Below are 54,534 nucleotides of genomic sequence, written 5' to 3'. Positions count from 1 at the left end.
ATGAAGTGCCGGAATGGTTTGGCCGATCAGGAGTCGCAGGTCAAGGCCTGGACCTCCCAAAGCTACGGCGAGCCGCCACCCCGGCCATCCCTGAGGGCTGATGAGGGGATATGCGAAGAGTTAGCTATCAGTTTCAGCACGTAGTTATCTCAGGTGGTGCATACCTTCCGGTAACCCCTTCGAACTCCTCAATGGTGATCGGGCCGCTGATAGCGCCAGCCTGGGGAGGAGCTCCGAGGTGCGTACCGACCGGGAACAGGATGAGCTGATCAGCGCGTGGACGCTGGTCGAGGGTGATTGGGACCTGGTCGGGGAAAAGGCAGGGGCCAGCAGGCTCGGTTTTGCCTTGATCTTGAAGTTCTACGAGATAGAGGGGCGGTTTCCCGCCTATCCCGAGGAGATACCGGCGGCTGCGGTGCAGTACGTGGCGTCGCTGGTGGAGGTCGAGCCGGAGCTGCTGGCGAAGTACTCCTGGCGGAGCCGGACGATCGAGCGCCACCGGGCGCAGATCCGCAAGCGATTCGGCACCCGCCCGGCGACCGAGGACGATGAGGAGCGGCTGGCCCAGTGGCTGGCCGACAAGGTGTGCCCGATCGAGACGAACCGTGATCGCCTGGCCGAGGCGGTGCGCGAGCGGTGCCGGAGCACCAGAATCGAACCGCCGACCAGTGGCCAGGTGGAACGGGTCGTCAATTCCGGATGCCGCCGTTTCGAGGAGGCCTTCGCCGAGCAGGTGATGGCGCGGCTTGGGTCGGTCGTGTGCGCCCGGCTGGAGGAGTTGCTGGGGCGGCCGCACGTGTTGGCCGAGTTGAAGGCCGATCCCGGGCCGCTGGGGCTGGACACGTTGCTTGTGGAGATCGGGAAGCTGGCGACGGCTCGTTCCCTGGGGCTGGGTGAGGCGGTGTTCACTGAGATCTCCGATCAAATCGTGGCGGCGTGGCGGGGCCGGGCGATGCGGATGTATCCCTCGGATTTCGCGGCCTGCCGGCCGCCAGTGCGCTACACGCTGCTGGCGGCGTTGGGCTGGACGCGGCAGGCCGAGCTGGTGGACGGGCTGGTGGAGTTGCTGATCGGGTTGATCCACCGGATCAACGCTCGCGCCGAGCGGCGGGTGGAGAAGGAGCTGATCGGTCAGCTCGCCGCGGTGCCCGGCAAGCGCGGCATCTTCACCAAGATGGTGAACGCCGCGCTGAACAAGCCCGATGAGACGGTCCGGCAGGTGGTCTTCTCCGCGGTGCCGGGCGGGGAGAAGACGCTGCGGGCGCTGGCCAAGGAGCTGATGGCCACCGAGCGCGTGGTCGCCGAGCGGATCCGCTACCAGCTGCGGGGTTCCTACTCGCACTACTACCGGCGGATGCTGGCGCCGCTGCTGGCCGCGCTGGAGTTCAAGTGCCACAACACCGCCTACCGGCCGGTGATGGATGCGATCGAGTTGCTGGCCCGCTACGCGGGCGTCGATTCCGACCAGCGGCACTACGCTGCGGCCGAGACGGTGCCGATCGACGGGGTGGTACCCAAGGCATGGCTGGACGGCGTCGTCGGCGACGGCGGCCGGGTGGAGCGGATCCCGTACGAGCTGTGCGTGCTGATCGCACTGAAGGACGCGCTGCGCCGCCGCGAAATCTATGTCGAGGGCGCCGGCCGCTGGCGCGACCCCGATGAGGACCTGCCCGGCGACTTCGAGGACAACCGGGACGTGCACTACGCGGCGCTGGCCAAACCGCTGGACCCGACGGAGTTCATCGCCGGCCTGAAGACGCGGATGTGGGCTGCCCTAGACAAGCTGAACACTGGCCTGACCCAGGCAGCACCGGCGGGGTGCGGATCATCACGCGGGCCGGCAAACCGTGGGTGAGCGTCCCCAAGCTCGACAAGCTGCCCGAGCCGAGGAACCTCGGCAAGCTCAAGGCCGAGGTCCAGCGCCGCTGGGGCACCATCGACCTGCCCGACATCCTCAAGGACATCGCCTTCCTCACCGACTTCACCGACGCCTTCACCTCCGTGGCCACCCGGGAGGTGCTGGACAGGCAGACGCTGAACCGCCGGCTGCTGCTGGTGCTGTTCGCGCTGGGCACGAACATGGGGATCCGGCAGATGGCCGCGACCGGCGACCACGGCCAGGACGAGGCCGCGCTGCGGCACGTGCGCGCGACCTACGTCACCCGCCAGAACCTGCGGGCGGCGATCGTCGCGGTGGTCAACGCCACCCTGGAGGCCCGCGACCCCACATGGTGGGGCGAGGCGACCAGCACCGCCTCAGACTCCAAGCGGTTCGCCTCCTGGGACTCCAATCTGATGACCGAGTTCCACGCCCGATACGGCGGTTACGGCGTCATGATCTACTGGCATGTCGACAAGGGCCGCCTGTGCATCTACTCCCAGCTGAAATCGTGTTCCTCCTCCGAGGTCGCGGCGATGATCGAGGGGCTACTGCGGCACTGCACCAACGCCGACATCGAGGCGAACTACACCGACACCCACGGCGCGACCGCGGTCGGATTCGCCTTCACCGAACTGCTGGGCTTCAAGCTGCTGCCCCGGATGAAGAACATCGGCGCGATCGAGCTGTACAGTCCCGAGGCCGCTCCGACCGCCTGGCCGAAGGTGGACAAGATCCTCAAGAAGCGGCCGATCGACTGGGAGCTCATCGCCCGCAACTACGACCAGATGATCAAGTATGCGACGGCACTGCGGCTGCGGACGGCCGAAACCGAGCAGGTCCTGCGGCGTTTTATGAAGGGCAACGGCCCCAAGCACCCGGTCTACCTGGCCCTGGAGGAACTCGGCCAGGTCGTGCGTACGATCTTCGCCTGCGACTATCTCGCCGACGAGCGGCTACGCCGGGAGATCAATAGCGGACTGCAGGTCGTGGAGAACTGGAACAGTGCCAACGACAAGATCTTTTACGGGCGCGAAGGCGTGCTGACCGGGGCCGACCGCGAGCACGCCGAGGTGTCCATGCTCACTTTGCACCTGCTGCAGTCCTCATTGGTGTTCTCAATACCCAGCTCCTTCAGGCCGTTCTGCGAGATCCGCAGTGGGCCGGCAAACTCACCGAGGAAGATCGGCGTGCGCTCAGCCCGCTGTTCTGGGCTCACGTGAACCCCTACGGCCGGTTCCGGCTGGACATGGAAACCCGGCTCGACCTCACTGCGGCGTGAGCGGCCCTCTGGCGGATCAGCGCACTGGCGCTGGCGCCATCTTCTGCTTCCTGGGCCGCCACGCCTCCACCCGGGTGTGTGGGCCCGATTGTCGCCGAACCTCGCGCGGTGTTTGGATGGGGATTATGGCCCTCGACGAGCTGCGCGACCTCCTCCTCCGCCACGCTCGCCCCGATCTCGGAACGCCCATCGAGGATGTGCTGATCTTCAAGGCCGAGCGCCCCCAGCCTCCGACGCCGACGACCTACGGCAAGGTGCTTGCGGTCATCGCTCAAGGCATGAAACGGTTCGCGCTGGGCGACCGCCTGTACGAGTACCACGAGGGGCAGTACCTCGTCGCCTCGATCGACCTGCCGGTGACCGCCCATTTCGCGAAGGCCGACGCCGAACGACCCGGGCTCGGGGTCGGGCTGACCCTGCATCCGGCGGCCATCGCGGAGGTGTTGCTGCAGGCGGGCCCGGACGATCTGCCGGAGCTCGGCGACGACGCGCCGCCCGGCCTGGCGGTCAGCACCGCCTCCGCCGAGCTGCTCGACGCGGTCGTCCGCCTGCTGCGCCTGCTCGACCGGCCCGGCGACATCACCGTCCTCGCGCCGCTCGTCAAACGGGAGATCATGTGGCGGCTGATCACGGGCGAGCAGGGCGCGATCGTGCGCAAGTTCGGGCTTCCCGACAGCAGCCTCAGCCACGTCGCCCGCGCGGTGCAGTGGATCCGCGACCACTACGCGCAGCCCTTCGGCGTCGAGGACGTGGCCAGACTGGCGGGGATGAGCGTCTCGGCCTTCCACCGCAACTTCCACGCCGCCACCACGATGAGCCCGATCCAGTTCCAGAAGCAGATCCGCCTCCAGCAGGCACGGCTCCAGCTCGCCGCGGCGCCGGGTGACGTCGCCGCCGTCAGCCGGCGCGTCGGCTACACCAGCCCGTCCCAGTTCAGCCGCGAGTACCGTCGCCAGTTCGGCGCGCCGCCGAGCCAGGACGCCTGGCACATCACTCCAGCACGCGATCGAGACGGATCGGCAGGGATCTCTGCCTGACGCCGGTGGCGTGCCAGACGGCGTTCGCGATCGCGGCCGCCGTGCCGACGTTGCCGATCTCGCCGGCGCCCTTGATGCCCATGGGGATGCCGGGCTCGTGGTCGGGCACGAAGCCGGCTTCGATGTCGGGCACATCGGCGTGCGCGGCGATGTGGTAGCCGGCGAAGTCCGCGTTGACGTGCCGGCCGGAGACCGGATCGCGCAGGCCCTCTTCGTGCAACGCCATGGAGAGCCCGCCGATCATTCCGCCGACGACCTGGCTGCGGGCCATGAGCGGGTTGACCACTCGGCCCACCGCGAACATCCCGAGCAGCCGCCGCACCCGCACCTCGCCCGTCATCGGATCGACGGTCACCTCGGCGAACACGGCGCTGAAGGAATGCCGTTCCAGAGACGGCAACCCGCCGAGCGAGCTCGTGGTGTCGGCCGTGACCGTCCCGCGCCGCCCCTGGCCGCGCAGCTTCTCCGCGGCCTCGATGATCGCCCAGCCCCAGGACGTCGTTCCCCGGGAACCGCCCGCGCCCCACGCGGGACCGAGGCCGCTGTCGGAGATCCGGAGCCGGATCCGCTCCGGGCCGACCGCCAGCGCGTCGGCGGCGATCGCGGTCAGCGCGGTGCGCGCGCCGGTGCCGAGGTCGGTGGCGCCGACGGCGACCGTGAAGGTCCCGTCCGCCTCGGCGGTGATCGTGGCCGAGGAGGGGAACGCCCCGGCGCTGAAGGACGTCGCGGCCAGCCCCGTGCCGACCAGCAGAGGCCCCTCCCGCCGCGTCCGCGGCCGGTGATCACGCGTGTCCCAGCCGAACCTGCGGGCGCCTTCGCGCAGGCACGCGACCAGATTGCGGCTGCTGAACGGCAGGCCGGACACAGGACCGGCCACCGGCTCGTTGCGCAGCCGCAGTTCCAGCGGATCCATGCCCAGCCGCTCGGCCAGCTCGTCCATGGCGGATTCGAGGGCGAACGATCCGGGCGTGGCGCCCGGTCCCCGCATCGAGTAGGGCGGCAGGATGTCGAGCGGGACCGCGCTGAGCCGGGTTCGGATCGCGCGCGCCGCGTAGAGCGTCTTGGTGAGTTCGGTGCAACCTTCGAGGTACTCCACCAGCGGCGAGATCTCGAATGCCGCCTCGTGGTGGATCACCCGCAGTCGGCCGTCCGCGTCGGCGCCGATCCGGATCAGCTGATCGGTCGCGGGCCGCATCGCGGTCGCCAGGAACACCTGGGCGCGGGTGAGCGTGACCCGCACGGGCCGGCCGAACAGCCGCGCGGCCATCGCGGCCAGGATCAGCTGGGGACCGCAGAGTCCCTTGGAGCCGAAGCCGCCGCCGACGTGCTCGGTGCGGACGCGTACCAGTTCCGGGCTCATGGAGAACAGCGTGGCCAGGGTGACGGCGACGGAGAACGGTCCCTGGTTGGAGTCGATCGCCTCCAGGTGCTCTCCCTCCCACCATGCGGTCGCCGAGTGCGGCTCCATGGCGCTGCAGTGTTCCTCGGGGGTGCGGTAGCGCTCCTCGACCACCACCGTGGACGCGGCGAGCTCCGCCTTCACGTCGCCGACGTCCACGGGCTCGTCGAAGATCGTCACCGCCGGACGGCTCGCCGGGTGGTCGGCGGTGAAGGCCGTGTCGTGCGGCTCCTCGTCGTAGGTCACCGGCAGCGCCTCGGCCGCCGCCTGGGCCTGTTCGAGTGTCTCGGCCACGACGAGCGCGACGGGCCGGCCGGCGAAGGGGATCACCTCGTCCTGCAACAGCTGCAACTGGCCGTCCGGGCCGAAGAAGCCGCCCGCCGTCGGGTCGAGGCGAGGCGCGTTCCGGTGCTCGATCACGCCCAGCACGCCGGGCAGGTCCTGGACGGCGGAGACGCCGATGTCCCTGATGCGGCCCCGCGACACGGAGGCCAGGACGACCACGCCGAAGGCCAGGCCCGGCACCGGCACGTCGGCGGCGTAGCGGGCGGCGCCGGTGACCTTGGCCCGGCCCTCGATCCGCGGCTGCGCGGCCCCGACCGCGTTCTTCATGGCAGGAGCTCCTTCAGGACGGTCTCGATGAGATTGCCGGCCAGCCTCACCTTGTAGCGGTTGCCGGGCAGCGGTTCGGCGGCGACCAGTTCGGCGTCCGCGGCGGCCCGGAACGCGTCGGGCGTAAGGGGAGCGTCCGACAGGAGGGCCTCGGCGGTGCGGGCGCGCCAGGGCCGGGAGGCGACCCCGCCGAGAGCGATGCGCACCGAGCCGTCGTCCGGGTCGAGCGCCGCCGCGACGGAGACGGTGGCGAAGGCGTAGGACGCGCGCTCGCGGACCTTGCGGTAGCGCGAGCGCGGGGACATCGCGCTCCCGGGCAGGGCCACCGCGGTGATCAACGCGCCCGGCGGCAGCGCCGTCTCGCGGTGCGGGGTGTCCCCGACGGGTGGGTAGAACTCCGCCAGTGGGATCTCTCCGGGGCCGTCGAGCGTCTCGTAGCGCACGACCGCGTCGAACGCCAGCATCGCGACCGCCATGTCGGAGGGATGGGTGGCCACGCAGCTCGGGGTCCAGCCGAGGATGGCGTGGTTGTGGTGCTCCCCGGCGATCGCGGGACAGCCGGTGCCGGGGACCCGCTTGTTGCACGCCTGCGCGGCGAAGTAGGCGCACCGGGTCCGCTGGAGCAGGTTGCCGCCCACCGTGGCCATGTTGCGGAGCTGGCCGGACGCGCCGGCCAGCACCGCCTGGCTCAGCGCCGGGTAGCGCCGCCGTACCTCGGGGTGGGCGGCGAGGTCGCTGTTGGTCGTCGTGGCGCCGACGACCAGCCCGCCGTCCGGCGCCTCGGCGACGCCGACGAGCGGCAGCCGCCGTATGTCGACCAGGCTCGTGGGAGCCTCCACCCCCGCCTTCATCAGATCGACGAGATTGGTGCCGCCACCCAGGTACCGGGCGCCGCCGCCGGCTGCGATCAACGCGTGACGGACGTCCGCCGCGCGCTCGTAGGCGAACTCCCTCATTCCGCGGTCTCCTTCCGGGCGGCCGTCTCCAGCACGGCGCGGACGATGGACGGGTAGGCGCCGCAGCGGCACAGGTTGCCGCTCATCCGCTCCCGCACCTCCGCCGCGTCCAGCACCGGCGCCGGGTTGTCCGGGGACACGTCGGCGGTGACCGCGCTGGGCCAGCCCGCCGCGTGCTCGGCCAGCATTCCGGCCGCCGAGCAGAGCTGCCCGGAGGTGCAGTATCCGCACTGGAAGCCGTCGAGCCCGATGAACGCCCGCTGCAGCGGCAGCAGCTCGCCGTCACCGGCCAGCCCTTCGACGGTCGTGACCTCGGCGTCCTCGGCGGCCACCGCCAGCGTCAGGCAGGAGACCATCCGCCGGCCGTCGAGGAGCACGGTGCACGCGCCGCACTGGCCGTGGTCGCAGCCCTTCTTGGGGCCGGTGTGGCCGACGTCCTCGCGCAACGCGTCCAGCAGCGTCGTGCGGTTGTCGACGTCCAGCCGGTGCGGCACGCCGTTGACCTGGAGCGAGATCACGCTGCGGTGATGGTTCGTCATCGTCCTCCCTCTCTTGGGGCTACGTAATCAGTCCCGCGCTGGGCGGACGATCCCTGAAGCTCGCGCGTCCTTGCCCATTCCTGCTCGCGTGGCGGGTGGCTCTCGACGGCGATCAGAGCGGCCAGGACGGCCACCACGACGGCCGGCCCGACCGGCGGCGAGAGGACCGCGGCGACCGGCGCGGCGGCAAGGACGGCGCAGGCCGCGGCCAGCCGCCTACGGCCGAGCGTGCGGTGCGTCCGGAGCCTGAACAGCAGATGTCCCACGAGGTAGAGCGCGACACCGCCATGGAGCGCGAGCGCGGAGAACACGCCCAAGGGCGCACCCTCGCCGGCGTGCGCGACCACGCCCTCGACGCCCAGAGCGGTGAGCAGAATCCCGGCGATCATGGGGAAGTGCCCGTAGGTGTAGGCCTCGACGGCCAGCGTGACCTGCTCCTCGCCGCGTACGCCGCGCAGCCTGCGCTCGGCCGCGCCCGCCACCACATCGAAGTAGAGCCACCACAGGCACACCGCGACGGCGATGCCGAGGACGGCTGCCAGCAGCAGCCCCGCGCTGATGGGCCGTCCTGCGGCGCCGACGCCGACGGCGACGACCGACTCGCCGATGGCCAGGATCAGGAACAACCCGTGCCGCTCGGTCAGATGCGCCGGGCTGCGCAGCCGCCAGTGACCATTCCTGGCGGTGAGGTAGATGCCCGCCCAGTCCACCACCAAGGCGACCGCGAACAGCAGCACCTGCGTCCAGCTCCCCAGCACCGTCCCGGACACCAGGAGCGCCGCGCTCGCCATCATGGGCAGCCAGGTGATGGCGATCTGACGGCGCAGCCCGGTGTCGCCGTCCGCGGCCACGGCGAAGACCACGAGATGCACCCACCGAACCACCAGATAGGCGCCCACCAGCACGAAGGCGCCCGGCCCATCGGCCCACGCCTCCGGGATGGTGAGGCCGACCACGAACATCGCCGCCATCGCGACGACCATCCCGCCCCGCAGCAGACCGCCGTCCGCCCGGGAATGGTTGCCCAGCCAGGTGTAGCCGGACCAGGTGCCCCACAGCAGCGCCAGCATCAGCAGCCCCCGGAACACGCCGTCGGCGTCGCGCTCGCGTGCCATGAAGCCGGTGAGCTGCGTGATCGCGAAGACGTAGACGAGGTCGAAGAACAACTCGAAGGGCGTCGCCCGGTGGTCCTCGCCGACCGGCGAAGTCTTCCGCCGCATCTAATCGAAGGCCAGAGCCGGGACACGGGGCCGGCGGCAGAAGTAGACGAACGCGGGCGGCACGTTGGCCCACACCGTCCGGCTGACCACGACCTCCTCGAACAGCCCGCCCAGGGACCGCCGTAACCGCCGCGCCGGCGGCGTCCATAGCGTGTGCGCGTACGCGAACGTGGTGAACGCACCGTGCGGGGCGAGGGCGCCGGTGAGGGCGTCGAGCAGGTCGTGCTGGCGGCTCGCGGTGAACGCCGCCCAGGGCAGTCCGCTCACGATGACATCCGCACGGTGGTGGCCGCGCGCAGCGAGCACCTCGCCCAGGTCCCGGGCGTCGGCCACGGCGACGTCGATCCGCGGGTAGCAGGTGGCGAGACGCCGCGCGAACCGCTCGTTGACCTCGACGGCCAGGTGATGGCCACGGCCGCCGAGCCGGCGCTGGATCGCCGCCGTGAACGCGCCCGTGCCCGGACCCACCTCGACGACCAGCGGGTCACCGTCACGCGGCACCGGCGCGGTGATCAGGTCGGCCAGCGGTTCGCCGCTCGGCGCGACCGCGCCGACCGTGAAGGGCGCGCGCGCGAACTCGTGCAGGAACGCGGCGCGGTCGTGGGCGCTCACCGGACGGCTCCGGGCGACGTGCCCAGCACCCGGGCGAGCCAGTCGTTCCTGGTACGCCGGGCCGCGACCGAGATCCGGGCCTCGGGACACAGGGCGTCGAAGCCGTGAAAGCCGCCCGCCCAGACGTGCAGCTCCGCCTGGCCGCCGGCGGCCCAGATCCGGGTGGCGAACGCGACGTCCTCGTCGCGGAACACCTCGGCCGTCCCGGCGTCGATGTAGGTGGTCGGCAGGCCGGACAGGTCGTCGGCGATCGCGGGCGACAGGTAGCCGGACACCTCGCCGCCGCCGATGACCGATCGCCAGCCGAACGCGTTCATCTCGCGGGTCCAGACCCCGGGCGCGCCGGAGTACTGGCGGCTGGAGACGGTGTCGTTGCGGTGATCGAGCATGGGACAGATCAGCACCTGCGCGGCGATCGGCGGGCCGCCCCGGTCGCGGGCCATCAGGGTGAGCCCGGCGGCCAGGCCACCGCCGGCGCTGACCCCCGCGACGATGATCCGGCTCGGGTCGACGCCCAGCTCGCCGGCGTGCTCGGCGACCCAGAGCAGGCCCTGGTAGCAGTCCTCGACCGGGATCGTGCCGGTGGCCTCCGGCGCCAGCCGGTACTCCACGGAGACGACTGTGGCACCGAACAGGTCGAGCCAGTCCAGGGGGATGTCGATCTGTGCGAAGCGGTCTCCCATGACCATGCCGCCGCCGTGGACCCAGTAGATGCACGGGGCCGGCGCGTGACCGGTCCTGGCTGGGGTGAAAATCGACATGGGGACGGGGGCGGTGATCTCGCGGTGGCCGGCGGCGCGGCCCTGGAGGATGACGTCGACCGGCGTGGACGGCAGTCTGCGCAGCTCGGCGAGCACCTCCGGGTCGAGCTCCGGCATGGGAGGAAGGTCGGCGAGGAACGCGCGCAGTTCGGGGTCGAGGCCGGGACGGGCCATGGTGGTCTCCTCGTTCACAGGGCGGCCTTGCCACCGACGGGAATCTCGTCGGCGTACCGCGCCTGCCCGGCCAGCAGCGACTGGAGGGCGACGGCGAACGTCTGGGCCTGCTCGGTCGCGAAGAACCGGGCGTGGGCCTCCTGGCTGACCCAGCCCTCGGTGACGTAAACGGTGTCCGGGTCGCCGGCCGAGCGGCCGACCAGGAAGACACGGCAGTCGTCGTTCGGCAGGGACGGCGCGTCGAGCAGGGCGGCGACCAGGTCGTCGCCCCGGCCCGGCTGCGCGGTCATGGCGGCGTGGAAGCCGTGGCCGATGGTCATGGGATCACTCCTCACGGGTGGATCTGTCGCAGCCCACTGTCGGCGCCGCCCGTGCCGTGCCACATCAGTCATCCGACTCCCGCCTTGAGCGCCCATGGCGGCCGATGACCTAACCGCTGATGCGGTTAGGTCATTTGACAGATGCGCGGCTCGGGCGTGTGCCCGACCATCGACACGTGACGAGTCATCCAGAGCCGCCGGCCGTCCTGCGCATGCGGGAGGTCCGGGACCGGGCCCTGTTCGACCCGGACGACGGTGCGGTCACACCGTCGAACCGGGCCGAGCTGAAAGCGGTCGCACACCTGCTGAACGTGTTGCTGGCCAGCACGGTCGTGTCCTCGTTGCAGTACGAGCAGCACGCCCTGCTCGTCCGCGGGCCGTCACACCGGGCGGTCGCGGAGTTCCTCCACGGCTGCGCCGACCGTGACCGCGCCGGCGCGCGGCTGCTCGCGACCCGCATCGCCCAGCTCGGGTTCACCGCCGACCACGACCCAAGGCACCTGCCGGCGCGGTCGCGCGTCACCTTCCAGACGTTCCAGGACGGCGATCTCACCGGCATCGTGACGCAGGACCTCGTGGGGGCGCGGATCCTCGTCCAGTCGTTGCAGGAGGCGGTGCGCTGGGTCGGGGCCGACGACCCCACCACCCGGCGCCTGCTGGAGCGGCTGCTGGAGGAGAAGGAGGCACAGGCCGACGAGCTCAGCGCGGGGCTTCGGAGTCCGGGGAGAGAGCATCCCTGAGCCCGGCGCGGGAGGCTACGCCGAGCTTGGGGAAGATGCGGTACAGGTGCGCGCCCACCGTCCGGTGCGAGAGGTACAGCCGCTCGGCGATCTGTTTGTTGGTCAGGCCGCTCGCCGCCAGCTCGGCGATCTGCAACTCCTGCGCGGTCAGGGCGGCCGGGCCGCCTGTCGAGGTCTCGGCCGTCCGGTGTCCGGCGGCGTGTAGCTCGTTCCGTGCACGCTCGACCCAGGGCCCGGCGGCCATCGCGGCGAATCCGTCGCGCGCGACGAGCAGGTGCCGGCGCGCCTGCGACGCCGACCTGTCACGACGCAGCCTCTCGCCGAGGACGAGCCGGACGCGGGAGGCGTCCCACAGCCACCGTTCCGCCGCGTGGCCCGACAATAGCGACTCCAGCCGCGCCCTCGTCCCGTCGTTGTCGGACACGAGGAACTCCGCCGCCGCTTGGATCAGCGTCATCCGCGTCGACAACGCGGCCACGCCGGCGGCCCGCATCGCCTCGACGTGCGCCCTGGCCTCGGCCATCCGCCCGGTCCGCACAGCCGCCTCGACGAGGTCGAACATGACCCACGTGCAGTGAGGCACGTACGAGGCGAGCGCGCCGGGCGGGCTCATCGCGGCGGCGTGGTGGAAGGCGGCGCCGAAATCTCCCTGTCCCAGCGCCGCGAGGGTACGAGGATGCTGGGCGAACAGCGCCGCGGCCGTCACGCCGCGCGGGAGCGCCCAGTGGGTGATCTCGTCGGCGAGCGCGTACGCCTCGTCGAAGCGTCCCCGTCCGGCGGCGAGGATCGCGCTGTTGTACCGGAAATACCAGGCGAAGAAGGAGAAGCCGCTGGTGTCGCAGACCTGCTGTCCCTCACGGGCGAGTTCCTCGGCCTCGTCCCATCGGCCGACGAGGTAGTCGTCCAGGCACAGGTGCATGAGGGCGCCGAGGTGCCGGCGGGGCGCGCCGCCCTCCCGTCCCTGCTGGACCAGCCGCCAGGAGGACTCGCGGCAATCACCCAGGCGGTCCAGATAGACCGAGGCCGTGCCGACCCGAATGATCCGCGTGGGGTCGGTCTCGTCCGGCAGGGTGTCGAGAATGCGCTGGCTGCTCGCCAGCGCCGACGCCCCCGTGCGGACCGGGTCGGGGAAGGTCCTGCTCGCCAGCGACAACACGTCGGGCGGTCGCGGCTCCAGCCGTTCCAACGCCCGATAGAACGGCTCCCAGTACTCCGGGGCGCTACCGTACCAGGACAACAGCATCAACGTGTGCATGGCCTCGACGAGCGCGGGATCCTCGGCCCGGTAGCCGTGCTCCGCGGTCTCGATGGCGCCGACCAGGAGCCGGTGGGCGGTGGCGACGTCGCCGTCCCCGTTGAGCATCAGGAACGCGGCCGCGTTGGCCGCGTGAAGCGAGCCGGTGGAATCCGGAACTGCCCGCCGCGCGTCGCTCAGGAGCGTCTTCGCGTCGTCGATGGCCCCGCTCGCCTCGGCGCCGATATATGCGGCCTCGGACAGCCGACGCCCCCGATCGGCACTCGTCACGCTCAACTCGGCCGCCCGGATCAGCGCGGCGACCGCGGCCAACGCGTCACCGCGCAGCATGATGCGATGCGCCGAGCCCTCCAGCAGCGCCGCCACCGTCTCATCCGGGCCAACGGCGGCTGCGGCCAGGTGCCACGCACGACGTTCCTGGTCACCCATCAGGGCACTGGCGAGGGCGACATGTGCGGTCCGGCGCTCTTCGTGCGTGGACTCCGCCACGATCGCCGACCTGATCAGCGGGTGCCGGAAGGCGATCCGCGCCGTGGCGTCGTCCACGCGAACCAGCTGCGCCCGCTCGGCGGGGGCCAGGTCGGACAGCCCGGCCTCATCCGCCAAGGCAGCCCTGAGCACCCGGACGTCGCCGGTGCCCTCGAACGTGGCCAGCAACAGCATTCTCCGGGTCGATGTCGGCAGATCGGCGATCCGCGCGGCGAACATCGCCTGGAGCCGGTCGCTGAGCGGGACCACCTCCGAGTGCGCCACCGTGGGATGCATCGCGCCCAGCAACGTCGAAGGCAGTTCCGTCAAGGCCAGCGGATTGCCCTGGGCCAGGTCGAGCAGCCGATTCCTGATCTGTACCGGCATGTCCGGGAAGTGGACGTCGACCAGTTGCCCTGCCGCCGCTCGATCCAAGGGCTGGACGGCCATCTCGGTCAACCCGCGCGGCGCCGCGGAGCTCACTGCGCCCGTCCTGGCGGAGAACAGCAGCGCGGCCCCGACCCCCTGCAGCCGGCGGGCAACGAATCCCAGCACGACGGCGCTGGCCCGGTCGATCCATTGAACGTCGTCCACCAGAAGGGCGAGCGGTGTCTCAGCGGCGACCCTCTTGACGAGCAGGAGCGCGGCGTTGCAGACCAGGAGCGCGTCTGTGGGCGCGCCGACGCCGAACCCCAACGCCACCGACAATGCCTCTCGAAGCTGCGGCGGCAGGTGCTGGATGTCGGCTTCCACCGGCAGGAGCAGCTGATTGAGGCAGGAGTAACTGACGTCGGCTTCGAACTCGGACCCGGACGCTCGCAGCACGCGCATCCCCGCCGTGACTGCCAGCTCGGCCGCAGCGGCCATGAGAGCGGACTTGCCGATGCCGGGGTCACCCCACATCAGCCGCGCGTCGCCATGCCGCCGAGCCGCGTCGAGAAAGCCAGACAGCTGTTCGAGCTCGGCACGGCGGCCGAATAGTGCATTACTGGCCACGGATACCTCACGGCGTCGGTCAGTGCCTCACCACTTCCGGATACAGGCTGCTGCGAGCATAGCCGTCACGCGATCACTCTCAGGCGCTGCTTCCGCCTCTCCTCTGAGGAGAGCGGGATTGAGCAAGAGATCGCTACCATCGAGCAAGTCCGCCGCGCCTCACCTCGGCGAGGCCGAAGTCCCGCTGCAGCTCATCATGGGCAAGACCCGGCACAAGAACCCCCGCACCGCCATGCGCTACGTCAAACCCGGTGCTGAGGCCATCGCCAAGGTCACCGACGTCCTGGCACCCCGCCGCCGTACCCATTGATCAACTGAGTGGCGGCTCGCCGGAGCTATAGGAGTTCCGGGCCGTCAAGGTCCTGGCGAGAGGGGTCCTTCGACCGGCATCGAACATATCGGCGATTCCGGCCGTACCAAACACATCCACTCGGTTACGGTCCGTGGGCGAACCGGCCGGTGATCTCTTCCATGCCGGAGATGTGCATACCAGAGGCGGAGAGCAGGCGGGCGCCACCTACGAGCACGCGGTGTTCGCCGACCACCGCCGTGATGCCCCTGCCGGTGATCGAGTCGAAGTCCAAGGGGTCGGTGAGTGCCAGGCCGCGTTCGAGCGCCCCGCGGACTACAGCCTGGCCAAGGGGATACTCAGAGGAATGTTCGGCCGACGCCGCCAGACGCAGCACTTCGTCGGCCGACCAGTCACCGGTGGGCGCGACGTCGGTGAGGGCGGGCTGCCCGCGCGTGATGGTGCCTGTTTTGTCCAGGACGATCGCGTTGAGCTTGTGCGCGGTTTCCAGCGCCTCCGCGTCGCGGATCAGGATGCCGGACTGGGCCCCCTTGCCAGTGCCCACCATGATTGACAGCGGGGTGGCGAGCCCGAGCGCGCACGGGCTCCTCTCTACCGGGATGGACTCGCCGGTCACCATAGACTCGTCCAGAGTCGAACGACCTTCGATGATCACACCGTCGACCGGGACCTTCTCGCCGGGCCGCACGATCACCGTGTCGCCTGTCATCATCTCCGTGACAGGGATCTCCACCTCGTCGCCGTCGCGCCGCACCCGGGCGGTCCTTGCCTGCAGGCCTCGTTGTAGTCCTGGGGAAATTTCCAACGGATTTGCCTGACCTGCACTGATGCAGGACGCTCAGACTGAAGGCTCAGTGCGTTTACGGTGGGCTGTGAGCGACGACAAGCCGGGGTTCGGGTACGGCGCGGGACCCGCTGAGGTCATCCGGGCGGTGTTACGCAAGGCGGGGCGGCGGGAGTTCAGCGAGCGCCACGGTGGGCTCGTCGTCGCGGGTGGCGGCGACGGAAGACCGTTCCAGGTAGCCTGCGCCGACGACGCCGAGGTGCCCGCGCAGGAGCTCGCCCGATACTCAGGCGCCCTGCTCAAGGCTGGCTATCGCGTCGAGCCCGACCCTGACGATGATGAGGTGCTGCTGGTGCGCGAGGCCGTCTTATTCACATCCGGGGTCCCGGTAGTACTGGGGAAATTTTCGACGGATATGCAGGTCGGAGCCCCCGTAAGGGCCTTTGAGCACAGCCTGGAAGACGGGCTGCTGACCTGCATATCCGTTGTTTCCTGCGCCGTTACTACCGTGACCTCTAGAAACCGGCAGTGGTGGTGCCGTAGCGATGACCGGGGTTCGGCTCGACCTTGGCGGTGGGGAGTCATCTCCTCCATATGGGGATGGCTCCCCGGCTGATCAGACTCGGAGCACGACCTTGCCAGGCACCCCGTGCCGCTTGGCGGCGAAGGCCTTGGCGGCTTCGGCCAGCGGATAGATGGCACCGACGTGGGGCCTCAGTCCGCCGGTGTCCGCGAGCCGGGCGAGTTCGGCCAGTTGGGCGCGGTCGGGTTCGACGATGAAGAAGACCGCGCGGCCGCCGACGGGAGTCACCAGTGGGGGTGCGGTGATCGAGACGAGGGCGCCGCCCGGCTTGACCAGGTTTGCCGAGCGGGCCAGCAGGTCACCTCCGACGGTGTCGAAGACCAGGTCCACCTGCTCCGCGGCATCTTCCAGTGAATCGCGTTCGAGGTCGATGAAGGTGTGGGCACCCAGTTCCTGGGCAAGGTCGGCGGCGTTGCCCCGGCCGGTGGCGATGACGTGGCCCCCCGCTGAGCGGGCGAGTTGGACGGCGAGGCTGCCCGTCCCTCCTGCAGCGCCATGGACGACGACGCGCTGCCCGGTCCGCAGGCCGCCGTGCGTGAACAGGCCCTGCCAGGCGGTCAGACCTGCCAGCGGAAGGGCCGCCGCCTGCTCGAAGTCGAGCGAGTTCGGCATGGGCGCCAGGTTGCGCGCCTCGACGGCCGCGTATTCCGCAGCGGCGCCGTCGCGGTGCCAGTCGGTGAGCCCGAACACCCGGTCGCCGACGTTCAGGCCGCTGGTGCCGTACCGAACCTCGCTGACGACGCCAGCCAGTTCGTGCGCGGGGACGGAAGGGGCACGATCTCGCCCCGCACGGTCGACCCACGTGCCCGGCCAGGCCAACTCGTCGGGGGCGAAGCTGGCAGCGTGCACCTTGACCAGCACGTCGCCGGTCGCGGTGTGCGGGGTCGGGGCCTCTTCGAACACGAGGCTGTCGTGGCCGCCGCGCCGGTGGATGCGGACTGCTTTCACTGCGCTTCCTTCGTTCGATGTCGTGCGGGTCAGGCGGCGGGCAGGCCGAAGCCGGCCGAGGAGAGTGCGCCCTTGGTCTGCCGGGTGAGGTGATCGGCGAGGACTTCGTGGCTTCCCTGCTCGATGGCGTCGAGAGCCTGGGCCGCCACCTCGGCCGGGGCCGTCTTGGGCAGCGCGATCCCGGCGGCCATGTCGGTGTCGATGAACGCGGCGTGCACGCCGACCACCAGGGTGCCCTGCTCGCGCAGTTCCAGGCGGATGCCGTTGGTCAGCGACCAGGTGGCGGCCTTGGAGGCGGCGTACGAGGCCGCCCCCGGCAGGGTGGCCCACGACAGCACGGACAGCATGTTCACGATCGTGCCGCCGCCGTTGCGACCGAGGACGGGAGCGAAGGCGCGGCACATGGCCAGCGTGCCGAAGAAGTTGGTCTCCATCTCGGCGCGCGCCGCCTCGAGTGAGGGCGCCGCGATCAGGCCGCCGCGCAGCCCGATACCGGCATTGTTGATCAACAGTGTGACGTCGCCGCAGCGCTCGGCCACCGCCGCCACCGAGGCCGGGTCGGTGATGTCGAGCTCCACCGGGACGAGTCGCTGGTCGGCGACGGAGCCGGGATCGCGGGCGCCGGCGTAGACCTTGCTCGCGCCCCGTTCCAGCAGCGCCAGCGCGAAGGCCCTGCCGAGCCCGCGGTTGGCGCCCGTCACCAGGGCGGTGCAGCCTCGGAGATCCATGCCCTGATCTTGCATGTTGCGCTCCAAATGATAGTTAGTTGGAATATCCAACTCACTATAGAGCAGGTAAGTTGGATATTCGAACTAGCCTTGCTGTGACCAAAGCTCTGCCCGACTCACTCCGAGGAGGCACCCGGCCATGTCATCCCGTCCCCGTGCATGCTCGATCGCCAACGCGCTGGCGGTCGTCGGCGAGCGATGGAGTCTGCTGGCCGTCCGCGAGGTCATGTTCGGCGTGCGGCGCTTTGATCAGATCGCTCGTAACACCGGCGCGAGCCGCGACATCCTCGCCACGCGGCTGCGCAAACTCGTCGAGGTCGGGCTTTTGGAGAAGCGGCTCTACGAAACCCACCCGCCGCGCCACGAGTACGTCCTGACCGAGTCCGGCCGGGCCCTGCACGGCGTGCTGCTCACCCTCATGGACTGGGGCGATCGCTATGTCACCCAAGGAGAGTCGCCCACGGTTCTCGAACACGACTGCGGCGCGGTCCTGCGACCTCTGACGGTGTGCGCCCACTGCCGCGCCCCCGTCGACGCGGCGGCGACCAAGGCCCTGCGCCTCGGCCAACTCCCTGCGCCACCGGGTCGCCAGGAGGCCAGACCGGAACCCGCGTGAGGACGGAACACAGCAACCTTGGTCCGTACGTGAGGTGACGTTGGGCATGAGAGTGTGCGAGGCCGGGGGCGTCGCGCCTGTGCCGCTTGTGAGCAGTAAGGGGGACTGTCGGCAGGATGGTGTTGATCAGTCCGGTGATGTCGGCGCTCCGGATCGTCAGCCACCTCCTGGGCCCCGACGACCTGCTGATTGTTGTTCCCGTCGACTTTGCGAGGGCCTCATTGCTCACGTGGGTCTCCCGCGTGGTCCTGCCGCGGGTCTGTGGGGAGTAGTTCAGAACCGTACGGCGAGGCCGCGCTCACGGCCAGAGGCGCTGGCGGAGCCCAGACGAGCAATGATCAATACCTGTGGATGGGTTCGGGTCAGTGAAGTTGTCCGGTCTGGTGTAGGTGGTCGAAGATGATCTGGTCAACGGGGGATACCCGGGCGCGGTCGGCGTAGGTCAGCCAGGCGATTTCTTCGATCTCGCTGCTGGGTGCCGGTGTTCCGCGATGGTCGGCGGTGTAGCAGGTCATCTGTACCGTGGCGCCTTCGGCGTGGCCGTGTGCTTGGGCTTGATAGGTGCCCACGTGGGTGGCGGTGGTGGGGATGATGGCGATGGACAGTTCCTCGTCGATCTCGCGGGTGAGGGTGTCGAGGTCGGTTTCGCCAGGTTCGCGTTTGCCGCCGGGGAGGTAGTAGACGTTCTTGCCTCGTGACCGGGTGCTGAGGATCCTGCCGTTGTCCAGGTGGATCCAGGCGATCTTGTCGATGGTGTTGTTCATTGTGTGCTCCTGTCGGGGCGGAGAGATGGGTCGGGCGGCCAGGTCGTCGGGGCGTTCGAGGAGCTTGCCATTGCTGAAGACGGCCCCGGCGCGGACGAGGGCGACCAGGTGGGGCGCGTTGACCGCGCGCCCTTCTTCTTGCCCGAGGCGCGCGTGATGGGTGAGGTGCCGGCCAGCTGGCGGCCTTTGGCGCTGCCGGCGTTCGAGGCGAAGTACCACTGGCCGTGCTCGCTGACGTCCTTGCAGAGGAGGACGCGGGATGCGGGACGCCCGCCAGTGTCGGCGGTGGACGACGTCACGGCGTGCGGGCCGGGAACCTGTTGCTCGATCGCCTCCTTCAGCCATCGCATGAACAAGGTCACCGGGTCGTGCGGAGCCGTCGCGGTGTCGAAGGTCGGCAGGTCGGCGGGGAAGACCGGAAGGGAGCGCAACAGGTCGCGCAGGCTTTCGGCCATCAGGTCATGACCTTCTCGGGAGCGGTGGTGGTGATGTCGCGGGTGCTGACCGCGTGTGCCGGCAGCCCGCGCTCGGCGTGCAGCAGGACCGCCGCGCCGACCAAGACCATCACTGCCAGCACCGTCCACAGCTGCCACGGCCCGGCCTCGAGCAGGAATCCCAGCAGCAGGGGCGCGATGGTGCGGCAAAGCGACCAGGACAGCTGGTAGATCGACAGGTACCGTCCCCGCAGGTGATCGGGGGCGGCCTGGACCGACAGGCCCTGCGAGGGCGCGGAGTGGACGAGCTCGCCGGCGGTGTAAAGCACCGCGACCGCCAAGACCGCGACGATGGCGTGCGCGCCGCTGATGAGCTGGGGAAGGGCGGCGAAGGCGGCGAAGGAGAGCGCGAAGATGACCGCGCCGAGCGCGGCCCCGCGGGTGCGCCTGCCGCGCATGGTCAGGCGGGCGACCGGGACACCGAGCACGGCGACCAGAGCGGTGTTGACCGCGAACACGGCACCGGCCAGGGCGTCGGGGATGCCGACGTCGCGGGCGAGGAAGATCGGCAAGGCGATGGCCTGGGTGGTGTAGCCGAAGGCGATCAGGAAGTTGGCGGCCGTGAGGAGCAGGTAGGGCCGGTCGGCGAGCACCCGCCGATACCCCTCCCGTATCTCCTCCGGCCGCCTGGTGCCGCCGCGGACGGCCGGGATCCGGGCCACCAGCACCGCGGCGATGGCGAAGACCACGGCCAACACCACCGCGGCACCGACAAACCCGGCGCTGCCGTTGACCGCCAGCAGGCCCGCCGCCGCCAGGCTGCCAAATCCCATACCGCCGTTGCGCAGGCTGCGGTCCCACGCCAGCAACCGGTCACGCTCGGCGCCTTCGGCGATCTCACCGATGAGAGCGTGCTGGCTGGGCGAGGAAGCCCACATCCCCACCGCGACCACCAGGGCGACCGCCAGGAACGCGGGGTAGGAGTCGGCGAACGGGTAGGCGGCGAAACCGGCCGCCCGCAACGCCAGCGCGCCGATGACCACTCGCCGACCGCCGAACCGGTCGATGAGGACGCCCACGACCGGCATGAACGACAGGGCGCACAGCCCGGCAACGGTCAGACCCGCGCCGATCGAGGTCAGCGACAGGCCGGTGAGCGAACCGATGAACAGCATCGTCAGCGGCACGTAGATGCCGTCGCCGATCGAGCCGACCAGGCTGGCGGCGATGAGGCGGCGGCGGGTGCGCATGCTGCCTTCAGCGGAAGTCGAGCGCACCGCGTCCCCGCTTCAGCTCGGCGAACGCTCCCATGCCGGCTAGGGTCCAGACGGCCTGGAACAGCCGGATCGCCTCCTGGCCTTTCGGGATGGAGGTGAGGACGGGGCCGAAGAAGGCCGCGCCATCCACGGCGACGACGGGTGTGCCGACCTCCTCACCGACCGTTTCCTGCCCGGCCTGGTGGCTGGCGCGCAGGGCCGCGTCGAACTCGTCGGTGTAAGCGGCCTTGGCCAGGGATGCGGGCAATCCCAGTTCGTCGAGGGACTCGGTGATGACCGCGTCGTAGTCCTTATTGCGCTCCAGGTGGATGCGGCTGCCGAGCGCGGTGTACAGGTCGCGCAGGATCGCAGTGCCGTGAAGGGCTTCAGCGGCCGCACACACCCGGGCCGGGCCCCAGGCCCGGTCATTGAACTCGCGATACCAGGGCTCGAGTTCACGGTGCTCGTTGAGCACCGACAGGCTCATGATCCGGAAGTTCAGGTCGATCGGCTGAAGTCGTTCGACTTCGAGCAGCCACCGGGAGGTGACCCAGGCGAAGGGGCAGGTGGAGTCGAAGTAGCAGACAACCGACACGGCGGCCTGAGAAGCATGAATATCTTCCATGGAAGACATTATATCTTCCGTAGAAGATATAATGTCTTCCATGCAGGCCGACCCCATCGCCACCATCGTCGAACAGTGGAAACACCAGCGACCCGATCTGGACGCGACCCCGATGCTCGTCATCGGCCGGCTCTTCCGGCTCACCGATGCGCTTGACCAACGGCTACGCTCGCCCTTCGGCGCCGCAGATCTGGGCAACGGCGACTTCGACGTGCTTGCGGCGCTTCGACGGTCAGGGGCGCCCTACACGCTGTCTGCGGGCGAGCTCAGTCGCACCGTCCTGGTCACCACCGGCGCGATCACCAAGCGGGTCGACCGACTCGAAGCCCGCGGCCTGGTCAGCAGATCCGTCGCCGAGACCGATTCGCGCGGACGTCTCATCACCCTTACCGCCGAGGGCGTCGAACTGACCGACGAGCTCATCGCCATCCACCTGGACAACCAGCGCCGGCTCCTGGCCGGGCTCAGCCGGGACGAGCAAACCCAGCTTGCCGGCCTGCTCCAACGACTCGCCTCGACACTGGCCGCAGGTGATGACTAAAGACCCTGGACAAGTTCGACACCAGTGATGATCTTCGGCCTGACGCGGATCACGTAATCCATGTGCTCAGCTACCCAGGGCCGCAGCACCTGCTGAAAGCGTTCGATCTCCGCAGGATCGCGCACTAGATGATTGAGTCCAAGGGGGGTCCAGCCAAGGTGAGCCCAAAAGCCGCAACACAAGATCAACAATGCTGCGGCTTGGGCGCGGACCTGTGTGGCGTCAGGCCTTGGTGAGGTGGCGGTAGATGGTGGGGCGGGTGACGCCGAACTCGTCGGCGATCTGGGCGACGGTGTAGTCGCCGGAGTCGTACATCTCCCGCGCGAGCTGTACCTGGCGGGGGCCGAGCTTGGGTTTCTGACCGCCGGTGCGGCCCCGGGCGCGGGCGGCCTCCAGCCCGGGGTTCCGGTAGCAATGAAGAAATTTCCAACGAAGTAGCCTCTGAACTGGACTGATACGGACCTCTATGACTGAGGTCTCGATTCGCTTACGGTGTTGACCATGAGCGACGACAAGCCGGAGTTCGGATACGGCGCGGGCGGTCGCCCGTTGTGGACGGCGCGGGACCGGGACGCTGAGGTCCTCCGGACGGTGCTGCGCAAGGCGGGGCGTCGAGAGTTCAGCGAGCGCCACGGTGGGTTCGTCGTCGAGGGCGGCGGCGACGGAAGGCCGTTCCAGGTCGCGTGCGCCGGCGACGCCGAGGCGTCCGCGCAGGAGCTCGCCCAGTACTCCGAGGACCTGCGCAAGGCCGGGTACCGGGTCGAGCTTGACACTGGCGATGATCAGGTGCTGCTGGTGTGGGAGTCCTCCTGATCGCGTTCGCTCCAGCGCGCGAGGTCAGCGGGGACGGCGGCGCTGGGCGGGGTCGGCTTCGGCGGTGATGCGTGCGGAGGTCTCCTCTCCGAGGCGGACGTAGCGGCCGAGGCTGGCCAGGTGCTGGTGGCGGCTCTTGGCCTGCAACTCCGGGGCGGTCCGTCCGGCCTGCGCAAGATGCTGCAGGGCGCTGTGCCGGAGCTGGTGCAAGGTCCATCCCTGCCGGTGCGGGTCCAGGTCGGCGGAGGCGGTCTTGAACAGGTACTCGGCGCGCGGGTAGGACAGCCGCCCCCGCCCGGTGATCGGGCAGATGTCCCCGCGCGCGGGCGTGCGAGATCCGGACGTGGGGGCGCGCCGGTCGGCCAGGAACACCGGCCCGGCGGTGCGGCCGGCCAGCAGGCGGGGCAGCAGCCGGGCGGTGGCGGTGGCCCAGTGCACGTACTCGAGGGCGCCGCCCTTGGAGACGACCCGGGCGCGGCGGAACTCCAGGTCGAGGTCCTCGACGTTGAGGCTGAGGATCTCCTCTGCGCGGGCGGCCGTGTCGTACAGCAGCCGCCACAGCACCCGTTCGCGCAGGGGGTGCGCGGGGTCGGTGAACAGCTTGTCCAGCCGGGCGGCCGGGATGGCGCGGTCACCGCGCCGGGCGGGCTTGCGCCGCTCCAGGCGCCGGCCGGGGTTGGTCGCGAGGAGGTCCTGGCGCTGGGCCCAGGTGGTGAAGGAGACCAGCGCGGACAGGTGCCGGTTCCAGGTGGCGGCGGCCGCGGTGTTCCAGCGGTCCATCACCGCGGCGTACTGCTCGGGCGTCAGCGCGGCGACCGGATACCCCGGGCCGGCCACGGCGGTCAGGCGGACCAGGGTCTCGGCGTAGCCGGTGCGGGTGGTGGCCGCCTGCACCGACTCCAGGAAGCGCTCGACCGCAGCCGTCAGCGGCGCCGTCTTCGGTGAGGTGGGCGAGGGCCCGGCGGCCGGTGCCGGTGGGCCGGGGAAGGACACGACGGACACGGACGTCCTCCGGGCAGACGATCTCGCACGTGATGTGACACATAATGTAGCCGAGTCGCCGTCACGGCGGCGAACACCGAGCTGGGCGGATGAGGCCCGACAGCCGTCTGTGTGACGGATAATGCAAGTTCTGTGTCACATCGCGGTCACAGGGCGGTTTCTGCCTCGCGGGCCTTTCTGGGCAGCAGGAAGCCGACCAGGAAGGTCAGCGCGATCATCGCGGCAACGATCCACAACGTGTCGGCGACTGCGGTGGGCCCGGCGCTGAGCCCGCTGAAGAACACAGTCCCGAGTACGGCTGTTCCCAGCGCGCCGCCGACCTGTTGCAAGGTGGTGAGCGTGCCGGAGGCCGAGCCGGTCTCGTGCGGTTCGACACCGGCCAGCACGATGTCGAAGTAGGGCCCCATGATCAGCCCAGATCCCAGCCCGGTGACGAGCAGGGCCGGAGCGAGCTGCCAGAATCCGGCCTCCGAGCCGAGCACCGGCACCAGGGCCAGGACCCCGGCCGTCATCGTCACGGCTCCGGCGTGCAGAACATTTCGGCCATGACGCATGACCGCCTGGACCACGCCCATGCCGACGACCATGCCGACCGACAGCGGTATGCCCGCCACGGCGGCCCGCAGCGGGCTGAAGCCGAGGCCGAGCTGCAGATGCAGGTTGAAGACCAGGCCGAACCCGGAGAAGGCGGCAAAGTAGATCGTTCCGGTGGCCATACCACCGAGGAAGGCTCGCTTGCGGAACAGGCTGGGCAGGATCAGCGGGTCGCCGCCACTGCGGCTCTTGCGGACCTCGTGCCATCCGAAGGCGGTGAACACCGCGACGGAGGCCGTCATCATCGCGAAGGTCCAGCCGGGCCAGCCGTACTCGCGGCCTTGAACCAGCGGGAAGATCAGCAGCAGTGCTCCGCACGAGGCGAGGAGCGCGCCGGGCAGGTCGAGCCGGACTCCTCGGGCCGGGCGGCCAGCGGGCAGGAACGTGATCGCGGCGATCAGGGTCGCTAGACCGATGGGCAGGTTGATCAGGAAGATCATGCGCCAGCCGGTGCCGAGGAAGTCGGCGTCGACCAGCCACCCCGCCAGGGTGGGGCCGCCCACCGCCGACAGCCCCATGACCGGGCCCATCGCACCGAAGGCTGCCTGCAGTTCCCGGGGCGGGAACATCTCCTTCAGCATGCCGAGCCCCTGGGGGATCATGCAGGCCCCGAACAGGCCCTGCATCGCGCGAGCGGCGATCACCATCTCCGGCCCGGTCGTGATCGCGCACAGCAGGGAGCCGGCAACGAAGCCGCCGGCGCCGATGAGGAACATGCGTTTGCGGCCGGCGATGTCGCCGAGCCTGCCGCCGACCAGCAGGCCGGCGGTCATGGCCAGGGTGTAGGCCACCCCGAGCCATTGGATCAGGGAGGTGCCGCCACCGAGGTCGGCCCGGATGGTCGGGCCGGCGATGCTGGTGACGGTGGAGTCCAGCATTTCCATCACCGAACCGGTGAGGATGATCGCCAGAGCCGGCCACCGCCACCGGTAGGACGTGGGTGCCGCCGCGGGCGGTGTCGCCGATGGTGTCGCCGGCAGTGTCAGGGCGTCGGTCATGTGATGGGTTCCCCATACTGTGCGGAGGTGGGGCGTCCCGTTCGAGGCGGTCAGGACGCCCAGGCAGGTCGGTGACGGTCAGCGGAAGTCCGCGACATGGTCGCGGGCCCATTCGGCGTAGTTGCGCGGGGGGCGTCCGGTGACCTGCTCCACGTCCGGCCAGACCCGCATCAGCGCCGACCAATCCTGGTCGGCGTAGCCGCCGCCGTCGGGGTCGTCGCCGCCGTACTCGACGAAGCCCAGCATGAGGTCGGCCGACGCGGCGGCGAACCCGCCCTGCGCCTTCATCAGCTCACGGGCGCGCTCGCGGGTGACCTCCTCGTAGCGGACTTCTTCACCCAGTGCCACGCCGATCGCCGCGACCTGCTCGCGCACGGTGACCAGGCCGGGCCCGGTCAAGGTGTACGCCTTGCCGTGATGGCCGTCCTGCAGCAGCGCGGTGACGGCGACTGCGGCGATGTCGGCCTCGTGGATCAGGTTCATCGGCTCGTCCGCGAACGGGTAGCGCACCACCCGCTCAGTCCGGATGGACGGCGCCCAGATCTGCAGCATGTTCGTCATGAAGGCGCACGGCCGCACATGCGTCCATTCCAGCCCGGACTCCTCCACCGCCTGCTCCACCCCGCTGGTGTGCAGGCCGGCGGTCACCGACGCCGCCGACAACACCACGATGCGCCGTACGCCCGCCTGCTTGGCCAGCGCGACGACCTCGCGCGCGCTCTGCTCCACGGAGAACAGGTACATGCGCTCCACGCCGTCCAGCGCGGCGGCCACGCTCGCGGGCTCGGTGAGGTCGCCCTGGACGACCTCCACCTGCGGCGGCAGTTTGGCCGCCGCGGGGTTGCGGGTCAGCGCCCGCACCTCGGTGCCCGCCCGCACGAGCTGGTCCACCACGTGGCGGCCGACGATCCCCGTCGCCCCGGTCACCAGGATCTTCATGTGCGTTCCTTCCGCTGTGTCGTTCACGAGAGCAACGCTAGAGTGTCTTCCGGTCACTTTCTGACCAGAAGGTGAGGGAACTTGGAGGCATGGCGAACACGAGCGCGCGCATGCTGCGATTGCTGTCCCTGCTGCAGACCCACCGCCACTGGCCCGGCCTGGAACTGGCCGACCGGCTCGCCGTCAGCGAACGTACCCTGCGCCGCGACATCGACCGGCTGCGCGAGCTCGGCTACCCGGTCCACTCTGGCCGCGGCACCGCCGGCGGCTACCAACTCAGGTCCGGCACCGCGATGCCGCCCCTGCTGCTCGACGACGAGGAGGCCGTCGCCATCGCTGTCGGCCTGCGCACCGCCGCCGGCGGCACCGTCGAGGGCATTGAGGAGACCTCGGTGCGCGCCCTGACCAAGGTCATTCAGGTGATGCCGCCCCGGCTGCGCCGCCGCGTGGACGCCCTGCGGGCCTATACGGTCACCGCGCCGACGGGCGGCCCTCAGGCCGACGCCGCCACGCTCACCGTGATCGCCCAGGCCTGCCGCGATGACGAACGGCTCACCTTCACTTACGCCACCCCATCCGGCGAACCGGCCGCCCGGCTGGTCGAGCCGCACCGGCTCGTCTCGCTCAAGCGTCGCTGGTATCTGGTCGCCTGGGACCTCGACCGCGCGGACTGGCGCATCTTCCGCCTGGACCGGCTCACCGGCCCGGCCGCCACCGGAGCCCGCTTCCGCCCGCGCGATCTGCCCGCCGCCGACGCCGCCGCCTACGTCGCCGATCGGCTCGGCGCCCGTCCCACCCGGTACGACATCACCATCCTCCTCCACGCCCCGGCCGGCACGGTGGAGCCGGTCGTCGCCGTCACCGGTGGCCACGTCGAACCCGTCGACGACCACTCCTGCCACCTACGCCTGCAGGTAGACGCCTTCGACTGGCCGGTGCTCATCCTGGCCGCGGTGGGCGCGAAATTCGACGTCATCGATCCCCCCGAGTTCCGCCACTACCTGCGCGACGTTGGCCGGATCTTCCTACGTGCCGGCACCACCTAGCAGGGTCATGGTCACCCAGACCAGGCCTGTGCACGAGGGGTGGCCCGCGCACGGCGTCGGCCACTCCTTAGATCAACCGCCTGCGCCGTCTCCCCTCATGGGAGCGCGGCGCAGGGCCTGTCAGGGCGTCAGCCCCAGCTCGCGCAGTTGCGCGGGCCGCAGCGGCCGCCAGCCGCTGGTGTCGAGCTTGGCCAGTTCCGCCTCGACATCCACGTCGATGACGCCGAAGAAGTTGATGTTGTCGCTGTGCGCCGGGGAGATGTGGGCCAGCAACTCGTCGGGAACGTCTCGGCCGGCTGCCCGCAGTTGCCGCACGGCGAGCGAGTAGTACTCGGTCGTCCAGGTGATGACAGAGTTGGTCAAAACGGTCAAACACCATGCCTGGTCGGTCTGGTCGACCAGGGCCGGCTTGGTAACGGCGCCCTGCTGGGCGTAGTGCAGGTCGCGGCGCAGCGCGTGCAGGCTCTCGCCCTTGTTTAGCTGGCGGGCGATCTTCCGGCGATAGGCCGGGTCCGACAGATACTTCGCCGCGTGCAGCGTACGGCGCAGCATGCCCCACTCCTTCAAAGCCGCGGCCAGGGTGTTCTGCCGGGAGGCGGCCGACCACTTGCCCACCACCAGCGAGGCGGTCGCCTGGCCGTACTTCAGCGACCCGGCCATCCGCAGCAGGTCCGGCCAGCATTCAGTGATGAGGTCTTCGTTCCAGCGGGCGCTCAGCAGCGGGCCGGCGTGCGGATAGCGCTTGGCCGTCTCCGTGGGCGTCTCGTCCCGGATGAGAGTGATCTTGCGGAGGTCGCGGATGCGTGGGGAGAGCAGCTTGCCCACCAGATCGAACAGGGCAAAGTTGATCAAAGTGACGCCGTGGGTATCGGTCGCGTGCTCGAACAGGGGCAGATCGGTGGCGTTGCCCAGGAAGTCGTCCAGCACGAAGTGCGCCTCGCGCGCGTTCGGGACGATGATCTTTGTGCCGAAGGTGGAGTGCTGGTCGGACACGTGCGTGTAGCTGGACAGCACCTGGCCGCCGTGGATGGTCATGTCCCGGGCGGTGGTGGATTTGCCGCGAACGGGGAACCGCTGCCCGTCGGAGGAGGACATGGTGCCGCCGCCGAAGACCTGCGACAACTCCAGCCCGTGATGGTGGTTGACAATGCGGGTGTTGGCCTCGCGCAGCGTCTCCTCCCGCACGTACCACTCCTGCGTCCAGCGCAGCACGTCATACGGGATGCCGCAGGCCTCCGACATCCTGGCCAACCCCAGATTCGTGGCGTTGGCGATCAAGACGCTGAGGATGTTGCGCTTGAGATCGACCGAGCGGGATTGCTTGCGGCCGCCGGCGTGGGTGAAGCAGTCCAGGAACCCGGTGCGCACGTCCAGCTCGATCAGCAGCGAGGCGATCGGCGCGAAGGGCAGCATCCCGGCCAGCTCGACCTTCAGCTCCTTGGCCTCGCCTGGCACGTCCTCGGCCGACAGCGGCGGGATCACCAGCTTGTCGTCGTCGTCGAGCCGGACCGCGCCGGTGTCGTCCGGCAGCGCCTGGGCCAGCGTGGCATCCAGGTCGGCCAGCGCGGCGTGCAGTTCCTCCTTGCCCTGTTCGATCGCCTCGGCCGCGTCGCTCGGCTTGCCGACCAGCTTGCAGAACTCGGCCCGCCGCGGCGACCACTGCTCGGGCGTGTACAGGTAGGTGGCCGGGTCCGCGTAGCGGCGCGAGCCCGGCACGAACACGTCCCCCGAGCGCAGCCCGTCCCGCAGCGCCAGCACGACACAGAGCTCCCAATAGTGGCGGTAGGCGGTCTCGTCGCCGTCCTTGCGCGCCTTGGCCAGGTATTCGGCGTACCGGGTCGGCACGAACGAGGTCGGGGCGCCCTCGGGCACCTTGCGGGCGCCGCTCTCGTTCAGCCGCTTCACGATGGCCACCGCCTCCATCAGCTCCGCGGTGCCGGTCCCGCCCTTGAAGTCGATCGCCGCCAGCACCAGCGGGGTGAACTGGCGCAGGTAGGTGTAGGAGGCGTGCAGCGCCGACAGCCGCCCATGATCGCGGGGCAGCTTCTTCCAGCCCTCCGAGACGACCTCACGCAGCTTGCTCATCCCGATCGTATTGCGCAGCAGGCCGCCGATCTGCTCGTCCGGGATGGACGGATCGGCGAGCACCGGCAAGATCACGTCCAGGAGCAGCTGGCGGGCCTCACCTGCCTTGGCCCGCTCGATCAAGGCCTCATCCGTCTTGGACTTGGCCCGCGACTCCCGGGCGGAGACCGCCTGGTCGAACAGCATCACCACCTCGTCGACCTGGTCCATCGCGGACTGCGTGACCACCGCCAGCAAGATCGGATAGCGACGACGCTCATCGCGGCGTTCCAGCGCCTGGTTGGTCGAGCGGCGGCCCACCGAGGCCAGGAAGCGGCGACGTTCGGCGGCCAGGCCCGACACATCCAGGGTGTGGGCGTCCATGGTGCGCAGGTAGGTGAGTTTGTCGATGGCGGTCTTCACCGAGGTCGCGCTGGCGTCGGTGGCCGCCTTGATCAGCCAGGCCAGCCGGGTCATCTTCAGCCCGGCGTCATACACCAGCAACCGGTCCAGATCCGCGCGCAGCTGGCCGGTCAGCAGGTGCGCCACCTTCTCCCAGGTCGGCGCGGTGGCGCTGGTCCGGGCGGTGGCCACCATCTTGGCCAGCGTGGTCACGCCCGGCCGGATCGTCTTGGCCGCCATCAGGTACTCGGTGGCCAGGTTGAACAGCAGCGTCGGTGAGTCGTGTTCCATCGCCCGGTCCAACAGGAACTGCTCCAGCTCCTTCATCGCCGTGCTCTCAGCCGGGGCGCTCTTCCACCCCAGATAGCCGGACACCAACCGCAGATGATCGCTGCGTGTCTGCTCCCGCTGGCCGTACTCGGCGAGAACGGCCGGATCCACGCCCAGCCGCTCGGCCAACCGCGCCACCGCCACCGGTGGCGCCGAGCTCACCTCATCCGGCACGAACCCCAGCCAGGGCAAAGTGGCGAGCTGGACGGCAAGCCCGAGGCGATCTCCAGCGCCTCGGCCACGACCCGGATCGATGAAGGCGACGTCGGCGGGCGTCAGGGTGAAGTACCTGATCAGATCGTCCCGGCCGATGTCCGGGAACGAGCGCAACCGCTCCAACTGATCATCGGAGAACATCCGGGTCGACATCGACCACCCCCGCACCGCACCGGTCAGGACCGTACGAACCGTAGCGGAAGTGATCAACAATCGGAACAGGCCCGCATCAGTGCAGGTCAGGCAAATCCGTTGGAAATTTCCCCAGGACTACAACGAGGCCCTGCAGGCCGACCAGCTTGCGGATCGCCTCGCCCGTTCCCGCCTTCGCCCGCGCCTCCAGCAACCGTCCGAGCAGGATGAGGGTCAGGATCACCCCGACGGCTTCGGAATAGACGTCACGCAGGGTCGCAGGGAGCAGTTGCGGAGCCACGGTGGCGAGCAGGCTGTAGCCGTGCGCGGCGGTCGTGCCGAGTGTGATCAGGCTGTTCATGTCCGCGGCCCGGTGGATGGGCCAACCTGTGTAGAACATGACGGGCGTGATCAACAGGAGCTGCACCCACCTGTTGAGAAGGAAGCCGGGTGTCCACGTTGCCCCGAAGAGCTCGAGCGCCGCACCCACCAGTACCCGCCTCGGCAGATCGGCGATCTCCTCATGCCGCTCCGTCGCTTCAGCGTCCGTCGTTTCCATTTGGGCTGCGGGAACGGCACGACCCACGTCTGAGTCCGGCACCTGCCCGTCGCCGGATTCGACGATGAGGCGGCCGCGCACCATGTTCATCCCGCAGGCGAAGCCGTACTGTCCCGCGCTGCGGGGCACCAGCTCGACGGCTGTCCTGGTGAAGGCCGGTAACGCTTGCCCGAGCCCGAAATCAGGGAACACCACCCGTAGGTGCACTCCCCGCTCTCACGCCGATCGAAGATCAGACGCAGCGGAACACCCTGCCGCACCTGGATCACGTCCGGCGAATGCCCGCCCTCGACGATGATCTCCGCCTCCTGGACACCGCCCCGCAATTCGGCGATACCGCTCTGCCGTCGTCCGAAGAAGTACTACGTGAGAAAGACGATCAACCCGGCGGACAAAGCCACGACCACCAGGTCGGCGACGCTCACGACCCCGCCCCCGACGGTCCGTTCGCATCCTCGCCAGCGGCTCGCCGATAAGAGTGTCGGCGGCGTCTTTCTCGGCTCCTCTGAGCGGGATCGAAGCCGTCATAGGTGGGGAGCCAGGGGTTCACATCCTCTCCCGTCCAGTCGTAGTTCCGCCAGATCGGTGACGACAAGGTCGGCTCCGGCGGCCCGCAGGGTCTCTCGTTGATCGTGCCGGTCGACACCGATGACCAGACCGAACCGGCCTCTTCTGCCCGCTCGCACGCCCGCGAGGGAGTCTTCCACCACCGCCGCCTCTCCCGGCGTCACGCCGAGTTGCCGAGCCGCCTGCAGAAACAGCGCCGGATCAGGCTTTCCCGCAAGTCCCAGCCGGGCGGCGTCGATGCCGTCGACCCGGACGTCGAACAGATCGTCGACGCCCGCCGCGCGCAGCACTTCCGCACAGTTGCGGCTCGCCGAGACGGCGGCCGTGCGCACCCCCCGGCGGCGCAGTTCGCGGACCAGGCCGACGGTTGACGGGAAGGAGGCCACGCCGTGCTCACGGATCTCGGTCAAGAAGGCGGCGTCCTTTCGTGAGGCGAGGTCCGCCACCGTGCCCGGGTCCGGCGTGATCCCCCGCGATAGGAGGAAGTCGCGCACACCATCCAAGCGGGATTTGCCATCGACGTGGCGCAGGTAGTCACCCGCGTCGAACGGGCGGAACCGCTCGCCGAACCGCCTGGTCCGCTCGCGCAGGAAGGCGTCGAACACCCGCTTCCACGCGGCGGCGTGCACCCTGGCCGTATCGGTGATGACCCCATCGGTGTCGAAGACCATCGCCGCCGTCCGATTGAGGTCCACGACTGCGGAGAACATCATGGCAGACCTCCCACTGGCACGGTACGACGCTGCCCGGCCTCGCCGTCAGGGCTGATCGGCCCTGTCGCACGAGGACCTTCGTCCACATGACCATGCTCTCCACCCGGGAGAGGGCGAAGGTCCCTCCGCGTCGGGACGATCGTCTCTGGGGAGAGCACTCGCCTGGGTGGTGCGATGGAAACTCAGGAAGAGTAAGGGGAAGAGTCATGGCTGAATCGATTGTCGTCGGAACCGACGGCTCGCCCACAGCCACGGCGGCTGTGGAATGGGCGGCCGACGACGCCGCCCGCAGGGGTCGGCCATTGCGAATCGTCCACGTCATGGACCGCTGGCCGTACAACATCTCCGCGTCTCCTCCGCCGGACTGGCATGGCTTCATGACGCGCGCCGGTGAACAGGTGCTCGCCGAGGCGGCCAAAGCGGTCAAGGAACGCCGGCCCGATGTTTCCGTGACCACCCAGCTGATCGAGGGGATGCCGTCCCAGGTTCTGCGTGAGCAGGCCGGGACGGCGGCCGAACTCGTGATCGGCAGTCGTGGCCTGGGCGGTTTCGCCGGCGCCCTGCTGGGCTCGGCGGTCCTTCACGTGGCCGGTCACGCGCCTGGCGCCGTAGTGGTCGTCAGGGCGACCCCCGACAAGCCGTACGGTGAGATCGTCGTGGGCATCGACGGCTCCGCCGAATGCGGGCCCGCTCTGGGCTTCGCCTTCGAGCAGGCTCAGCTGCGCGGGTGCGCGCTGCGCGCTCTTTACGCCTGGCAGGTGCCGGTTCATGCGTTCGCACCGGAGGCCACCCACGAGATCGACAAAGTCCGGCAGGCACACCGGCGGATAGCCGCCGAGCAGCTCGCCCCCTGGGAGGAGAAGTTCCCCGGGGTCAACGTGGTGCGGGATGTGACGTGCGCCCATCCGGTGTCGGCCCTCGTGGACGCCTCGGTACGGGCCGACCTGCTCGTCGTGGGCTCACACGGCCGCGGCACCGTCGAATCGATCATCCTGGGATCGGTCAGCCGTGCCGTGCTCCATCACGCTCACTGCCCCGTCGCGGTCGTCAGGTAGCCCGCGGACCGGCCATAGCCAGGGAATTCGTGAGCTTGTGTTCCCGCGCCGGTGTCTCCCGCGAGCCCTGTTGAACGAGACGCCGTCACTCCGGCGGGGCTCTTAGGAGACGTTATGGCTGGCCATATGGCCCGTCGCGTGGGCGAAGCCACGTTGGGTGATGGATCCCCGGAAACACCTGGAGGTGAGATGGGATCTTCGATAAGCACGAAGATCGCCGCAGTGATGGTCCTGGCGGCAGCGGCGGCTGGCGGCGGCATTGGGGTCGCGGTTGCGAATGTCGGTCGGCTGGAGCCGGTCCTTTCCGGGTGGTCGCAGGCCTCCGGTCCGATGGGTGCCGATACCCGGTCCGCGGGGCGCATGCACGGCGTGAACATGGACAGCGAGTTCGACTACCTGATCCAGATGGTGCCGCACCATGAGGAGGCCGTTGCCGCGGCGAAGCACCTGCGGCGTTCCGATCGACCGGAGATGCGCGAGTTGGGCGCGGGGATCGTGGCGACGCAGAGCGCAGAGATCACGAAGATGAAGGCGTGGCTGGCCGCGTGGTACCCGGGGCGTTCGACGGCGGTGGGCTACCGGCCGATGATGCGTGATCTGTCGAAGCTGTCAGGCGACGCACTGGATGAGACGTTTCTCCAGGACATGATCCCGCACCACATGGCCGCGATGATGATGTCTCAGCGGCTGCTCGCGCGGGGGCTCGCGGAGCACGGCGAAGTCGCGTCGTTCGCCCGCGCGGTGCGTGACACCCAGCGCGCGCAGACGTTCCGGATGCAGCAGTGGCTGGCGAGCTGGTTCGACGGTGAGGGCATGCCCCACTGGCCCGGGCACATGTGGAACGGCCGGGATTGGAGATGCGGCTGGTAACGGGCGCGGGTCGCAGAGGAAGGCCGAAAGTTCCGGAGCGGGCGGGCCCAGCGCCTCTGACGCGCAAGGCGCCCGCCCTCGACGCTTGAACTGACGCATCCGCAGGCAAGGAGGGAACATGACCTCGAAGGACGCCAGCCAGTCGGCCTCGCCCATGCTCCCCGGTCCCGCGCCGGTCGTCGTCGGGGTAGACGGTTCGGCCCATGCGGATAGAGCGGTCGGCTGGGCCGCCGACGACGCCTTCCGCAGACGGCTGCCGCTGCGGCTCGTTCACGTCGTGGAACGCGGGCCGTACGACATCCCCAGGTTCGCCGCCCCGAAACAGCCGGACACGATGATCGCGAACGGCTGGCGGGCGCTGGCCGAGGCCGAGCAGACGGCCCGCAGGCGCCAGCCCACCGTCGAGATCAGCGCTGACCTGATCGAGGGAAACCTGACCCGGGTCCTGTGCGACCAGGCCGCGGGCGCCACCGAGATCGTGCTGGGTAGCAGGGGCCTGGGCGGTTTCGCCGGAGCCCTGCTGGGCTCGGTGAGCACGCACGTGGCCGGACACGCCCACGGCCCGGTGATCGTCGTCCGCCCAGGCGACGGGGAAGTGCACCGCGAAGTCGTCGTCGGAGTCGATGACTCCCCGCAGTGCGAGCCCGCGCTGGCCTACGCCTTCGAGCAGGCCAGATTGCGCGGCTGCGTCCTGCGCGCCCTCCACGCCTGGCAGCTGCCGGTGCATGCCTTCGCACCCGAGATCCCCTACGACATGGACGAGATCCGCCGCTCCCAGCACCGTATGGTGCAAGACAGGCTCGACGCGTGGCGGGAGAAGTTCCCCGGGGTGACGGTGGTGGAGGTTGTCCATAGCGCGCACCCGGTCGACGCCCTCGTCGACGCCTCGGCCGGAGCCGACCTGGTCGTCGTGGGATCGCGGGGCATGGGCGCCGTCGGTTCGGTGGTGCTGGGCTCTGTCAGCCGCGGCGTGCTGCACCACGCCCGCTGCCCAGTGGCGGTGGTTCGGTCATGAATGGCGGGCTCGTGCGGCCGGTCCGGTGAGCCACCCGCCTGACCTGGCGACCATCGGCTCAGGCCCCTGCATACGGGTCGAGGGAGACATCATGATCGTAGTTGGAGTCGACGGTTCGCGAGCCGGCCTTGCGGCCGTGGGCTGGGCGATGCGGGAAGCTGATATGCGCGGCGTCAAGGTGCGCATCGTGTATGTCGTGCCTACGTGTCCCTACGAGATGTCTGAAGATACTCCTCACGCCTACGGCCGTTGGATGCGTGAGCGCGTCACGCCCGTGCTGGCGGATGCCCTGCGGCGGGCTCACAGCCAGACGCCTCGGGTCGAGGTGGAGTCCGATCTGCTGCAGGGAGATCCCCGGCTCGGCCTCATCAGGGCCTCGAAGGACGCGGAGCTCCTGGTGGTCGGCGACCGCGGCCTGGGCGGTTTCCAGGAGTTGCTGCTCGGCTCGGTCGCGCTGGGCGTGTCCGGCCAGGCCACCTGCCCCGTGGCCGTGATCCGTGAGGCGCTCGCGCAGCCGCGCGACGAGGTAGTCGTCGGCGTCGATGGCTCGTCAGGCGGCGGGGCCGCGATCGAGTTCGCCTTCATCGAAGCCGACCTGCGCGGCGCCGAACTGCACGCCGTCCACGCCTGGAGCGAGCCCGCCGCCAGGTTGATCCCCGAAACCGTGCCGGCCACGATCGATCAAGCTGGTGCGGAACGGCTCCTGCTGGCCGAGGCGGTCGCGGGCCAGGGCGAGCGCTATCCCGATGTCAAGCTCGTGGAGCACATCGAGCGGGGGCATCCCGTGGAGGTGTTGAAGAAAGCCTCCACGGGGGCTGATCTGCTGGTGGTGGGATCCCGCGGGCGTGGCGACGTCGCCGGGCTGCTCCTGGGGTCGGTGAGTCACTCGTTGCTCCACCACGTGACCTGCCCTCTCGTCGTCATCCCCGTCGCGGATAGTGCCTGATCGCAACGGCCATCCTGGGCCACGCCGATGCGCGGCCCGATCATGCGTCGGGTTCGGGCACGAGATCGGCCACGGTCTCGGCGATCTCTTCGACGGCGTGCCGTACGGCAGGCGTCACCGGGGCGCCGAGCCCGAAATCAGCGCCTTCAACGGTGTAGAGCACGAGTTCACGCGGCAGGCGGTCGAGCACGCGGCCTAGTGTGATCGCGTCGGCGATGCCCAGGGCGCAGGCGCTGTGTGGTGGTCATCGCAGCGCGGCCTGAATCGAGGCGGCGGTCGCCTGAGAATCGTCGACCTCGACGACGAGCTGGTCGAAGTCGTCGCCGGCCAGGTCGATGACGATGGCCTTGGCCGGGTCGCGGACGTCCCAGAAGACCTTGCGGCCATCGGCGTGGAAGGTGCCCGCGCTGATCACGCCGGGGATCCGGGTGCCGGGACCACGCACTCCGCCGAGTGATTCCGGTCCGCCGGTCGCGGCATGCCGAACGTGCGCCAGGGGGATCTCCAGGCGGGACTTCAGCGCCCAAAGCCGGTCCAGGCCCTGCACATGCACGATCGGGGCGTCAGCGGTCAGCTCGATGCATGCCATGAAGATCAATCCTTTTCGGGGAGCGGCATGACGACGCGTGCGAACACACGGCGGCGCCTGCCGGGAGCGGGAGGGTTGCTGACCGCCTTCGTCACCAACTCGTTCAGTGACGCCATGAAGGCGAGGAACTCCTCGTCGGTCAGGTTGACCGTGAAGGTGCGGTAGCCGACGCCGTCGGCCGCCAGGTCGATGCCGGGGCGGCCCAGGTAGCGGGCGAACTCGCCCTGGAGCGCGGCCAGGAAGGTCGCGAAGTAGCGCAGGTGGTCCTCAGGCGTGGCGCCCTCCAGGTCCGCGCCGGTCAGCGCGGCGGAGGTGTCGGGCAGCGCGAACACCCGCTCCACCGCGCCCCGGACCCGCCGCTCCTCGACGACCTGCAACACTCCGGCGTCGGCCAGCGTGCCCAGATGCCTGTACAGCGTGGCCTGCGGCACGTCCGGCAACAGGTCTGCGAGGTCGCGGACCGTCAGGGTTTTCCGACCGATGAACGCCTGCAGGATGCGCAGCCGCACCGGATGGAGTATCGCTTCAACCTTTCTCACAATCAATAACGATAATACTATCAATAATGAGATCGTAAGCCCGTCAGCACTGACGTAGATTCTGGATCATTGACGTCGCCAGGCTCGCCTCGTCCGCCGCCACCGGCAAGCGCCTGCGCCGTAAACTCACGCGGCACCGCGATGATGGGTTCATGGATGTGAACGAGGTGCTCCTGCCAGGCGTCGGGCTGCGTTATGAGTTCACCAACCATGACGGCGACCGGGTCGGCGTCGTGGCGCTGCGAACGGGCGAGTTCGAACTGGTCGTCTACGCCAACGACGACCCGGACGAAGCCCGGCCCATGCTCCGGCTCAACGGCGAGGAGGCCGACACTCTCGCCGAGATCCTCGGCGCGCCGCGCATCGCCGAGCGGTTCGCCGACCTCACCAAGGAGGTGCCCGGGCTGGACGCGGGGCAGGTCGAGGTCCGGGCGGGCACCCCCTATGCCGATCGGCCGCTGGGGCACACCAGAGCACGGACCCGGACCGGCGCGTCCATCGTGGCGATCGTCCGCGGCGAGGACGTGATCGTGTCACCGGCACCCGACCAGGTGTTGCGAGCCGGCGATGTCCTGGTGGTCATCGGAACCCACGACGGTATCGCCGGCGTGAAACAGATCCTCCAAGGCTGAACCCGTGTACACCTCCGTCGCACTGCTGCTGGAGCTGGGCGTCATCCTGGCCGTCCTCAGCGTGCTCGGTGCCCTGGCACGGCGCTTCGCGCTGTCGCCCATCCCGCTCTATCTTCTCGCTGGCCTGGCCCTCGGCGAAGGAGGCATCGCTCCCGTTCCCGCCGCCGGTGAGTTCGTCCAGATCGGGGCGTCCATCGGGGTCGTCCTGCTCCTGCTGGCTCTCGGCCTGGAGTTCTCCATCACCGAGTTCGCCACGAGCCTGCGCCGCCACGTGCCTTCCGCCGTCGTCGACCTTGTATTGAACGCCGTTCCAGGCGCGGTGGCCGGGTGGCTGCTCGGCCTGGACGGCATCGGCGTCATGGCCCTCGCCGGTGCCACCTATGTCTCCTCGTCGGGCATCATCGCCCGGCTCCTTGGCGACCTGCGGCGACTGGGCAACCGGGAAACCCCGGCCGTACTGTCGGTGCTGGTTCTGGAGGACTTCGCCATGGCCGCCTACCTTCCCCTGCTTGCCGTTCTCGCCTCCGGCGGCACCTGGTTGCAAGCCGCACTCGGCGTCCTCGTCGCGGTGGGCGCGGTCCTCACCGCCTTTGTCGCGTCATACCGGTGGGGCCACCACCTCGGCCGAGTACTCTCGCATCCGGACTCCGAACAGCTCATGCTCAGGGTGCTCGGCATGACACTGATCGTGGCCGCCCTGGCCGAACTCATCCATGTCTCCGCGGCGATCGGGGCTTTCCTCGTCGGACTCGCGCTCACCGGCGAGATCGCCGATCACACCCGTGCCATCCTCACCCCGCTGCGAGATCTGTTCGCCGCGGCCTTCTTCCTGGCCATCGGCCTATCCGTGAGCCCGAACGAACTCCTGCCGCTGCTTCCAGCCGCCCTCGTACTGGCCGCGGTCACCGCTGCCACAAAACTGGCCACCGGCCGCTACGCCGCTTCCCGCGACGGCGTGGGACGGCGCGGCCGACTGCGGGCCGGGACCGCGCTCATCGCTCGTGGCGAGTTCTCCATCGTCATCATCGGCCTGCTCGGCACCCAGCACGACAAGATCGGCCCCCTGGTGGCCGCCTATGTCTTCGTCCTGGCCATCGCCGGGCCCCTCATCACACGGCTCACCGGTGCCCCGCTTTCCCACGCGCCACTCCGGGAAAGGGCCGACGCCACCGGTTAGCGTGACCGTTCCCGAACGCGAGCCGAACACCGCGGTCGCGATGGACGCGCAAGCCAGGCCGCAAGGTGGTCAACCCCTACACCAACGGCGGCGTGGAGGGGTTGCGCTGATCGAGCGTGCCGCGGAGGGTGTCGATTAGGCGGAGGAGTTCCATCGGGAGCGGGAAGATGAGGGTGGAGTTGCGCTCGGTGGCCACTTCGGTCATGGTCGACAGGATCCGCAACTCCACCGCGGCCGGGTGGCGTTCCAGGATCTCGGCGGCCTCGCCGAGGGTTTCGGCGGCTTCGCGCTCGCCGTGGGCATGGATGACCTTGGCGCGCCTCTCGCGTTCGGCCTCAGCCTGGCGCGCCATGGCGCGGCGCATAGCCTCCGGCAGCTCGACGTGCTTGACCTCTACAAGAGTGACCTTGACGCCCCACGGGTCGGTGACCGCGTCGATGACCTGTTGCAGCCGCTGATTGATCTCCTCGCGGTTGACCAGCAGCTCGTCCAGGTCGACCTGGCCCAGGATGCTGCGCAGCGTGGTCTGGGAGATCTGCGAGGTGCCGACGATGTGGTCCTCGATCGCCACGACGGATTTGATCGGGTCCATCACGTTGAAATAGGTGACCGCGTTGACCTTGACGGTGACGTTGTCTCGGGTGATGACGTCCTGAGGCGGCACGTCCATGGTGACGGTGCGCAGGGAGACCTTCACCATGCGGTCGACGATCGGAATGATGAAGAACAGCCCCGGCCCCTTGGCGCCGATGACCCGGCCAAGCCGGAAGATGACCCCGCGCTCGTACTCCTGCACGATGCGGACTGAGGCGAACAGCAGCAGGAGCAGTACCGCCGCCGCGACGATCAATCCGATCTGCGACTCGGTCATGGCGCGACCTCCAGGGGTTCGACAAGCAGGGTGAGGCCGTCCACGCCCACGACCCGGACGCGGTGCCCTTCCTGCAGAACGCCGGTGGAGCGGACGGTCCACCAGGTGCCGTCGAGGAACACCCGGCCGGTGTACGGATCGCCGGTGGCGTTCCGTACGGTCGCCTCTCGGTCGAGCAGCAACTCGCTGCCGGAGACCGGCCGGGCTCGGCGGGCGCGCCAGGCGAGCCGACCGGCGAAGACCACGGCCGCCGCGAGCACCGCGGTGGTGGGCAGCAGTACCGCGAGGTCCACCTGCGCCGGATCCTCGAACAGCAGGAGTCCCGCCGCCAGCAAGGCGATGGCGCCCCCGACGCCGAACACGCCGACTCCCGGTGTGAGCACCTCCGCGGCGAACATCGCCAGCGCCAGCACCAGTAGCAAGACCCCCGCGATGTTCACCGGCAGCACCGACAGCGCGAACAGGCCGAGGATCAGCAGGACTCCGCCGATGATCCCGCCCAGCCCGACACCTGGGTTGGCCAGCTCGTAGATCAACCCGAGCGTGCCCAGCGAGATGAGCAGGAAGGCGATGTTGGGATCGGCGATCAGCTGCAGCAGGGAACGGAACGGTCCCAGGTCGGTCTCCACCACGCTCGCGCCCTCCGTATGGAGGGTGACCGGCCCAGCAGCGGTCTTGACCTGCCGCCCGTCCAGCGCCTTGAGCAGCTCGCCCCGATCCTTGGCGATCAGATCGATGGCTTTGACCTGCAGCGCGGTTTCGGCTGTGATCGACCGCCCCTTGGTGACGCTCTCCCGCGCGAATGTCACGTCTCGGCCACGTTGGCGGGCGATCGACTCGGCCAGTGCCGCCATGTCGTTGACGACTTTCTGATCAACCGGCTGTGGGGTCTGACCGCCGATCGACACCGGGGTCGCCGCACCAATGGTGGTGGCCGGCGCCATCGCCGCGACGTGCGCGGCCAATGTGATCAGCGCGCCCGCCGACGCTGCCCGAGCCCCGGGAGGCGTGACGTAGACGACGATCGGAACCTTCGCCGCGAGGAACGTCTTGACGATCCCGCGCATCGACTCGACCAGCCCGCCGGGCGTCTCCAGTTCAACGAGCAGTGCCCGGTGACCGCCCCGTTCCGCTTCTTGTACGGCCTGCGCCACATGGTGGGTGATGACCGGCGTGATTGGACCGTCGACGCGGGTGAGCAGAACCGTCGCCGCGTCCGCGCGTGCGGGAGCGAAGGTCAGTGCCAGCCAAACGAGCGCCATCACCTGTGTAACAAGGCGAAGCCGCCTGCTCATGACGGTCCCTCCCCCATGACACCCGTCACATTCAGCTTCCGCCTTGAAGCCCGGCCATGGCAACTCCTGGCCATATGAGGGAGCGCGGCCAGGGACACATCAGGGCATGCCGCTCTGGCGCCCCCACTCGGCGAACGATCACCGGCCGAATGATCTCCGAGTGCGGCGGCATCGGCCGGATAGAGCTTGTCCAGCCCTCACACGAGGTAGCGCAGCCACAGGTACGGCGTGGCGATCGCCACGGTGACGAAGGTGACGATCAAGCCATACTTCGTGAACTCCCAGAAACTGATCGGAGTGCGGTTGCGCGCGGCGATGCCGATGATGACCACGTTGGCCGCCGCGCCGACGGCGGTGGCGTTGCCGCCCAGGTCCGCGCCGAGCGCCAGCGCCCACCACAGCACCTGGGCGGGCCCGTTACCCCCGCCGGACTGCACCAGATCAGCGACGATCGGGCTCATGGTCGCCACGTAGGGAATGTTGTCGACGATCGCCGACAGGCCGGCCGAGGCCCACAGCAGCAACATGGTGGCCAGCCCGAGGCGCCCCTCGGTCGCGTTCACCGCGGCTTGGGAGACCTGTCCGATGACGCCGGTTTCGACCAGCGCGCCGACCATGACGAACAGCCCGGCGAAGAACACCAGGGTGGGCCACTCCACCTCGCCGATCGCCTGCTCGGTGGTGACCTTGGTGAGCGCCACCAGGGCCCCCGCGCCGAGGACCGCCACCACCGACGGCTCGTAGTGGAGCACCGGGTGCAGCACGAAGGCGGCCATGACCAGGGCGAGCACGGCCAGGCTCTGCCGCAGCAGCCTCCGGTCGGCGATCGCCTCGCGCTCGTCCAACTCCATGATGTCGGCGGCCCGGTCCGGGTCGTAGACGAACGCCTTGCGGAACAGGATCCGGCACAAGCCGACGAACGCCACCATCAGCACCACGACTAGCGGCGCCAGGTGGATCAGGAAGTCGTTGAAGGTCAGCCCGCCCCGGCTGGCGATGATGATGTTGGGCGGGTCGCCGACCAGCGTGGCGGTGCCGCCGATGTTGGAGGCCATGGCCTCGGCGATCAGGAACGGCGCGACCGGCAGGGCGAGCCGCTCGCAGACCAGGAAGGTGACCGGGGCGATCAGCAGCACCGTGGTGACGTTGTCCAGCAGCGCGGACGCGCACGCGGTGATCACCACGAGCAGCACCATCAGCCGGAACGGTCGCCCCCTGGCCCGCTTGGCGGCCCATATCGCCAGATATTCGAAGACGCCGGTCTGCTTGAGCACGCCGACGATGATCATCATGCCGAACAGCAGGAAGATGACGTTCCAGTCGATGCCGGTGTGCTGGGAGAAGAACGCCGCCTTCCCGTTGGTGGCGTGGATCAGCAGCATGATCCCGGCCCCGCCCAGCGCGGCGGCGACCCGATGGATCTTCTCGGTGGCGATCAGCGCGTACGCGCCGAGGAAGACGACCACCGACAACCACGCGGTAGTCGTCATGAGGCGAGCAGCCGGTCCAGGAGTGCCTGCAGCGTGATCGCTCCCCGCAGGCGGCCCGCGTCCACGATCGCGACCAGCGGGCTGCGGGTGCGCGCCATCAGTGCCGCGATCTCCAGCACGGTGGCGTCCGGGTCGGTGACCGGCAGTTCGCGCGGCTCCTGCGGCAGGCATTCGCGGACCGTCCGCCCGGTCAGCGAGCGCAGGAAGATATCGGCGTGCGCCTCGTCCACCACCCGGGCTAGCGCGGGATCGTCCTGGCAATAGCGCGGCACGGCCAGACGCAGCACCTGCGTGCCGGGCAGGACGCTGTGGGGTAAGCCGCTCTCGTCGACCACGATCAGGCCGGGCAGGTCCTGCTCGGCCAGCAACTGAGCGGCCTCAAGCGCCGGGGAGTCCAAAGAGACGGTCGGGAAGTCATCGACCAGATCGCGAGCACGCATGACACCGGCACTTTCGGGGTCGCCAATACACCTACGAATGCCGACCAGACTTCCCGGCTCACCTGAGGACAACCTATCAACAACCACACCGGATGTGCTTGGGGGCCTTGTAAGCCTGCAGCCCCCGCTCTAGTCGTGTATTTGCCGGAGCCCGGTTACGCGTGGGCCTGGGTCTTTTGCTTGAGGCGTTCGTAGGGGTTCGGCCACCGGTGCAGTTATGACCGCCCTCATTCGTTAACTATGACCTGCACGAAAACTATGACCTGCGCGAACCGTCCATCGTGAACGCTCGTGTCCTGCCGGTCGAAGCGGGCAACCCCAGCAACCTGGCCCCTACGTGTCAACAGCGCCGCCGGCCTCGAGCTTGACCCGTTCGGTGCGACGGTCTTCTTCGAATCCCTGCAGGACATGGGTGATCGACCCGCAGCTCTGCTCGGAAGCCGCATCAAGAGGCCGTCAATAAACTCACGTCTTCCGTCAAGGTTTCGAATAGATGGCATCCTCACTCCTGCTGCTACCGTAAAGCACGGTGCGCCGGGAAGCCTGGTCGGCAATGTCTTGTTGCGTTGGCTTCGATGGAGGCACTTGTGGTGCGGTGGTTCACGGATCGCTCGATTGACGGACTCCGTTGATGGGCACGTTGCTGACGGCGTTCGCCTGTGTGCTGCTGCTGGCCGTTCTGCTGTCCAGCCTGGCCCATCGCACGATCCTGTCGACGGCGGCGCTGTTTCTTGTGGCCGGGTTCGTGCTGGGCGACGGCGCGCTGGGCCTGGTTTCCCTGACACCTGACGACGAGTTGGTGGGGACGCTCGCCGAACTGGCCCTGTTCGCCGTGCTGTTCACCGATGGCATGCGGGTCGGCTGGAAGGACCTGAGCAGCGCATGGCGACTGCCCGGCCGCGCGCTCGGCTGGGGGCTGCCGCTCACCTTGGTGGTCACCGCCCTGGGCGCGCACTACCTGGTCGGCCTGGGCTGGGTCGAGTCACTGCTGATCGGCGCGATCCTGGCCCCCACCGACCCGGTGTTCGCCGCCGCCCTGGTCGGTAACGAGAAGGTGCCGCCCCGGCTGCGCCAGCTGCTCAACGTCGAATCAGGTGTCAACGACGGTCTGGCCCTGCCATTCGTGATGTTGTTCCTGGCCATCACCGCCGGCTCGAAGAATCTGCACCTGGGCGAGCTCGGCATGGAACTCGGCGTTGGCATCCTCATCGGGATCGCCGTCCCATGGCTGGCGATCAGGCTGGAGCAGACCCGCTGGTTTTCGGCCTCCACCCAGTACGAGCCGCTCAACGCTCTCGCGATCGGCCTTCTGGTACTGGCCCTGGGCAAAGCCACGCACGGCAACCTGTTCCTGGCGGCGTTCTCCGCAGGTATCACGGTGGCCACCTTCGGCGAGCGGCAGCGCGAGTCGTTCGAGCACTTCGGCGAGCTCATCGCGGAGCTGCTCAAGCTGGCCGCGCTGCTGGTGTTCGGTGCGCTCATCAGCCTGCCGTTGCTGGGTTCCGTGGGATGGCGCGGCTGGCTGTTCGCGATCGCCGCACTGGTGCTGGCCCGGCCGATCGCCATCTGGATCTCGTTTCTGGGCTCGGGGCTGTCCGTGCGGGAGCAGGCCGCGGTGGCCTGGTTCGGACCGAAGGGATTCGCCTCGGTCGTCTACGGTCTGATCGTGCTCGGCTCCGGCATCTCGGCAGCCCAGGAGGTCTTCCAGCTGGTCGCGGTCACCATCGTGCTGTCGATCCTGCTGCACTCCTCCACGGACATCGTGGTGGCTCGCGGATTCGACGATGAGCGTGACGTGCCCGCCTGGTACGGCATCACCCGGCGGTTCAGGAAATCCACGCCATGAAGGTGCGCTCGGCGGCGTTTCTCGATCGCTTCCAGCATCCCGCGCAGGTCGTCACCACCGGCTTCGGCGCTGCGATCCTCATCGGCACGGTCTTGCTGATGCTGCCGATCGCCACCACGTCCGGCGACTCTGCCGGCGTGGTGACCGCGCTGTTCACCGCGACGTCGGCGGTGTGTGTGACGGGCCTGGTGGTCGTCGACACCGAGTCGCACTGGTCGGTGTTCGGCGAGCTGGTGATCGCCGGGCTGATCCAGGTGGGCGGCCTGGGCATCATGACCCTGGCCACGCTGTTCACCGTGCTGGTTGCGGGTCGGCTGGGGCTGCGCGCCAGGATCGCGGCCCAGGCGGAGACCAAGGCGCTGAGCATGGCCGACGTGCGGCAGGTGGTGCGCAAGGTCGTGCTGTTCAGCCTCACCTGCGAGGCGGCCGTTGCCGCCGTGCTCACCGTGCGGTTCATGGCCGGGTACGGCGAGCCGTTCGGGCGCGCGGTCTATCTGGGCGTGTTCCACGCGGTCTCGGCGTTCAACAACGCCGGGTTCGCTCTTTGGCCGGACAGCCTGATGCGGTTCGTGACCGACCCGTGGATCTGCCTGACCATCGCCGCCGCGGTGATCGTGGGTGGGCTGGGCTTCCCCGTGATGTTCGAGCTGTTCCGTTCCTGGCGGCGCCCGCGCATCTGGTCGGTGCTCACCCGGCTCACGGTGGTCGTGACCGTGATTCTGCTCATCGGGGGAACACTCGTCTTCCTGGTCACCGAATGGCGCAATCCGAAGACCCTGGGAGCGATCGACGACCCCGGCAAGCTACTGGCCGCCTTCTTCGCCGCCGTCATGCCGCGTACGGCCGGCTTCAACAGCCTGGACATCGCTCAGATGTATCCCTCCAGCTGGCTGGCCACCGACCTGCTGATGTTCATCGGCGGCGGCAGCGCGGGCACCGCGGGCGGTATCAAGGTGACCACGTTCGGCCTGCTCGCCTTCGTCATCTGGGCCGAACTGCGTGGGGAGAGCCGGGTCAACATCAGCCATCGCCGCCTGCCGGAGTCCGCGCAGCGCCAGGCGGTCGCGATCGTCGTGATCAGCATAGCCCTGGTCGCGGTCTCCACCTACGCGCTGCTCGTACTGACCCCGTACAGCTTGGACAAGGTGCTGTTCGAGGTCGTCTCAGCGTTCGGCACGGTCGGTCTGTCCACCGGCATCACCGCCAGCACCACACCTGTGGGACAACTGCTGCTGGTATTGCTCATGTTCGTGGGCCGGATCGGCCCGCTGACTCTGGGTTCGGCGCTCGCTTTGAAGCAGCGCACCCGCCGTTACGAACTGCCCGAGGAGCGAGTGATCGTTGGCTGACAAGAGAAGCGACCCGGTCGTGGTGATCGGGCTGGGCCGGTTCGGCAGCGCGCTCGCGCTGGAGCTCACCCGGCGTGGCACCGAGGTGCTGGCCATCGACGACCGGCCCAAGGTGGTGCAGAGCCTGGCCGGGCAGATCACCCACATCGCCACCGCCGACTCCACCAACATAGAGGCGCTGCGCCAGCTGGGCGTGCCGGACTTCTATCGGGCGGTGGTGGCCATCGGCGGCGATCTCGAAGCGAGCATCCTTACCGCGTCTCTCCTGGTCGAGCTGGAGATCGATGACATATGGGCGAAGGCGGTCAGCCGCCAGCACGGCCAGATTCTGGGTCGGATCGGCGTCCATCACGTGGTCTTTCCCGAGCACGACATGGGTGAGCGTGTCGCCCATCTGGTCAGCGGCCGGATGCTCGACTACATGGAAGTCGACGAGAACTTCGCGTTGGCCAAGACTCGCCCGCCCAAGGAGTACGTCGGCGTCCCGCTGGGGCGGTCGAACCTGCGCCGCAAGTACGGTGTCACGATTGTGGCGGTCAAGAGCCCGGGCGAGGAGTTCACCTATGCCACCGCCGAAACCGAGCTCACCTATGACGACATCGTCATCGTCTCTGGTCAGACCGAGCAGGTCGAACGTTTTGCCGAACTGCCGTAGCGTCCGTCGTGATCTTCCGTGCTTTGGGCTGCCAGGACCAGAACTTACGGCATCTTAGTGAAACTGGCCGCCGCGGCGTTGGTGCTGCCGGATGAGATTGTTCGAGGCCCTGTAGCCGGTGGTCGGGCCACGGGCGCTGGAGGACATGGTGCCGAGGGCAAGGCGAACGAGCACGCCATCAAGATCCGGGTATGGACCAGGCTACAAGGCTCCTCTTCCCACCATTACCGGTGCGGCCTGCCCAAGCCACTGAAGTCGGAGCCCGACCAGACGGATGTGGTACGGCTGCCGCACAGCACTTTTCACGGCTATGAGAGCCTGGAAACAGGACGGTTCCCCCATCACCCGTGAGGTGGACGCTTTATGGTCCGAAACCCTGGATGCCCTCGACGCCTTCCTCAAAAACTGACCGCCGGCCTGACGACCGCCACATCCAAACTTTGAAGTCCTGGCGGCAGTTCCCACCGTCCGCTCCCTGCGCGGGCCTCCGCGATCGGTACGCGGCAGTCTTCGTCGACGTTGTCCTCAGGGGCCGGGTTCTCACTGGTCCCGCGGCAGGTGCCGCAGATGTCGTCCGCGCAGCCGCAAGTGCACCGCTGTGCGGGCCGTGACCTCCTCGGGCGGGCTCATGGTGTCCTTTCTTTCGATCTCGTCAGAAGGTCGGAAGAAAGGGGAGTCGACCTAAGCCGATGAGAGCGCGCTGATCGAGTGGTTGGTCGCCGAGATCTGCCCGGTGGCGCTGACCGATGAGGGTGTGCGTGCGGCGATGTTGGTTCGTTGCCGGAAGGTAAAGATCGAGCCGCCAGGTCGCGCCGGTCACTGGAGGCGGTTCACTCGAAGATCGCCTGGGCGAGGGTGAGGCCGATGAACACCGCGCCCAGCCCCGCGACGATCGAGGCGATGACGTTGGCCACGGCGAAGAACATCGCGCCGGTCTCGGCCAGTCGCAGTGTCTCATAGGAGAACGTCGAGTACGTGGTCAGTGCCCCGCAAAGGCCGGTGCCCAGCAGCAGCTGCACGCCGGTGCCCACCGCCCCGGACAGCGCTGCCCCGGCCAGCACGCCCAAGATCAGCGAGCCGACCACGTTGACGGTGAAGGTACCCCAGGGGAAGACGGTGTCGTGGCGGGCCTGCACGGCCCGGTCGGTCAGGTAGCGCAACGGTGCGCCGATCGCGCCGCCGAGCAGCACCAGCAGCCAATTCACGGCGCCACCTGCCGGCCGCGGTAGTGGACGACCTCGACCTCGACCTCGTCCAGGACGGCCAGGCCCTCGATGAGGAGGTCGTCCAGCTGGGGCAGGAAGGCGCGAATCTTTTCCTCGGTGTCGACGATCACGACGGCCACCGGCAGGTCGTCGGCCATCGACAGCAGTCGGGTGGTGTGCACGACCTGGGTGGCGCCAAAACCCTCCACACCGTGGAAGACCGACGCCCCGGCCAGCCCGGCGGCGTGGGCGCGATGCACGATCTCGGTGAACATGGGGCGATGATGCCAGGTGTCGGTGTCGTCGACGAAGACCGTCAATCGCAGGGCCCGTCCGAACAGACTCATCGCGTCCTCCCTGCTGTCTTCACCGCCAGGAGGCGGCGGGTGGCCCAGGCGCCGGCCGCCACCGCGACCAGGGCCGCCACGGGGGTTGCCGCCAGGTAGCCCAGCGCCAGGCCGGGCCGGCCCTGCGCCACCAGGTGCTCGATGTCCACGCAGTAGGTGGAAAAGGTGGTGTATCCGCCCAGCACGCCGGTGCCGAAGAACGGCCGCGCCCAGATCGGGGCCGTCCCCACCTCGGTCAGCACCACTATGAGGAATCCGATCAGCAGACAGCCGGAGGCGTTGACGCCCAGCGTGGTCCACGGAAAGGACCCGGTCGCGGCCGGCCACAGCAGGCCGGCGCCGTAGCGGGCACCCGCGCCGATCGCGCCGCCAACGGCGATCACCGCCAGCACACCGTAGTGCGAGCGGCGCAGCTCGCGGCGCTGGCGCGCCTCAGTGAGATCGACATCGGGGTCGACGGGCTCGGTCACCGCCGTGAACTTCACCTGATCCGAACGCATGCCTCTTCCTACGCGTGGCGGGTGCCTGCGGGCGCGGGCGTGAGCTGTCACGAGTAGGGACCGTTGGCGGCAGCGGAAGTAACGCGGTTCGGGTACGGCGGGCCCCACCGCCGCGGGCACATGCCTGTAGGCGCGGTGCCCTCATATCCCGTCAGCTTAACGCCACAACGCCTCGAGGGTCCTTCACCGGGGCCAGCGTCGGCGCCCATCACCGGCTGACGCCGGGGGGAAGAACTGTGCAGCCGCGTCCGCGGGCCCGTCGCCGCCCGCGCTTGAATATCGCCCACCAGAGCGCGGCGAAGGCGGCGCCGGCGGCCACATCGCTGGGCCAGTGCACGCCCAGATACAACCGGCTTGCCCCGACCGCGCTGGCAAGGCTGGCCGGGACACCGAGCGCCACCCGGGGTGAACCCGTCAGCTGCTCGGCGATCAGCAGCCCGCCGGGCACCGCGACGGTGGTGTGCCGGGACGGCAGGCTCGGCCCTTTGGGGATCTCTAGCCACCCCTGCTGCGGCGGGCGAGTGCGGGCGACGACCATAGCGAGCCGGTGTCGGACGAGCAGACCGGACAGGTAGACGGCGGCGGGACGCCAGTCCCTGGCACGTACCGTGACCACGTCCACCGCCAGCCCCATTACCAGCGGCGAGCCGATCCGGGTGACAATCCGGGCGATAGCGACCAGGGCGGGTCGCCGATGATTGGCCAGTGCCGCCAGCAGGCGTTCGTCCACGCACGCCCAGCCGCAGGGGCGGCGATCGCCAAAGCAAGCAGACGCGGCCGGGCCGGCCCGCGGTGCTCTCGGCGGCGAAGTCCGGGCTCATGATCTCCTCCGTGCTCCGCCCGCCCCGGTGACGGGTATGTGGCAGTAGATGTGCCCACCGGCCGGGAGGGCCGTGGGCAGCCATGCTCGTATGCCACCACAAGGGTTCTTGTGTGCTCACCCATGCCCGCTGGGCGTGCGAGCGATATAATTGCTGGTGAAACCCGGTTTCCGGGCTGCGGCGGTGGGGCCCGCCGCCCCCGCCTGCGCGCGGGGACAACCACGGAGTGCATCTCCGTCAACGGTCCCTACCAGTGGTGCTCCGTCTAGGTACTGGTAGGAGGCGGCCATGAAACTCCACGGTCCCGCTCTGCGGTTGACGCTCCTCCTCCGCGAGAACGACACCTGGCACCACAAGCCCCTCTACTACGAGATCGTGCACCGCGCGCACAAGGCCGGGCTGGCCGGCGCCACCGTGATCCGCGGCATCGAGGGTTACGGCGCCTCCTCCCGCATCCACACCGATCGCATCCTGTCCCTGTCGGACGAACTGCCGGTGGCGGTCACCATCATCGACTCCGAAGACAAGATCCGCGCGTTCCTGCCCCAGCTGGACGAGCTGGTGCCCGAAGGGCTGGTGACCCTCGATCGGGTCGAGGTGATCCGCTACATCAGGCACTCTGTCCAGCAGACCTCGGCCGACGCCACGGTGGCGGGCGGTGCGTTTCCGCACTACGCCCAGGAAAGACCGGGATAGGTAGGTGCGGACGGCGTCGGCATCCAACGGCCTGCCGGGCGCCGAGCGCCCGGGCGTAAGCCGGGTACTGCTCTGCGCTATCGAGGGCCTCCGATGAGACGCCGGACGGTCGTCAACCCCTCCGGGGTGCCGGGCCAGTGCTTGGTCAGCGCGTCGGGTCCGGCATGCCGGATGACCGAGCGCAGGACGAAGGCGATGATGATCACGTCATCGGCGTAGCCGATCACCGGGATGAAGTCGGGGATCACGTCGATGGGCAGCGCCAGGTAGCCCAGCAGCAGCCACAGCCGCACCCGCACCCCGCGCGGCAGGTCGCTGTCGCGGGCCAACCTGGCGATCAGGCGGAGCAGATCGGGTAGCAGGCGCAACGTCTGGCTCAACGCGCTACCCGTGGGACGGGCCATCACGAGGAAGGCGACCAGCGCCAGCCAGAACAGCAGCACACCGCCCGCGATCCCGGCCAGCACCTTCCAGATCTCAGGCACGTTCCCGGCCTTTCTGCGTCCCCGCCGCTTGACGAGCGAACGCTATCGGCCCGGCCCGCTGACCCATTCACCGCGCCCACCACGTTTCGCAGAGCTCCGTGGCGACTAATCGCACGTTGTGAGCAGGCGCCAGCCTCAGAGCCTGACCTGGCGAGGGCACTGGATGCCTATCCCCAGACCGGCCGGGGCCGGTGTCTGCTCATCGAGCGATCCGCCGCCGTCGTGGTCGGTGGATGCCGGGCCGATGAGCCTGACTTTTGGGAGGGTCGTCAAGACCTGACCCCAGACCGGCCCTCCCGGCATTCGCCCGCCACGACCACGGCTTTTCGACGAGCGTGGCGTTCGTGGTTCGAGCCCGTCTGCGGGGCCGACCTCCCCAACGCGGCCGAGGCGGTGAGCTCTTGCGGCAGAAGGAGGCCCCGTGGATCGCTGGGGTCGCGAACGGCTGATCGGATGTCGGACCGGCGAGTCCTTCGATTAGCGGGCCGCGCGTCTCCGCTGCGGTTTTGAGCCGCGCCGATGACCGGCTGTCTGTCCTTGGAGGAACCTTGGCGAAGCTGTTTTGCGGGATCGACCGGGCCGAACACCACCACGACATCGCCATCGTCGACGACACCGGCGTCCGGGTCGCCAAGGCCCGCATCGGCAACGACACCGCAGGCCTGCGCGCGCTGCTGGAGCTGCTGGCCCGCGCCGCCGTCCTCATCCGCGGGCAACTGCGGGCCGCGCTCAAACGGGCCGGGCTCGGTACAGGGCCCCGCTGACCGCGCCCACCGCACGGATCGTCTGCGCGTACCCGCCGGAACGGGTTCGGCCGCTGATCGAGATCGAGTTCTCCCCGACGCCGGAAGCGTAGATCATCGTGAACTGGTCGGGAGGGAACGGCGGGCAGGCGCCCTCGACCGGCTCCAGCGTCAGGATCACCGTGTCGGCCTGGTCCGGCCGGGGCGAGCGCACCCGGTAGGGCGTCGGCGTCATCAGATGCACGCCAGCTCCTCGGCGACGTCGATGCCGATCGGGCACCAGGTGGAGAACTTGTGGGTCAGCCATTGCCGGTAGCAGGCGGGGCCCGAGCCGCGTACGGGGGATCCGCCGATCTTGGAGAAGTCCAGCATGAAGCAGGAGTCCCACACCTCGCTCCGCTCCGCGGTGCCGACGGTGAGGTCGGTGGCGTCCTCGACCGTGGTGCAAAAGCAGGTGGGACAGACCATCGTGCAGTTGGCACATGCCAGGCAACGGGAGGCGACCTCGGCCCAGCCGGGTGGCGGTGACACGGGAGACCTCCTCGGCGGCCGCTATGTCGTTGCCGGTGGCCGACCGGTGCGGAAGCGCCATGACGACTTCCGATCCCGCTAGCTTCCCGTCTCGAGCAGGAACCGGTGCGGGTCACTCAGTTCGGTGAGCGCCAGATCGAACCCGGCAGTGGCCTTCGGCCCGGTGCCCACCGGATCGTCGGCCCGGCGACGGTGAAACCGCGAGATTGCAGCTCGGTGACCAGCGGCTCCAGCGACTCCGTCACCACGTCGAAGGTCCCTTTTCGGGTGGCCAACAGACCCCAGCGCGATGGAAAGGCCAGGCGGCCGCCTCGCCGGTCCCGGCGGTCACGAGGTGTGCCGGATGCGGCGGCCGGTGATCTCGGTTGGGTCGATCTTGATGTAGAGCTCGCGGTCGCCGCCCGCCCATGGCTGGACGTCAGAAGCCTCCGCGGCGGCCCGCTCGTCATCGGTGGACACGTGGTGGGCTCCGCCCCGGATGAGCACGCTCCAGCCCTCACGATTGGCGTCGTCGATTCGGTCGACCTCAAATGCGATCTTGAATTCGACGCCCTGGACGCCGGTTCGCAGGTTGTCGTCGAGCGGGCCGCCGAAGGCGGTGCGGAAGAGCACCGAGTTGTCGTGCAGCACGTAGTTGACCGGCAGGATTGCCAGTCCTCCGGGTTCGTTGAAGGCCACCCGGCCGACGCCGCCGGGGGCGATCAGCCGCAGGCACTCCTCGGCCTCTAGCTTCTCCAACCGGGGGTGTGCGGCTGGGCGGCCGCGGCCGGGCGGCAGGTCCATCGTCCCGCCGAGCAGGTCCTCGGGACTGGTCTCCAGAGCGGTGGCGAGTTTGCGTACGGTGTCGACCGTCGGGGAGGCGGCTGTCTTCTCCAGGTAGTCGAGGTATCCGGGGTCGATCCCGGCACGGCCAGCCAGTTGCTCGCGGGTCAGGCCCAGATCCTGGCGCCGCCTTGCCACCCGGCGACCCAGGTCACCAGGGGCCGTTATGCGTTCGATCATTGAAGTCTCCAAGCAGGCAGTGGGGGCGATCCCGGACTCAAGAGGTCCTCGGGTGCCGCGGACCGTCATCCGGATTACTTGCGGACCTCCCCGCGGCCACCTGTTTCCAATCCGCCGTGAACCGAGCTCCACCGGGATGGGTGCGTGGTACGCGCCGTGGGGCCGCAGCCTGCTCGCGAGGCGGTTTCCGCCCTGGGGAACAACGCCCAGCGGGTCAAGAGCGCCATCATGCACCGCCCTGTTTCTCCGGGAATCACCACCCATGCTTTGCGTCCCATCGCGAGCACGACCTCGAATACAGGAGCCAGAAGTCCCCAACCGCCAGGTCTTTCGACCGCTGCGAGGAATGCCGGGAAGCGGTCGGATAGAAGGAGAAGCGAAAAGGAGACGACATGACAGCGCACATAGTGGTGGGCGCAGACGGCTCACCTTCCTCCCAGGCCGCAGTCGAATGGGCCGTCGACGACGCCGTGCGGCGGGGGTGCGCCCTGCGGATCGTTCATGTGTCCGAGATGTGGCCCTACGACATCCCGCTCCAGACACCGCCCAGCTTCCGCGATTCCATGGCCGAGTACTGCCAAGGTGTGCTCGATGCCGCGGCCGATCTGGCGCGTGAGCGCGCCCCGCGAGTCGAGGTGAGCGCCTCGCTCGAAATGGGCAAGACGGTCGAGGTCCTGCGGCGCGAGGCCGAGGACGCCGAGCAGGTCGTGGTGGGCAGCCGGGGGCTGGGCGGGTTCACCGGGTTGCTGCTGGGGTCGGTCTCCCTTGCTCTGGCCGGGCATGTGGCGGCGCCGGTCGTGGTGGTCCGGGGATCACGGGCGCAGACGTACGGTGAGATCGCCGTCGGCTTCGACGGATCGGCGCACTCGGCGGCGGCACTGGAGCATGCCTTCGAGGAGGCCGCCCGGCGCGGTGCCCGATTGCGCGCGGTCCATGCCTGGCAGATGCCCGTCGTGGGACCAGGCGCCACCGTTTACACGCCGCTGATCGAGGAGATCCTGGCCGGTGAGCAGCGCCTCACCCAGGACGCCCTGGCCCCCTGGCGGGAGAAATACCCCCAGGTAGAGATCAAGGAGACAGTGATCTGCGGGCATCCGGTCCGCGCTCTTTGCGAGGCTTCGGCGACCGCGGACCTGGCCGTCGTCGGATCACACGGCCTGGGCGCGATCGGCTCGGCCGTGCTCGGCTCGGTGAGCCACGGCGTCCTGCACCACGCCCACT

56 protein-coding genes and 3 pseudogenes are annotated in these 54,534 nt (G+C 69.2%); 22 read left to right on the top strand and 37 right to left on the bottom strand.

The window, feature by feature from the left end:
• The first annotated feature begins 238 nt into the window (after positions 1–238).
• The 3 genes and pseudogenes from ACFY2X_RS44725 (at position 239) to ACFY2X_RS44715 (ending at position 4,198) form a co-directional block, all read left to right on the top strand.
• The gene (locus ACFY2X_RS44725; RefSeq protein ID WP_389950767.1) at positions 239–1,855 is read left to right on the top strand and encodes a DUF4158 domain-containing protein; all 1,617 of its coding nucleotides are present in this window, start codon (positions 239–241) and stop codon (positions 1,853–1,855) included.
• Positions 1,765–3,161 (top strand): annotated as a pseudogene (locus tag ACFY2X_RS44720) (transposase). The gene ACFY2X_RS44725 and the pseudogene ACFY2X_RS44720 overlap by 91 nt, the downstream one beginning before the upstream one ends.
• Before the next feature lie 116 nt (positions 3,162–3,277).
• On the top strand, positions 3,278–4,198 hold the full coding sequence (locus ACFY2X_RS44715; RefSeq protein ID WP_389950764.1) for an AraC family transcriptional regulator N-terminal domain-containing protein: 921 nt from the start codon (positions 3,278–3,280) through the stop codon (positions 4,196–4,198).
• On the opposite strand, the gene ACFY2X_RS44710 is transcribed toward ACFY2X_RS44715, so the two are convergent.
• The 7 genes from ACFY2X_RS44710 to ACFY2X_RS44680 are packed head-to-tail and all read right to left on the bottom strand — an operon-like array spanning position 4,152 to position 10,791.
• A complete protein-coding gene (locus ACFY2X_RS44710) occupies positions 4,152–6,209 on the bottom strand; it encodes a xanthine dehydrogenase family protein molybdopterin-binding subunit (RefSeq protein WP_389950762.1) in 2,058 nt (685 codons plus the stop codon). The genes ACFY2X_RS44715 and ACFY2X_RS44710 overlap by 47 nt on opposite strands.
• Positions 6,206–7,165, bottom strand: coding sequence for an FAD binding domain-containing protein (locus tag ACFY2X_RS44705; RefSeq protein ID WP_389950759.1), 960 nt, complete (start codon positions 7,163–7,165; stop codon positions 6,206–6,208). Before ACFY2X_RS44705 ends, ACFY2X_RS44710 begins: the two co-directional genes overlap by 4 nt.
• On the bottom strand, positions 7,162–7,704 hold the full coding sequence (locus tag ACFY2X_RS44700; protein WP_389950756.1) for a (2Fe-2S)-binding protein: 543 nt from the start codon (positions 7,702–7,704) through the stop codon (positions 7,162–7,164). The genes ACFY2X_RS44705 and ACFY2X_RS44700 overlap by 4 nt, the downstream gene beginning before the upstream one ends.
• Positions 7,701–8,924, bottom strand: a complete 1,224-nt coding sequence (locus tag ACFY2X_RS44695; protein WP_389950753.1) for a low temperature requirement protein A — start codon at positions 8,922–8,924, stop codon at positions 7,701–7,703. The genes ACFY2X_RS44700 and ACFY2X_RS44695 overlap by 4 nt, the downstream gene beginning before the upstream one ends.
• Positions 8,925–9,536, bottom strand: coding sequence for a class I SAM-dependent methyltransferase (locus ACFY2X_RS44690; protein WP_389950750.1), 612 nt, complete (start codon positions 9,534–9,536; stop codon positions 8,925–8,927).
• On the bottom strand, positions 9,533–10,471 hold the full coding sequence (locus ACFY2X_RS44685) for an alpha/beta hydrolase (RefSeq protein ID WP_389950747.1): 939 nt from the start codon (positions 10,469–10,471) through the stop codon (positions 9,533–9,535). Before ACFY2X_RS44685 ends, ACFY2X_RS44690 begins: the two co-directional genes overlap by 4 nt.
• 14 nt (positions 10,472–10,485) lie before the next feature.
• Positions 10,486–10,791, bottom strand: coding sequence for a putative quinol monooxygenase (locus ACFY2X_RS44680; RefSeq protein WP_389950744.1), 306 nt, complete (start codon positions 10,789–10,791; stop codon positions 10,486–10,488).
• A 176-nt stretch (positions 10,792–10,967) separates the two neighbouring features.
• Here ACFY2X_RS44680 and ACFY2X_RS44675 point away from each other — a divergent pair, with 176 nt between their 5' ends.
• A complete protein-coding gene (locus ACFY2X_RS44675; RefSeq protein ID WP_389950742.1) occupies positions 10,968–11,531 on the top strand; it encodes a ferritin-like domain-containing protein in 564 nt (187 codons plus the stop codon).
• Here the strand turns inward: ACFY2X_RS44675 and ACFY2X_RS44670 are convergent.
• On the bottom strand, positions 11,491–14,250 hold the full coding sequence (locus ACFY2X_RS44670) for an AAA family ATPase (RefSeq protein ID WP_389950740.1): 2,760 nt from the start codon (positions 14,248–14,250) through the stop codon (positions 11,491–11,493). The two genes, ACFY2X_RS44675 and ACFY2X_RS44670, sit on opposite strands and share 41 nt — an antisense overlap.
• Positions 14,251–14,368: 118 nt before the next feature.
• On the opposite strand from ACFY2X_RS44670, the gene ACFY2X_RS44665 reads away from it, so the two are divergent.
• Positions 14,369–14,560 (top strand): hypothetical protein, encoded by a 192-nt coding sequence (locus tag ACFY2X_RS44665; RefSeq protein WP_389950738.1) that lies wholly within the window; start codon positions 14,369–14,371, stop codon positions 14,558–14,560.
• A gap of 124 nt (positions 14,561–14,684) precedes the next feature.
• Here the strand turns inward: ACFY2X_RS44665 and ACFY2X_RS44660 are convergent, their stop codons facing one another.
• Positions 14,685–15,365, bottom strand: coding sequence for a hypothetical protein (locus ACFY2X_RS44660; protein ID WP_389950736.1), 681 nt, complete (start codon positions 15,363–15,365; stop codon positions 14,685–14,687).
• A 67-nt stretch (positions 15,366–15,432) separates the two neighbouring features.
• Between ACFY2X_RS44660 and ACFY2X_RS44655 the strand changes: the two genes are divergently transcribed.
• Positions 15,433–15,960 (top strand): hypothetical protein, encoded by a 528-nt coding sequence (locus ACFY2X_RS44655; RefSeq protein ID WP_389950733.1) that lies wholly within the window; start codon positions 15,433–15,435, stop codon positions 15,958–15,960.
• Here ACFY2X_RS44655 and ACFY2X_RS44650 read toward each other — a convergent pair whose 3' ends face one another.
• Together ACFY2X_RS44650 and ACFY2X_RS44645 are read right to left on the bottom strand one after the other, a co-directional pair.
• Positions 15,961–16,875: an NADP-dependent oxidoreductase gene (locus ACFY2X_RS44650; RefSeq protein WP_389950731.1), complete on the bottom strand. Its 915-nt coding sequence runs from the start codon at positions 16,873–16,875 to the stop codon at positions 15,961–15,963. It abuts the gene before it with no gap.
• Between the two features lie 29 nt (positions 16,876–16,904).
• Positions 16,905–17,603, bottom strand: a complete 699-nt coding sequence (locus ACFY2X_RS44645) for an SDR family oxidoreductase (protein ID WP_389950729.1) — start codon at positions 17,601–17,603, stop codon at positions 16,905–16,907.
• Positions 17,604–17,742: 139 nt separating this feature from the next.
• On the opposite strand from ACFY2X_RS44645, the gene ACFY2X_RS44640 reads away from it, so the two are divergent.
• Entirely contained in the window at positions 17,743–18,219 is a 477-nt protein-coding gene (locus ACFY2X_RS44640) for a winged helix-turn-helix transcriptional regulator (protein ID WP_389950727.1), read from the top strand.
• Positions 18,220–18,581: 362 nt separating this feature from the next.
• On the opposite strand, the gene ACFY2X_RS44635 is transcribed toward ACFY2X_RS44640, so the two are convergent.
• The 4 genes and pseudogenes from ACFY2X_RS44635 to ACFY2X_RS44620 all read right to left on the bottom strand — a co-directional run bounded on the left by ACFY2X_RS44635 (position 18,582) and on the right by ACFY2X_RS44620 (position 21,298).
• A complete protein-coding gene (locus ACFY2X_RS44635) occupies positions 18,582–18,983 on the bottom strand; it encodes an NUDIX domain-containing protein (RefSeq protein WP_389950783.1) in 402 nt (133 codons plus the stop codon).
• Between the two features lie 182 nt (positions 18,984–19,165).
• Positions 19,166–19,333 (bottom strand): annotated as a pseudogene (locus ACFY2X_RS44630) (pyridoxamine 5'-phosphate oxidase family protein); the annotation flags it as partial.
• 104 nt (positions 19,334–19,437) lie between these two features.
• Positions 19,438–20,667, bottom strand: coding sequence for an MFS transporter (locus ACFY2X_RS44625; RefSeq protein ID WP_389950725.1), 1,230 nt, complete (start codon positions 20,665–20,667; stop codon positions 19,438–19,440).
• A gap of 7 nt (positions 20,668–20,674) precedes the next feature.
• A complete protein-coding gene (locus ACFY2X_RS44620; protein ID WP_389950722.1) occupies positions 20,675–21,298 on the bottom strand; it encodes a disulfide bond formation protein DsbA in 624 nt (207 codons plus the stop codon).
• A gap of 40 nt (positions 21,299–21,338) precedes the next feature.
• Between ACFY2X_RS44620 and ACFY2X_RS44615 the strand changes: the two genes are divergently transcribed.
• Positions 21,339–21,839 (top strand): MarR family winged helix-turn-helix transcriptional regulator, encoded by a 501-nt coding sequence (locus tag ACFY2X_RS44615; protein WP_389950719.1) that lies wholly within the window; start codon positions 21,339–21,341, stop codon positions 21,837–21,839.
• A 222-nt stretch (positions 21,840–22,061) separates the two neighbouring features.
• Here ACFY2X_RS44615 and ACFY2X_RS44610 read toward each other — a convergent pair whose 3' ends face one another.
• A complete protein-coding gene (locus tag ACFY2X_RS44610; protein ID WP_389950780.1) occupies positions 22,062–22,235 on the bottom strand; it encodes a helix-turn-helix domain-containing protein in 174 nt (57 codons plus the stop codon).
• Positions 22,236–22,340: 105 nt separating this feature from the next.
• Between ACFY2X_RS44610 and ACFY2X_RS44605 the strand changes: the two genes are divergently transcribed.
• Positions 22,341–22,652, top strand: a complete 312-nt coding sequence (locus ACFY2X_RS44605; RefSeq protein ID WP_389950786.1) for a hypothetical protein — start codon at positions 22,341–22,343, stop codon at positions 22,650–22,652.
• Positions 22,653–22,676: 24 nt separating this feature from the next.
• Here the strand turns inward: ACFY2X_RS44605 and ACFY2X_RS44600 are convergent, their stop codons facing one another.
• The 3 genes from ACFY2X_RS44600 to ACFY2X_RS44590 form a co-directional block, all read right to left on the bottom strand.
• A complete protein-coding gene (locus ACFY2X_RS44600) occupies positions 22,677–23,654 on the bottom strand; it encodes a tyrosine-type recombinase/integrase (RefSeq protein ID WP_389950717.1) in 978 nt (325 codons plus the stop codon).
• Positions 23,655–23,800: 146 nt separating this feature from the next.
• Positions 23,801–25,246 carry an MFS transporter gene (locus tag ACFY2X_RS44595; protein WP_389950714.1) on the bottom strand — a complete coding sequence of 482 codons (1,446 nt, stop codon included), beginning with the start codon at positions 25,244–25,246 and terminating at the stop codon, positions 23,801–23,803.
• 78 nt (positions 25,247–25,324) lie between these two features.
• On the bottom strand, positions 25,325–26,212 hold the full coding sequence (locus ACFY2X_RS44590) for an NAD(P)H-binding protein (protein WP_389950711.1): 888 nt from the start codon (positions 26,210–26,212) through the stop codon (positions 25,325–25,327).
• 62 nt (positions 26,213–26,274) lie between these two features.
• Between ACFY2X_RS44590 and ACFY2X_RS44585 the strand changes: the two genes are divergently transcribed.
• On the top strand, positions 26,275–27,231 hold the full coding sequence (locus ACFY2X_RS44585; protein WP_389950708.1) for a helix-turn-helix transcriptional regulator: 957 nt from the start codon (positions 26,275–26,277) through the stop codon (positions 27,229–27,231).
• A gap of 120 nt (positions 27,232–27,351) precedes the next feature.
• Here the strand turns inward: ACFY2X_RS44585 and ACFY2X_RS44580 are convergent, their stop codons facing one another.
• From ACFY2X_RS44580 to ACFY2X_RS44570, 3 genes are all read right to left on the bottom strand, one after another.
• Entirely contained in the window at positions 27,352–30,396 is a 3,045-nt protein-coding gene (locus ACFY2X_RS44580; RefSeq protein WP_389950706.1) for a Tn3 family transposase, read from the bottom strand.
• Between the two features lie 76 nt (positions 30,397–30,472).
• Positions 30,473–31,129, bottom strand: a complete 657-nt coding sequence (locus ACFY2X_RS44575) for a hypothetical protein (protein WP_389950703.1) — start codon at positions 31,127–31,129, stop codon at positions 30,473–30,475.
• 329 nt (positions 31,130–31,458) lie between these two features.
• Positions 31,459–32,214, bottom strand: coding sequence for an HAD family hydrolase (locus ACFY2X_RS44570; RefSeq protein ID WP_389950700.1), 756 nt, complete (start codon positions 32,212–32,214; stop codon positions 31,459–31,461).
• Between the two features lie 206 nt (positions 32,215–32,420).
• Here ACFY2X_RS44570 and ACFY2X_RS44565 point away from each other — a divergent pair, with 206 nt between their 5' ends.
• From ACFY2X_RS44565 to ACFY2X_RS44550, 4 genes are all read left to right on the top strand, one after another.
• Positions 32,421–33,269, top strand: a complete 849-nt coding sequence (locus tag ACFY2X_RS44565; protein ID WP_389950696.1) for a universal stress protein — start codon at positions 32,421–32,423, stop codon at positions 33,267–33,269.
• A gap of 138 nt (positions 33,270–33,407) precedes the next feature.
• On the top strand, positions 33,408–34,139 hold the full coding sequence (locus tag ACFY2X_RS44560; RefSeq protein WP_389950693.1) for a DUF305 domain-containing protein: 732 nt from the start codon (positions 33,408–33,410) through the stop codon (positions 34,137–34,139).
• A gap of 118 nt (positions 34,140–34,257) precedes the next feature.
• Positions 34,258–35,154, top strand: coding sequence for a universal stress protein (locus ACFY2X_RS44555; protein ID WP_389950690.1), 897 nt, complete (start codon positions 34,258–34,260; stop codon positions 35,152–35,154).
• A 91-nt stretch (positions 35,155–35,245) separates the two neighbouring features.
• Positions 35,246–36,100: a universal stress protein gene (locus ACFY2X_RS44550; protein ID WP_389950688.1), complete on the top strand. Its 855-nt coding sequence runs from the start codon at positions 35,246–35,248 to the stop codon at positions 36,098–36,100.
• Positions 36,101–36,140: 40 nt separating this feature from the next.
• Here ACFY2X_RS44550 and ACFY2X_RS44545 read toward each other — a convergent pair whose 3' ends face one another.
• From ACFY2X_RS44545 to ACFY2X_RS44535, 3 genes are read right to left on the bottom strand one after another with little or no spacing between them, the layout of a single operon-like run.
• Positions 36,141–36,290, bottom strand: coding sequence for a hypothetical protein (locus tag ACFY2X_RS44545; protein ID WP_389950685.1), 150 nt, complete (start codon positions 36,288–36,290; stop codon positions 36,141–36,143).
• Positions 36,291–36,344: 54 nt separating this feature from the next.
• Positions 36,345–36,689, bottom strand: coding sequence for a hypothetical protein (locus ACFY2X_RS44540; RefSeq protein ID WP_389950682.1), 345 nt, complete (start codon positions 36,687–36,689; stop codon positions 36,345–36,347).
• 5 nt (positions 36,690–36,694) lie between these two features.
• Positions 36,695–37,228, bottom strand: a complete 534-nt coding sequence (locus tag ACFY2X_RS44535; RefSeq protein ID WP_389950680.1) for a helix-turn-helix domain-containing protein — start codon at positions 37,226–37,228, stop codon at positions 36,695–36,697.
• A gap of 152 nt (positions 37,229–37,380) precedes the next feature.
• Between ACFY2X_RS44535 and ACFY2X_RS44530 the strand changes: the two genes are divergently transcribed.
• On the top strand, positions 37,381–37,860 hold the full coding sequence (locus tag ACFY2X_RS44530) for a cation:proton antiporter regulatory subunit (RefSeq protein WP_389950677.1): 480 nt from the start codon (positions 37,381–37,383) through the stop codon (positions 37,858–37,860).
• 4 nt (positions 37,861–37,864) lie between these two features.
• On the top strand, positions 37,865–39,037 hold the full coding sequence (locus ACFY2X_RS44525) for a cation:proton antiporter (RefSeq protein ID WP_389950675.1): 1,173 nt from the start codon (positions 37,865–37,867) through the stop codon (positions 39,035–39,037).
• 76 nt (positions 39,038–39,113) lie between these two features.
• On the opposite strand, the gene ACFY2X_RS44520 is transcribed toward ACFY2X_RS44525, so the two are convergent.
• The 4 genes from ACFY2X_RS44520 to ACFY2X_RS44505 form a co-directional block, all read right to left on the bottom strand.
• Positions 39,114–39,908 (bottom strand): slipin family protein, encoded by a 795-nt coding sequence (locus tag ACFY2X_RS44520; RefSeq protein WP_389950673.1) that lies wholly within the window; start codon positions 39,906–39,908, stop codon positions 39,114–39,116.
• Positions 39,905–41,203 (bottom strand): nodulation protein NfeD, encoded by a 1,299-nt coding sequence (locus ACFY2X_RS44515; protein WP_389950670.1) that lies wholly within the window; start codon positions 41,201–41,203, stop codon positions 39,905–39,907. Before ACFY2X_RS44515 ends, ACFY2X_RS44520 begins: the two co-directional genes overlap by 4 nt.
• Positions 41,204–41,400: 197 nt before the next feature.
• A complete protein-coding gene (locus ACFY2X_RS44510) occupies positions 41,401–42,693 on the bottom strand; it encodes an ArsB/NhaD family transporter (RefSeq protein ID WP_389950667.1) in 1,293 nt (430 codons plus the stop codon).
• Positions 42,690–43,133 (bottom strand): CBS domain-containing protein, encoded by a 444-nt coding sequence (locus tag ACFY2X_RS44505; RefSeq protein ID WP_389950664.1) that lies wholly within the window; start codon positions 43,131–43,133, stop codon positions 42,690–42,692. Before ACFY2X_RS44505 ends, ACFY2X_RS44510 begins: the two co-directional genes overlap by 4 nt.
• Before the next feature lie 631 nt (positions 43,134–43,764).
• On the opposite strand from ACFY2X_RS44505, the gene ACFY2X_RS44500 reads away from it, so the two are divergent.
• The 3 genes from ACFY2X_RS44500 to ACFY2X_RS44490 are packed head-to-tail and all read left to right on the top strand — an operon-like array spanning position 43,765 to position 46,983.
• Positions 43,765–44,979, top strand: a complete 1,215-nt coding sequence (locus ACFY2X_RS44500) for a cation:proton antiporter (RefSeq protein WP_389950661.1) — start codon at positions 43,765–43,767, stop codon at positions 44,977–44,979.
• Entirely contained in the window at positions 44,976–46,328 is a 1,353-nt protein-coding gene (locus ACFY2X_RS44495; RefSeq protein WP_389950658.1) for a TrkH family potassium uptake protein, read from the top strand. Before ACFY2X_RS44500 ends, ACFY2X_RS44495 begins: the two co-directional genes overlap by 4 nt.
• Entirely contained in the window at positions 46,321–46,983 is a 663-nt protein-coding gene (locus ACFY2X_RS44490) for a potassium channel family protein (RefSeq protein ID WP_389950655.1), read from the top strand. The genes ACFY2X_RS44495 and ACFY2X_RS44490 overlap by 8 nt, the downstream gene beginning before the upstream one ends.
• An 830-nt stretch (positions 46,984–47,813) precedes the next feature.
• Here ACFY2X_RS44490 and crcB read toward each other — a convergent pair.
• From crcB to ACFY2X_RS44470, 4 genes are all read right to left on the bottom strand, one after another.
• Positions 47,814–48,188: a fluoride efflux transporter CrcB gene (gene crcB, locus ACFY2X_RS44485; protein WP_389950652.1), complete on the bottom strand. Its 375-nt coding sequence runs from the start codon at positions 48,186–48,188 to the stop codon at positions 47,814–47,816.
• A complete protein-coding gene (locus ACFY2X_RS44480) occupies positions 48,185–48,535 on the bottom strand; it encodes a DUF190 domain-containing protein (RefSeq protein WP_389950649.1) in 351 nt (116 codons plus the stop codon). The genes crcB and ACFY2X_RS44480 overlap by 4 nt, the downstream gene beginning before the upstream one ends.
• The gene (locus ACFY2X_RS44475) at positions 48,532–49,035 is read right to left on the bottom strand and encodes a fluoride efflux transporter FluC (RefSeq protein WP_389950646.1); all 504 of its coding nucleotides are present in this window, start codon (positions 49,033–49,035) and stop codon (positions 48,532–48,534) included. Before ACFY2X_RS44475 ends, ACFY2X_RS44480 begins: the two co-directional genes overlap by 4 nt.
• A 208-nt stretch (positions 49,036–49,243) precedes the next feature.
• Positions 49,244–49,765, bottom strand: a complete 522-nt coding sequence (locus tag ACFY2X_RS44470) for a phosphatase PAP2 family protein (protein WP_389950643.1) — start codon at positions 49,763–49,765, stop codon at positions 49,244–49,246.
• A gap of 379 nt (positions 49,766–50,144) precedes the next feature.
• Here ACFY2X_RS44470 and ACFY2X_RS44465 point away from each other — a divergent pair, with 379 nt between their 5' ends.
• Positions 50,145–50,552: a DUF190 domain-containing protein gene (locus tag ACFY2X_RS44465; RefSeq protein ID WP_389950640.1), complete on the top strand. Its 408-nt coding sequence runs from the start codon at positions 50,145–50,147 to the stop codon at positions 50,550–50,552.
• A 77-nt stretch (positions 50,553–50,629) separates the two neighbouring features.
• Here the strand turns inward: ACFY2X_RS44465 and ACFY2X_RS44460 are convergent, their stop codons facing one another.
• Entirely contained in the window at positions 50,630–51,037 is a 408-nt protein-coding gene (locus ACFY2X_RS44460; protein WP_389950637.1) for a YkvA family protein, read from the bottom strand.
• A gap of 548 nt (positions 51,038–51,585) precedes the next feature.
• Here ACFY2X_RS44460 and ACFY2X_RS44455 point away from each other — a divergent pair.
• A pseudogene (locus tag ACFY2X_RS44455) lies at positions 51,586–51,726 on the top strand (transposase); the annotation flags it as partial.
• 40 nt (positions 51,727–51,766) lie between these two features.
• Here the strand turns inward: ACFY2X_RS44455 and ACFY2X_RS44450 are convergent.
• The 3 genes from ACFY2X_RS44450 to ACFY2X_RS44440 form a co-directional block, all read right to left on the bottom strand.
• A complete protein-coding gene (locus ACFY2X_RS44450; protein WP_389950634.1) occupies positions 51,767–52,024 on the bottom strand; it encodes a hypothetical protein in 258 nt (85 codons plus the stop codon).
• Positions 52,015–52,311 carry a 4Fe-4S dicluster domain-containing protein gene (locus ACFY2X_RS44445; protein ID WP_389950631.1) on the bottom strand — a complete coding sequence of 99 codons (297 nt, stop codon included), beginning with the start codon at positions 52,309–52,311 and terminating at the stop codon, positions 52,015–52,017. Before ACFY2X_RS44445 ends, ACFY2X_RS44450 begins: the two co-directional genes overlap by 10 nt.
• A gap of 327 nt (positions 52,312–52,638) precedes the next feature.
• Positions 52,639–53,313 (bottom strand): pyridoxamine 5'-phosphate oxidase family protein, encoded by a 675-nt coding sequence (locus tag ACFY2X_RS44440; RefSeq protein ID WP_389950628.1) that lies wholly within the window; start codon positions 53,311–53,313, stop codon positions 52,639–52,641.
• Between the two features lie 392 nt (positions 53,314–53,705).
• Here ACFY2X_RS44440 and ACFY2X_RS44435 point away from each other — a divergent pair.
• The coding region (locus ACFY2X_RS44435; RefSeq protein WP_389950626.1) for a universal stress protein at positions 53,706–54,534 on the top strand (829 nt) is incomplete at its 3' end.

This window comes from Streptosporangium sp. NPDC000396 (genome assembly GCF_042898655.1).
GTDB lineage: Bacteria > Actinomycetota > Actinomycetes > Streptosporangiales > Streptosporangiaceae > Streptosporangium.
The sequence above is the reverse complement of the archived record's forward strand: the minus strand, read 5'-3'. Positions and strand labels throughout refer to the sequence as shown.

Coding starts and splice junctions, on each gene's coding strand:
- ACFY2X_RS44715 (WP_389950764.1), top strand. CDS start 3,278: ATGGGGATTATGGCCCTCGACGAGCTGCGCGACCTCCTCCTCCGCCAC.
- ACFY2X_RS44710 (WP_389950762.1), bottom strand. CDS start 6,209: ATGAAGAACGCGGTCGGGGCCGCGCAGCCGCGGATCGAGGGCCGGGCC.
- ACFY2X_RS44705 (WP_389950759.1), bottom strand. CDS start 7,165: ATGAGGGAGTTCGCCTACGAGCGCGCGGCGGACGTCCGTCACGCGTTG.
- ACFY2X_RS44700 (WP_389950756.1), bottom strand. CDS start 7,704: ATGACGAACCATCACCGCAGCGTGATCTCGCTCCAGGTCAACGGCGTG.
- ACFY2X_RS44695 (WP_389950753.1), bottom strand. CDS start 8,924: ATGCGGCGGAAGACTTCGCCGGTCGGCGAGGACCACCGGGCGACGCCC.
- ACFY2X_RS44685 (WP_389950747.1), bottom strand. CDS start 10,471: ATGGCCCGTCCCGGCCTCGACCCCGAACTGCGCGCGTTCCTCGCCGAC.
- ACFY2X_RS44680 (WP_389950744.1), bottom strand. CDS start 10,791: ATGACCATCGGCCACGGCTTCCACGCCGCCATGACCGCGCAGCCGGGC.
- ACFY2X_RS44645 (WP_389950729.1), bottom strand. CDS start 17,603: ATGGATCTCCGAGGCTGCACCGCCCTGGTGACGGGCGCCAACCGCGGG.
- ACFY2X_RS44640 (WP_389950727.1), top strand. CDS start 17,743: ATGTCATCCCGTCCCCGTGCATGCTCGATCGCCAACGCGCTGGCGGTC.
- ACFY2X_RS44635 (WP_389950783.1), bottom strand. CDS start 18,983: ATGAACAACACCATCGACAAGATCGCCTGGATCCACCTGGACAACGGC.
- ACFY2X_RS44625 (WP_389950725.1), bottom strand. CDS start 20,667: ATGCGCACCCGCCGCCGCCTCATCGCCGCCAGCCTGGTCGGCTCGATC.
- ACFY2X_RS44620 (WP_389950722.1), bottom strand. CDS start 21,298: ATGGAAGATATTCATGCTTCTCAGGCCGCCGTGTCGGTTGTCTGCTAC.
- ACFY2X_RS44615 (WP_389950719.1), top strand. CDS start 21,339: ATGCAGGCCGACCCCATCGCCACCATCGTCGAACAGTGGAAACACCAG.
- ACFY2X_RS44605 (WP_389950786.1), top strand. CDS start 22,341: ATGAGCGACGACAAGCCGGAGTTCGGATACGGCGCGGGCGGTCGCCCG.
- ACFY2X_RS44595 (WP_389950714.1), bottom strand. CDS start 25,246: ATGACCGACGCCCTGACACTGCCGGCGACACCATCGGCGACACCGCCC.
- ACFY2X_RS44585 (WP_389950708.1), top strand. CDS start 26,275: ATGGCGAACACGAGCGCGCGCATGCTGCGATTGCTGTCCCTGCTGCAG.
- ACFY2X_RS44580 (WP_389950706.1), bottom strand. CDS start 30,396: ATGTCGACCCGGATGTTCTCCGATGATCAGTTGGAGCGGTTGCGCTCG.
- ACFY2X_RS44570 (WP_389950700.1), bottom strand. CDS start 32,214: ATGATGTTCTCCGCAGTCGTGGACCTCAATCGGACGGCGGCGATGGTC.
- ACFY2X_RS44565 (WP_389950696.1), top strand. CDS start 32,421: ATGGCTGAATCGATTGTCGTCGGAACCGACGGCTCGCCCACAGCCACG.
- ACFY2X_RS44555 (WP_389950690.1), top strand. CDS start 34,258: ATGACCTCGAAGGACGCCAGCCAGTCGGCCTCGCCCATGCTCCCCGGT.
- ACFY2X_RS44550 (WP_389950688.1), top strand. CDS start 35,246: ATGATCGTAGTTGGAGTCGACGGTTCGCGAGCCGGCCTTGCGGCCGTG.
- ACFY2X_RS44540 (WP_389950682.1), bottom strand. CDS start 36,689: ATGGCATGCATCGAGCTGACCGCTGACGCCCCGATCGTGCATGTGCAG.
- ACFY2X_RS44530 (WP_389950677.1), top strand. CDS start 37,381: ATGGATGTGAACGAGGTGCTCCTGCCAGGCGTCGGGCTGCGTTATGAG.
- ACFY2X_RS44520 (WP_389950673.1), bottom strand. CDS start 39,908: ATGACCGAGTCGCAGATCGGATTGATCGTCGCGGCGGCGGTACTGCTC.
- ACFY2X_RS44515 (WP_389950670.1), bottom strand. CDS start 41,203: ATGAGCAGGCGGCTTCGCCTTGTTACACAGGTGATGGCGCTCGTTTGG.
- ACFY2X_RS44510 (WP_389950667.1), bottom strand. CDS start 42,693: ATGACGACTACCGCGTGGTTGTCGGTGGTCGTCTTCCTCGGCGCGTAC.
- ACFY2X_RS44505 (WP_389950664.1), bottom strand. CDS start 43,133: ATGCGTGCTCGCGATCTGGTCGATGACTTCCCGACCGTCTCTTTGGAC.
- ACFY2X_RS44500 (WP_389950661.1), top strand. CDS start 43,765: ATGGGCACGTTGCTGACGGCGTTCGCCTGTGTGCTGCTGCTGGCCGTT.
- ACFY2X_RS44495 (WP_389950658.1), top strand. CDS start 44,976: ATGAAGGTGCGCTCGGCGGCGTTTCTCGATCGCTTCCAGCATCCCGCG.
- ACFY2X_RS44480 (WP_389950649.1), bottom strand. CDS start 48,535: ATGAGTCTGTTCGGACGGGCCCTGCGATTGACGGTCTTCGTCGACGAC.
- ACFY2X_RS44475 (WP_389950646.1), bottom strand. CDS start 49,035: ATGCGTTCGGATCAGGTGAAGTTCACGGCGGTGACCGAGCCCGTCGAC.
- ACFY2X_RS44465 (WP_389950640.1), top strand. CDS start 50,145: ATGAAACTCCACGGTCCCGCTCTGCGGTTGACGCTCCTCCTCCGCGAG.
- ACFY2X_RS44440 (WP_389950628.1), bottom strand. CDS start 53,313: ATGATCGAACGCATAACGGCCCCTGGTGACCTGGGTCGCCGGGTGGCA.